The following is a 50,131-nucleotide window of genomic DNA, read 5'->3' on the forward strand; positions in this document are numbered from 1 at the left end:
GTTTCTGAACAATCATTTTAACATGACGACTTATTTTATTGCGTTTCTTTTCAAAATAGATGCCGAAACGGTTGTTAAAAGATGCGCTGCGCTTTCATCGTTCCCGCGAAGCGGCAACAAGTTCGGCATGACACGTGTCATCCTGAACTCGTTTCAGGATCTAAACACTCAAAACATGCGCAATTATTTATGTCGTCATGTATAATTCACCGAGTTATTTCTTTCTCTCCCCCGCCGCTTTTACAAAGCACAGGAACATCGGATTCGGCTCGGTGAGCCGCGAGGTGAATTCCGGGTGCGCCTGGGTGCCGATAAAACAGGGATGCCCGGGAAGCTCGATATACTCCATGAGCACAGTGCCGTCCTCACGGATATGGCGCCCGCTGAATACCAGCCCCTTTTCGGTAAGGATGTCCACATACGCCGGGTTGACCTCGTACCGGTGACGGTGACGCTCGACCACCGCTGCTTCGCCTTCGCCGATCCTGCCGAGACGGAAAGCCTGGCTGAGATCGGAGCGGTATTTCTCCAGGCGCTGACTGTCGGCTGCGATGCGGCCGGATTCCTCGTAAGCGCGGTAGATGAAGGTTCCCGGTTCGATCACCGCCGCATACCCTCCCAGGCGCATCGTACCGCCATAGCCGTCACGGGCAAGCGCGTCTTTCTGCGATTCGATGATGGAAATGACCGGATGAGGCGTATCGGGGTGATTCTCTGTGGTGGAGGCGCCCTCCAGGCCGCAGACGTTACGGGCGAATTCTGATACCGCGATCTGCATGCCGTAGCAGAGACCCAGGTAGGGCACGTTATTCTCGCGGGCGTACCTGACGGTCTTTATCATACCTTCGACGCCCTGTTTCCCGAAACCGCCGGGAATGAGGATTCCGTCGAATGCGGATAGAACGGATGCGGGATCGGCGGCCTGTTCGATGGAGTTGGCGTCCACCCAGTGAATTTCCACCCCCGTATTGAGCGCGGCGCCAGCGTGCACCAGAGACTGGCTGACGCTGATGAAACAGTCGGCCAGTTTGAACGAGCCGGTGACGACATACTTGTTCACAATGGCGATTTTCACTGTCTTTTTCGGCTTGTCGATACGTTTGACATAATCCTTCCAGAGCGCCCAGTTAGGCCGCTTCCTGCTCTTGAGCCCAAGCTTCTTGAGAATCTTGCGGCCTATAAACTCTTTCTCGAAATTAAGCGGAATCGCATACAGGTTGTTAGAGTCCGGAGCGCTGATGACGTATTCCGAGGAAATATTGGCATAGGTCTGGATCTTTTTCTTACGGATCATGTCGAGCGGCTTGCCTGCGCGGCAGAGGATAATATCCGGGAAGATGGCGTTTTCCGAGAGAAGTTTGATCGCCTGCTGGGTCGGTTTTGTCTTCATCTCCTCGATGTGGGAAGGCACCGGCAGGTAGGTGATGAGCACGTAGATCATGTTCTCCATGCCGATTTCCATCTGGAGGCTTTTCATGGCGAACAGGAATGGCACATTCTGGTATTCGCCCATGGTTCCGCCGATCTCCACCATGCAGAAGTCATACCCCTTTGAAGCGGCCTTAATCCGGCTCTTGATCTCATCGGTGATGTGCGGGATGAATTCCACTGTGGCACCAAGGTATTCTCCCCTGCGCTCACGGTCGATCACCGCCTTGTATACCTGGCCGGTGGTGATGTTGTTGCACCGCGGGATGTCCTTGTAGAGGAAACGCTCATAGTTTCCCAGGTCCTGATCTATCTCGCCCCCGTCATCGGTGACCCAGACCTCGCCATGCTCTGTCGGACGAAACAGCCCCGCATCCATGGAAATATAGGGATCGATCTTTACCGCGGTGACCGAAAACCCGTTTTCGTACAGAATTTTCCCGATCGCCGAAGTCGCCAGGCCTTTCCCCACGCCGCTCATCACCCCGCCTGCTACCACGATGTATCGGGGACCTTTGTATTTCACCGTGTTCCTCCCGGGTATCTATCAATAAGAGTTATCATTATTCAAATTAACTACCTCTCAACATACTGTAGAGTATCTAACCTATTTACCTCACCCGCCCTTTGGGCACCCTCTCCTATACAGGAGAGGGAAATGACGATACAGGTGATGAGTCACCCCTCTCCTGGATAGGAGAGGGGACGGGGGTGAGGTTATAAACTTATCACGGCACAAAGAGCTTTTTTAAATTTCTCATGCCGGCAAAGAAGTTACCCCAAATTTTCATTCCGTATCATTCTCCGCACTAACTCCAAATCCTCGGGGGTATCGACTCCGATGGAGACATGACCAGTAATCACTACACCGATGGAGTAACCGTGCTCGAGCATGCGCAACTGTTCGAGTTTTTCCGCCTGCTCGAGGGGAGTTGGCTCAAGCGTGGTGAAAATGGCAAGAAACTCCCGCCTGAAACAGTAAATCCCCGCATGCAGGTATGCGCCGCCGAAAACGCCGTCACGGTAGAACGGCAGCGGAGACCGTGAAAAATAGAGCGCCCTCCCCTGCAGGTCCAGCGCCACTTTCACCGCGTTCGGGTCGCGGTAAACCGCTTCATCGGTGATCGGGGATGCGGCAGTCGAGCAGGAAATGCCGGCGTCTTCCCGGAGTTTTTCGATCACCCGGTCGATTACAAGCGGATCGATGAGCGGTTCGTCTCCCTGGACATTTACAATGATTTCTCCGCCGGTTTTCAGCGCCGCTTCAGCCGCACGGTCGGTTCCGGTTTTGTGCTCCGGCGAGGTCATCACCGCCTCGCCGCCGAAAGAGGTTATCGCGCGAGCAATCCGAGGATCATCGGTCGCCACAACCACCCGTGAAACCAGCGACGCCCCGGATACCCGTTCATACACCCGTCGAATGAGCGGCTTACCCTCGATATCGATGAGCGCTTTTCCCGGCAGCCTGGTGGAACCGTACCGCGCGGGAATTATGGCAACCGCTGTTTCCATAAAACCTCTGACTTATTTTTTCAACGCCGCATACACATAAGGCCCTTCGGGGATAACCGCGATCCGGGCGTTCTCACCGAATCGGGCTTTCACACGGGCGATACCTTCCTCGACACTCTCCATCGGAGTGACAAAAAGCTTTTTCTGGGTCTCAAGGTCGATGCCGTCCGAATAGAGCCATACCTCGTGTTTTTCCAGGACAGAACAGAGTTTCTGGAGCTGCCACTGGTCGAGAGTATATACTCCCGGTTTACGGATGTCCGCAAGGAATCCTTCGCAGCTCTCGGTTTCCAGGATGAGACGGGTAAATTCCGGGCTGCCGATGCCTTCCGCGCACCGTGAGGCGATGATGACGACGCCTCTCTCGCGCAGTATCCCGGCCGCTGCTGTCATACCCTTTACCGTCTGGTAGAACGTGAGGTCAAGCGGGAAACCGGCCGCAGAAGTAATGACCGCATCCACCGGCGCATCCATTTCGCTCCGGCACTGAGCGCTCATGAATCGGACCCCCTCATCGTGGGCTTCTTCCAGGTCGCCGGCAAACACTCCGGTGATCTGGCGGCGCTCGTTCAGGGTGACATTCACGATGAAATCCACCCGCACCTTTTTCGCCACATGGAGCGCTTCACTGTGCACCGGATTGCCTTCAATGACACATTCCACCGCCTTTTTATGAGCCATCGGTTCGGGTCCATGAAGCACTTTTATCGACTCAAAGGCGCAGATTCCCGGGAAAACCGCTTTCCTTCCCCCGGAATATCCGGCCATGAAGTGCGGCTCGATCAGTCCGGTTGCAATGCGGAGATCGGCTTTGATAAACTCACGGTCCACATAGATCGGCGCGTTGTACAGAGGGGTTTCGCCAAGGTATTCATGGGAAGCCAGATCGCGGCCACGGTGATTCACAATCCGGTATGCTTTCGGGATATCCGGCCCGAGCAGGGTGACCAGCTCCTCGCCTTCATTGGGACGGTGCAGTCCGGTGGCTACCAGAATGGTGATCTTATCACGGGGTATCCCGGATTTTTCCAGCGTTTCCAGAACCGGCGTCAGAATAACCCGGTTGGGTACCGGACGGGTGATGTCGCTTATCACGATGCAGGCAGAGCGCTTTCCTGCCGCCATCTCGCTGAGCGGCTGACAGCCGGTGGGGGCGTCGATCTTTTTCTGAACATCGGCCTCAGGGTTCGCTATAACCGGATTTTCCGCCATCCGGAGAACCTTTACCAGATTCCGGTCGGGGACTTCTATGGGTAATCCTTCTTTGCCGTAGGAAAGAGTGATCTTCATTGGCCTGTCTCCTTTTTTCCTTCAAATATTAACTCACCCCATAATCCCCTCTCTTGCAAGCAAAAGAGGGGAAACCCCCTCTTTGCCTCATAACAAATGGCTTGAGAAAGGCCATAAGGGTTTCCCCCTCATTTATAAGAGAGGGGGTCAGGGGGTGAGTTTATAAGATAATTAATAACAATAAGATAGTATCATGAAAATGTGTTTGTGCATAATCCTAGAAAAAAATTCATGAATAGATCGGGTTAAATATACTTACAACTTATTTTTAAACAAATACTTATAACATCATTTGGAAGGCAGCCCCCTAAATCCCCCGAAGGGGGACTTTTACTGGGTAAGGATAAAACATGTTTTTTTTTTTAAAGCATCTATTTATGTGATGTCTTGCAGTCTTTTAGGTCCCCCTTCGGGGGATTTAGGGGGCTGTAGTTTAAACGTACATAGAAATATTATTCCACTTATATGCATAATTCGTGTTGGAATCCTTATATTATACACCGTTTCTAAAATAATGGATAAACGGACATAAAAAAAGAGCAAAACCTGATTTTACATTAGATAAAACCGTTTCTTAAGTAAAAAAACGGCTCTTTCTTCCCTCCGGAAAAGGAAAAAAAAGAGCCGCTGAAACTTACGAAAAGAGAGAACTTACACAAATCAGGCCTTTACGATCCGCCCGCTCCGCAGGCAGCGGGTACACAATTTCACCCGCTGGGTTCTGCCGCCGATCTTGGCGCGCACGGTGACCAGGTTCGGTCTGAACTCGCGAACCGATTTATTGTTCGCATGACTGACATTGTGTCCGAGCATGCGTTTTTTTCCACAAATTTCACATTGCCGCGACATACTCTATCATCCTCCCCAAATACATGACAACATATTTTATTACGTTTCTTTTCAAGATAGATGCCGAAACGGTTGCTAAAAGATGCGCTGCGCTTTCATCGTTCCCGCGAAGCGGCAACAAGTTTGGCATGACACGTGTCATCCTGAACTCGTTTCAGGATCTAATGTAAACTTGACATCCGATATTTGTTAAGACGCCATATTTTATACAAGAAAGCAAAATATAAAATAAATTTTGCCGCATGTAAAGAAGTTTTTTCCAAAGAATCCGTTAGCTTCTCCTTAAAAAATTGAATATATTAACACTCTTACATAAGCTTTGAGGTTATGCTGATGAAAAGAAAAATGTTCGGGCTTTCCGTTCTGTTATTCTGTGTGCTCTTTTTTTCCTGTGTGAATGAGGATTACCTTAAATTCCAGAATAAGGTCAAATCGCTTGAGGGGAAGAAAGAGGTTACCATCGTTATTTTCGGCGATACCATATCGAGCGCTGAAAATTCTGTCACCGGATCAACGTACGCCTCGTTTCTGAAACCAAAGCTGGAAAAACTCCTCAACACCCGAATCAGCATGATAAATTCCAGCAAGCCGGAAGAAACAGTAGAAAAAGCCACCCGCCGTATCCAGGAGGATATTCAGTCCTTTCGTCCGGATGTGGTATTTATTATGCTCGGCATGGTGGAGGCAAACCAGCCGGGATTATATGAACCGGTATACGAGAATATTGCCGCAAATTTTTTCCGGATTCTCCAAAGGGAAGAAGTGTTCGCGGTTGTGCTCTCCTCGACCGGTTACCGGGACTGGGTGACTGATAATGATGACCTTCTCGTTCGTATCGGGGAGTTCAACGATATTACCCTCTTTCAGGCCAGACTGGCGCATTTACCGATAATCGACCTGGCCGCTTACATGGAGAAGCTGAGAAGGACAAAACCGGATGAATACCGCTCGATGTTCCAGGATAATTTCCGCCTGAACGAGAAAGGCCAGATGTATGTGGCTGATTTCCTTTGCGATCAGGTTCGGCGCGCACTTGAAAGTAAATAATGGTTATCGATTAATCCTGTAGATCCTGAAACGAGTTCAGGATGACACATGTCATGCCGAACTTGTTTCGGCATCTGAATATTCATCATGTCATGCCGAACTTGTTTCGGCATCTGCTTACCTTATCAAATTGCATACTCAGATTAAACAATGTATGAGTAATTCATGAATTTAGCTTCACCGAAATCCCTGGGGAAACTGGCCTGGTTCACCGTTAAAGCCATCGGGGAAACCCTCTCCATCGAAGAAAACGGCTGCCGTGAGGATTTCTACCGTGAGGGGGGCCGCCAGGTGATTTTTGCCCTTTGGCATGGAAGGCTGTTTTTCCCCATGTTCTGCCGCCGTGAACTGGGTATTTACGTGCTCGTGTCGGAGCACCGTGACGGCCAGATCATCACTTCCTCGCTGGATGCGGCCGGATTCAGAACCATCCGGGGATCAACCACCCGGGGAGGTGCGCGGGCGCTCGTCCGTCTTATCGAGCTGGCCGGGCAGGGCGCCAGGATCGCATTCACTCCCGATGGCCCGCGCGGTCCACGCTGGCAGTTCCAGCCGGGCGCCGTGTATCTGGCTGCGAAAACCGGGCTGCCGGTGGTGCCGATAACCGGGAGCTCAAGCTGTGCCTTTTATTTCAAAAGCTGGGACTCCTTTCAGTTCCCCTTACCGTTTTCCCGCGGAGTGCTCAACATCGGGGAGCCGTATGAGGTGACCGGCGGACTGGATGCGGAAAACCTGGAATTTCACCGCGCCGAGCTGGAAAAGAGGCTGATTGCCCTCGCCTGCGAAGCCGACCGTATTGTGGGAGCGCCGGAAGGCCGATGAGTACTCTGTATACCCTGGTGATGACTTTCGCGCTGGCGGTGGTTTATCCCCTAAGCCTTCTTCTGGCGCTGTTTGGAAAGTCCTCGCTCCGTGCACGGCTTACTCCTCCTCAAAGCCTGTCCGGGGAAGGCGCACCGAGAGTCTGGATTCACGCTGCTTCCGTAGGCGAGGCCGGAATAGCCTTTTCCATGGCGGCGGAAATTCGAAAGAAGAAGCAGGGCAGTTTTATCTGCATATCCACCACGACCTCCACAGGACTTGACCGGATTCGGTATCTGCAGAAATCCAATGAAAGAATGGTGGACTGCTCTTTCCTGGCCCCGTTCGATCACCCCTTTATCGCCCGCCGGTTCATAGAGAAGATAAATCCTTCCACATTCATCCTGGTGGAAACTGAAATCTGGCCGGCGCTCATCGCAGCCATCCAGCGCCGGGGTGTTCCGGTAACCATCATAAACGGGAAACTGGGGCCGCGCTCATTCCGGCGCTACAACCTGTTCCGCTTCGCAATTCAAACGCTTTTGAGCAACATTTCCCTGGTTTGTGTACAGTCGCGGTCGTTTGCACGAAGATTTCACTGGCTGGGCGTTCCCCGCGAGAGAATCGAGGTCCTGGGAAACATAAAATTCGACAGCATGCCCGACTCCTCGCAGTTTGACTGCCCGTCGGTCAGGAGGAACCTGGGCCTGCCGGAAAAGGCCGAAGTATTTGTGGCCGGAAGCACGAGACCAGGGGAAGAAGAAATTCTCATCCGCTCTTTCAGAACGGTGCTCGAACACCATCCCGGCGCAGTCATGGTTCTTGTCCCGCGGCATCTGAACCGTGTATCCGATGTCGAAAAGATACTGAGCGGCGCGGGATTGTCTTATGCACGGAGGAGCGCGGGCGAGAAGCTTGACGAAGGAAACCGTCCGGTGCTCCTTCTCGATACCATGGGCGAGCTGCTTTCGGCGTTCGCCTGCGCCGATGCGGCGTTTGTGGGCGGCAGCCTCCGCGATTACGGCGGTCACAATCCCATGGAACCCGCAGCGCTGGGAATCCCTGTTCTGTTCGGGCCTTACATGGAACAGACCGGAGCGAAGGAGCTTCTTTCAGGCGGCGCGGCGATTCTCGTCCACGATGAGACGGAGCTGGCAGAAGCCCTGGATTCCATTCTGAGCGACAGTGAAATGAGCCGCCGTATGGCTGAAGCCGGCCCGAAGGTCATCAGGAAATTCAGAGGGATCCTTGCCCGCACCTATAAGGCCATGGAGAGCAGGGGGGTGTTGTGAGAAAGAGTATCGAAGACATCCTGTATAACCGTCGGCATGACCCGGCCACTCTCCCCCTGCGGGCGGCGTTGAGAATTGTTTCCCTGTTTTATGGAGCGGGAATACGGCTGCGGAACATGCTTTTTGATCGGAAATGGCTGAAAACGTATGGAATTCCCTGCCGGGTGATCAGTATCGGGAATATCACGGCCGGAGGAACAGGCAAGACCCCGGTGACCATCATGACCGCCCGTCTGCTCGTCTCGGCGGGGTACCTGGTAGCGGTGGTCTCACGGGGGTATGGCAGAAAAAGCCAGGGTATACACTTCGTTTCCGATGCATCCGGCGCCCTGGCTTCTCCGGCTGAAGCGGGGGATGAGCCGCACCTGATCGCGTCCTCGCTACCCGGCGTTCCGGTGGTGGTTGGCAAAGACCGGTCTGCGGCGGCCATAACTGCTTTCCTCCGGTTCGAGCCGGACATCATCCTTTTGGATGACGCCTTCCAGCACCGCCGGCTCCGCCGTGATGCGGACATTGTCACCCTCGACGCGGAAAATCCTTTCGGCAGCGGACGCCTTCTCCCACGGGGAATCCTGCGGGAATCTCCAAAGGCGCTCTCACGGGCGCAGGCGGTGATAGTCACCCGGTGCAGCGACGACCTTCAGTACGCAGATACAGAGCGAATGGTGCGCGCATATAATCCGGGCATCGCCGTTTTCCGGAGCAGGCATGTATCCCGCTCCCTCCGGAAGCCCTGGAGCAGGGAAAAACTGGAATTATCCATCATAGCCGGTCAGAAGGCTGCCGCGCTCTCCAATATTGGTAATCCGGCTTCTTTTCACCGGACACTTGAATCACTTGGCGCGGGAATTGTGCTGAAGCGTTCAATGAGTGATCATCATCGGTATCAATCCGGTACTGTGGAGAGAATCCGGGAGGAGGCTCTGCGCTCCGGCGCAGATTTTCTTGTCATGACCGCCAAGGACGAGCGGAACCTTCCAGAAGACTACCGGCCTTCCGGTCGGATACCCGAGTATGTGCTCGACATCGAGGCGGTTCTGGAAGGTGATGAGGAAAAGTATTTAGGGGTGGTCTTGATGCGCCGGTAATAGAAGTTATGACTCTGGTGATTAAGCATATGAACGCATTATTAATAATAGATGCCGAAACAAGTTCGGCATGACGAATTCCAACAGCTTTGTTTACCGGAACGATAATGATTTGATTTCCTATTCCTTGCCCCCTCTCCTGCTTGCGGGAGAGGGGGTAGGGGGTGAGGGCACCATGGAACTGGAAGAATATAAAAAACTCTCCGAAAAAGAGCTTGTCGCCCGTATACATAAAGCAAAGAAAGAGAAAAACGCCCTGATTCTCGCCCATAATTACCAGCGGCTCGAAGTACAGCATATCGCCGACTACCTGGGAGATTCGCTGGGGCTTTCACGGATCGCCGCACAAACCGATGCCGATCTTGTGGTCTTCTGCGGGGTGGATTTCATGGCGGAGAGCGCCAAGATTCTTTCCCCGGAAAAGAAGGTTCTCCTGCCGGAGATCAGCGCCACCTGCCCCATGGCGCGCATGGTGTCTCCGGAAGCCCTTGAGGAAGCCAAAAAAGCCCATCCGGACGCCGTGGTGGTGGCCTATGTGAACACCACCGCACGGGTCAAGGTGCTGACCGATATCTGCTGCACTTCCGCAAACGCTGTGGAGGTAGTGAAATCGGTGGGAGACCGGGAGATTCTCTTCGTCCCGGACCGGAATCTGGCCGATTATGCAGAGCGCGCCACCGGAGCGCGAATAACACCCTGGGACGGTTACTGCTATGTCCATAACTTCTTCACCGTGGATGATGTCCTGCGCGCCCGTCTCAAACACCCGGATGCAGTCCTCCTCGTCCATCCTGAAGCGCCGCCCGAAGTAGTAAAACTGGCCGACCGGGTACTTTCCACCACCGGAATGGCCGATTTTACGGCTGCGCTCAAGTCCGACGAGGAAAAGCGCCGGGGGGTGATCATCGGCACCGAGACCGGCCTCGTGCTGCAGCTCCGTGAGAACTATCCGGACACCGGCATCTGGGCGCTCAACGATTTCGCGGTGTGCGGCACCATGAAAATGACTACCCTGCCCAAGGTCTGCTGGTCGATCGAAACGGGGAACTACGAAATAATACTGCCGGAAGACATCATCGAAAAAGCCCGCAGGCCGCTGGAGAGGATGCTTGAGATAAAGAAAAGATAGTTTCACGCAGAGACGCAGAGAAAGTCTGAACCATGATTTTCATGATTCAAAGATTGGCCCGATTTTCATAATTAATTCATTATGACCATCTTTGAGTCTATATCTTTTCATCATCTTTTATCATGCGAATCACACGAATCAGTGGTTCAGACGGTCTTTTTTCCTTTTCAATACGCCCTTATGAAATTCACCGTCCAGCGGGCTTTATGTTCCTCGGGGCCGACTGGTACAGCGCAGTTCACCCGGAATCCAGCTTTGATGTCGCCATCACCGACCGAAGTGAAAAAGTCGCTGCCGAGCGCTATTCCAATCCCCAGATCGCGCCGTAACCCACCGGCGGTCGCCGCTTCGTTATGTTTCCACACGCCGCCTATATCGCCGAAAAAGATCAGGGAAATGCCCTGGCCGTAGAAATAGTCGATATTGGCCATGACCATCCTGTCCCCTCCGCCCTGGTAGGTGAAACCGGTATTGCCGGAAGGCGGGGCAGGCACTGAGCCTGGATCAAACCCCCGAAGGGTGTTTACGCCGCCGAGGCGGAACGCTCTCTGATCCGGCAGACTGCTTTTCGAGTATCCTCCGGCCAGCCGGAATTTGACCAGGCTCCCGTACCAGTACAGCATCTGCCAGGCAGCGGAACCGAAAAACCGGGTGTATCCCGGAAGGTCCCCGGCACGGCTTTTGTACGTGTTCTCCATTTCTGTCACTATCCGGTAGTTGGAGACTGTATCTTCGTTATGAAAATCGAGGATAAACCGTGAGCCGGAGATTCCGCCGACAGAACCTGCGCCCAGGGGAGGATTCTCCTCCTTTATGCGGCCCTGTTTGAAAAGAGACCAGTTGGCGGCTTTATCGACCGAGCTGTAATTGTCCTCGAAGTATTCGAACCTGCCGCGGAAATGGTCTCCCATCGACTGGGAGATGTATCCCCTGCCCCCTTCCACATGGTAATAATTCACCAGCTCATGGCCCAAAAGAAAAGCGTTCAGATACGCTTCTAGAGGCGGCACCGCCCAATCCATGTTCGATGCGAAATCGTACCGGTAGCCGCCGCCGATACGGAGCTTGTTGGCAGTGAAGAACTGTTTGAATCCGCCGGCCTCCCAGGTCCAGTCTTTATTACCCCAATGGTACTGGGCTTTGCCGTAGACCTCCGAGAGAGGAGCCACCGTGCTATTTATCTTCATCACAGGTCCAAGACCGAAGCCTCCCACCCGTGTATAAGAAGTGAAAAGGTCAAATTTTTTCGTGAAAGGCTCGATTTCATATATATGAATCCGCAGGTTCCCCTGAGCATCGATAACAAAACTGGTATATTCAACAATTTTGTCATCTTCCAGCGCTTTTACCGCTTGAGCCACCTCTTCCCTGGTATGCACTTCTCCTTCCTTGATAGTCAATTTATTCAGGATATAGGATGAAGAGCGCAGATGAGCCCCGTAAATGTGAACCGATCGGATCACTCCCTTTTCGAATTCCTGAGCGGAAGGAGTTTTCTCAGCAGGAGACTGGGGGACAGTTTTCCCCTCCGCCAGGTCATAGGCAACAGCCTCGTACTGTTTCAAATTATCTTTCACCCGGATGTCTCCGAAATCAGAATGCAGCGCAATACTAGGACCGCCGCCATTCAAAATTCTCTGGTTCCCTGTCCCGGAGGTCATTCGCCCGCTGGTGTTGAAACGGATGCCGCTGAAGCCCTTTTGAACAGAGAAAACAGCGCCGGTATTCCTGGGCAGCCCGATCTCGGTTCCGCCGAAAGAGGATGTCACCCTGGAATCGTTCGAAAGCCTTGAAAGCATGAGGACAATATGACTGAAGCTGGAATTAATATCGAAAGCGCCGTTGATCTCATCGCCGTTAAGAGAGCTGAAATCGGCATTCACCTGGAGTTCCCCTGTGTGTCGTGTAACCGTGGAAGTGGTGAAATCGGTGGACAGAGAGAGGCTCCCTGCCGTGGAAATAGTCTGAAAAGTGGAAAAATCGGTGTGCGCATCAATATTTATCTGAGACGGACCGGAAATTTCGATGACCGCGTGCCATTTCCCGTCACGGTTGAACCAGTGGTCGAGTATGCCGGTGTTTCCCTGACGGGGGGCTGTCAGCTTGATATCGAGATTGCCGCCCACGGCCTTGGTATCCAGGCTGATCTCGGAAAAGAGATTTTCGGCGTCGTTTTCATTTGATTCATTCACACGGCGTTCAAACCTGATCTTAAAATTCTCCCCCGATTCCGATCCCCGGTAAACGAGATCGGTGAACTGAATATTCATAAACCGGATTTGTTTTATACCTTCCGAGCTGATCGTTTTTTCTTCCGCCCGGGTGAAAGTTCTGGCGCTTGCTGCGCCGGCAAAGAGAAATGCTGTGATCAAGATTGTCAACGGCAACCAAATCCTCTTTAACATTCAAAGCCTCCGCTGTTATATACCATATTCCGAGAATGCAGTTATACATGACGACATAAATAATTGTGCATGTTTTGAATGGTTAGATGCCGAAACAAGTTCGGCATGACACGTGTCATCCTGAACTCGTTTCAGGATCTATTTTGAAAAGAAAAGCAATAAAATATATCGTCATATATAAATAATGACAGCTTATTGAGCTTGATATTGCTGCGCACCCATGCGGCTTAGTATAACACTTCCAAGCGAAACAGTCACCAGGAGAATCCATACAAGAAGCCCGACACCGGGAACAAGCCGCAAAAGACTTATTGCCAGGACGCCGATTATGGTATTCATCATATCCGACCGGGATGACGCTTTCGGGAATAGCCTCCCTGCCCAGAGCGCAACCCCAACCGAACCGTAGAGATAGATGAGGAACAGGCAGGCGGCCGCCAGAGGAATAAACGGTATGCCGAGGATGGTAACGAGCATGAAGAGGAAAAAGAACGGCATAACCACCATGATGAGCAGTCCCATGAGGAAGGACATTCCGAATTTACCGCCGGTGAAACGTGCCAGACGGTTTACCTGTTCAGGAAAAAACAGTACAGCCAGAATGGCTACCGCGAGCAACAGGAGCAAACGCATCATGAAAAAGAAAACCAGTAAAAATGCTCCGAGTATCCCTCCCACCCCTATCAGGGGGCCAAAAACAATGACCTTAAGGAAAGAATTCCAGGCGTCGGACATGGGATTTTGATATTTCCAGTGTTCGCGCCAGCTTCGGGAAAATCCACTCCATTTCTCTTGGATTTTCACTACCTGGCCGCTGATGATCCCGGAAGGCGACACATCAACAGTGCCCCCGAGGGAAACTGCGTCACGTCCGATGGAACCGTTGTCATTCACCCGGATACTGCCGCCGATGGAGACAGCATCACCCAGAATCTTCCCCCCGTTTTCCACAACCACATCGCTGCCGAATGAAACAGCCGCGTCGGTCACAGTGCCATAAACCTGCACGTCATCTCCGAAACTAACCGCGCTTTCCACCGTTGTTCCGGCTTTGACCACAACGCCTTTCCCCACCATGACGTTTTCTGCTCCGATCACTACGGGGAAGAGTAACAGCAGGCAGAATACGGAACCGGATAATCCCTGAGCCAGTTTCATTTGACGCCTCCGCTTTTTTAAATATAATTTTTACGTCATATTTAATTAGACGAAAAAGCAGAGCCGGGGAGTTTCAAAAATTTCTTCCATGTTGAACCCGCCACCACGCTATCCACCCCACAGGTGCTTCGCACCAGTGGGGACCCCGGAGTCAAGGGATTTTAGTCTCTGTGAGCGTTAAAACTACAGCCCCCTAAATCCCCCAAAGGGGGACTTAAAAAACTGCAAAACAAGGCATAATCGGTTTATTAAAAAAGTTACATTTTTGCATTTTCATCTTTACCACGAAAAGTCCCCCCTCGGGGGATTTAGGGGGTTGCTTTCCAGAATTAATAATAAGTATTTGTTTAAAAAAGAGTTAAGAAAATGTTACAGTAAGTTTTTGAATAATTCGGGTTGAATGTTTTTTTTAATCTGCCTGAAAGTTTCTCCTTACATCCTGCGTCCAATATATCAGAAATAGAGCAAACAGAAAAATTTACCCATAAAACAAGGAGAAGAAACCATGTTGCATGCAATTGGAAACGAACTCATCCCGATATTGTCAATTATCCTTGCATTCGGCGTTCCGGCAACGATTATCATACTTGTGGCCCGGATGCGGCACCAGCAGAAGCTTGAGCTTATACGCCGGGGGATGAATCCTAATATTCTGGAGCTTAACTATCCCGGGAAGAGAGCGCTTTTCTGGGGGATATTGCTCACAGCGCTGGGTATCGCCGGATGCGTCGGAGCGGTTGTGCTGGAGGCGCCCCCTCTGGGGAATACAAGCCTCCTGGTTCTGGCCGCCGGTATCGCTGTGCTCATATACTGGAAACTGACCGCCCGTGAGCGTGAGCGGGAAAAAAAGCTCTACGAAAAATTCTTCACCCCGACGAGTGGTATGAAGCAGACGCAGGCGGAATAATGATTTTTCAAGACTTTTCGTAACAACTACATTTACATTTACATAAAGAAAGGCGTCGAAAACCGGCGCCTTTTTTCATTTCATCATTGCTTTTTCCTTGACTTTTTTTCTTTGGGCGGAAGCGACCGGGCATACTGCCAGGAGCGCTCCAGCCAGTCGTGCAGCGCCTCACGGTCGGCAACCACCGGTTCGGGGAGCGCCATGTACTCTACATGGTACCCTGGTTCCATTTCCACAATACTTCCTCCGGCGCGGAGATCATGGGGCAGGAGGAAGCCGGAGGCGCGTTGAAAGCATAGTAGCGGAGCGGCTCTGCGCCGATTACCCTAAGGGCGTGCGGTGTCCCGATGGGGGCGATGAGCACATCTCCTGTGGAAACTTCGGTTATGGTGTCCCCGGCCATGGCGACAGCCCTTCCGGTGAGGAATATATATACTTCCACCCGATTGTGGATATGCGGTTTCACCTCTCCGCCGGGGGGCAGTTCTATATAGCTCACACTGGCTTCCGGAATGCTGTCGGTTTTTCCATCCGGGCCAGCGGACAGGGACACCGAGCCTTTTTGGAGGTTCTTGGTGAATTCACCGATTTTTCTGATGGGCATGGGTGCAAACCTTTCTTTATAAAGTAGTTACATGATTATTTTATAATCTTGTCAATCCTGTTAATCCTGTCAAATTTTCTTCTTTTTATTTCAATCCGTGTCCGTGTAATCTGCGGCCTACAGTTTTTCCCTGATCATCAGCGGCTCGATCTCTTCATGCAGGGCTGGGCGCACCGTCAACTCCTGTATGGTTTCACCGCGCCGCACAGTCACAGCCACCTGTTCCTGATCATTCCCCTTGCCGTAGCGGGCGGCGATAGCGGCAATTCGTAAAAAATCCCCTTCTACCATGTCGTCGGGGGCAAACACCGAGGCGCCGGGAAAATCACGGGCCTCGAATATCCAGCTTTCGCTCACGAAAAGCTCTGCGAGGTAGTTGTTCTCGCGTTCGTTTCGGCCAACGATCACCTTGATCCCGCCCGGAAGCCGGAGGTGACGGCCCGCCTTGAGGGAATTCATATCGCGCATGGTCAGCCTGCCGCTGTCGAGGTGGGCATAGAGGTCCAGCGCCCTTGCCCCGAACCCGGGATCGGTGAGTAGGCATCCTCCGCCGGACTGGGGATACTTCTCGATGCCGAGAGCGGCTGCCAGTGCTTTTTGCGGCTTCCTCGAACGGCCGTGAAAGCTGTGAAGATTCTCACGGTTCACACTCCCATCTTTTTCCGGGATGGTGGGTTCCAGGAGCCGGGCGGAAAGGGGTCGCAGGAGCCTGCCCTCAAGCCCGCTCTTTTTCATCACCAGCTCCATCGCCGGTTTGTTCTGAGACATGGGGCGCTGTCCGAGGACTTCGCCGGTGAACACGAGGATGGCGCCCTCTTTTTCCATGATTTCCCGCGCCCTTGCGAGCAGAAACGCGCGGCAGTCTATGCACGGGTTGGCCGCGCTCCCGTAACCGTAGCGCGGATTGGCCAGCATGTCCAGGTATTCGTTCCCGCTGACATCCACCGGCCTCAGGGTCACGCCGACCGTCTGCGCCGCCTCAACCACCTCGGGAGCAGGTTCCCATTTCCAGAAAGGGCCGTTTTCCACCTCACGGGAAAGAAGGCCGCTGAAACCGGTGTAGAAATGCAGGGCGATGACCTCGAAACCTTCTAGAGCCATAATTTTCGCGGCGAGGATGGAGTCCAGGCCGCCGGAAAACATGCCAATTACCTTCTTTTGGTCACTCTTTTTATTGTTCAAATTTTACTCCGGTCAGGGTCTCAATGGCTTTTTTTAGATCGTCGAGATTGATGAGAGTGTTCTTACAGGGGCCTTCGGGGCGTTTGTTGCAGATACCCATGGCAGGAATCGTGGAAGCCACATCGCTGATACCGCTGATGAGATCGCGCTCGCAGGCCACACCGATAACCGCCGAGGGCCTCTCCTGACGGATTACCTGGCGGGCCTCGCCGCCGCCGGTAGCGATGAATACGCCAACCCCGGCGCGGTTCCCCAGTTCCTGTACTTCTTTCCGCATCTCAGCTTTGAGACATCGCGGGATGAGGATGATGGTTTTGCCAGCGCCCGGCTTATGGCTGGCTTTGACCAGAGCGTTGGAGAATATGACAAAGGAATTGCCGAGCCTGTCGCGGGAGATTCCCAGGCGGCGGGCGATGGTGAGCGCAAGCGGAAGTATGCGCGAGGCCGCCACCTGCCCGAGGCGGCTGTGGAAAAAGAGATTCCTGCCGGTGAACGCACTTACGATCACCATCGTTCCCAGCCCGGCAATCACGAGAATTAAGAGCACAGTAATCGTCTGCGCCGCAAACACGAATACCGGATTAATCAGATGAAGACGCGGCTCTATCATATAGAGCACGAGACCGAGACAGGCGAGAATTAAGAGAAGCGCCAGACTGCCATACAGAATAAAGAGGCTGGCAGTCTCCTCATAGGAGATGCTCTCATCAAGGTCGCCGGTCCAATCTTCCCATTCATCACCGAGCTTGCGGTCCGGTTTAGACGAATCCTGTGTTTTCTGCTCCATGGTGTCCTCCGTCCTATTCCGGAAAAATTGAACTTTTCTTTTTTGCCAGCTCGGCGTCCGACCTGCGGAGATACACCGGTTTCAGTTCGGCAGGGCTGGCGCCTCCCCCGGCTTTGAATACGAGGAGTCCCAGATTTGCGACAACAGCCGCAGATGGTTTCGCCGATTCAGGGGCGATGAATGTCAACTGTGGTCCTCCGGCTTTTTCCAAAATAGAACGGAATTTCTCGGCGCCCGGACCGGTTATGGTTATCGGCTCCTGCTTACCCGCGAGCAGTGCGGCAAGTTCGGTTAACGGTATGGCCGACGGCTCAATGATTGTTTGGGGAAACCCCTCACCGGTACGGTAGAGGGCGGCGTACGCCTCGGACCGTTTGGCATCGATAAGCGGACAGACCAGCGCGCCAGGTATTCTGACATTCCAGGCCAGGGCGGTAAGCGTGTGGATGCCGCAGGTTTCCACCCCCAGCCCGAACGCCAGTCCCATGGCGGTGGCTATGCCGATCCGGAGGCCGGTGAAACTTCCCGGCCCGATGGAGACGGCGACGCCGTCTATTTCCGGCAGCCCGATACCGGCTTCCTCGGCCAGTTCGGCGATGAATTTAGCCAGGAGCTCGCAGTGCGAGGACTGCGAATCCTCATGCCGCTCGAAAACGGCGGAGTCTTCGAGAAGCAGGGCGGCGCTGAGCCGTTCGGTAGCGGTTTCGATTCCCAGGATGATCATGTCATTACGAACTTGTTTCAGCATCAATAGATGACGACATAAATAATTGCGCATGTTTTTTAAGTGTTTAGATCCTGAAACGAGTTCAGGATGACACGTGTCATGCCGAACTTGTTGCCGCATCTAATATTTTGACAGGATTGACAAGATTTAACAAGATTTTTTTTCTGTTTTTATTCTGTCTTTTGTCTTCTGTCTACCTGTTTCTTTCTTTTATTGATTAAAGCCTTTTTCCCTAATATATTTCTTACGGAGGCGACAATGAAATATATTTTCGGGCCGGTTCCTTCCCGTCGGCTGGGTATCTCGCTCGGGATCGATATCATCCCTTTCAAAACCTGCACCCTCTCCTGCATCTACTGCCAGATAGGGAATACTCCCCAAACTACCCTGGAGCGAAAGGAATACACTCCGGTATCCGGAGTCCTCGCTGAAATCAGCGGCTTTCTCGCTCATCACCCGCGGCCAGACTGGATCACCTTCTCCGGCTCAGGGGAACCGACCCTTCATTCCGGACTCGGCAGGCTTATCCGGGGAGTAAAAGCAATAACAAATATCCCAACCTGTGTCATCACAAACGGGACGCTTTTCTTCGACCCCGCAGTGCGCCGTGATGTTCTCGAAGCCGATGCGGTCATGCCTTCCCTTGACAGCGCCCGTGAGGAAACCTTCCGCGTCATCTGCCAGAATCATCCCGGTCTCCATGTTTCCGAGATCATCCGCGGGCTCGCCGATTTCCGCCGTGAATACCACGGCAAAATCTGGCTGGAAATCATGCTGGTCGATGGAATGAACGATACTCCGGAAGATCTCTCCGCGCTTCGCGATGCAGTGCAATTAATTCAGCCCGATGCAATTCACCTTAATACCGTTGTGCGGCCGCCCGCCGACAGGGCTGCGAAATCGCTTTCCCCGGAGCGGATGGAAGAGATACGGAAATTCTTCGGAGAAAAGGCGGAGGTCATCGCGTCGTTCACAAAGGAAAAGAGCGCGGAGACGGGAAAAACGCAGGAAGATATTCTGGAGTATATCAAGCGGCGCCCGGGAAGCGCGGAGGATTTGAGCGCGGCGCTGGGAATAGAGAAGGAAGAAGTGGAAAAGATGCTGGAAGAATTGAAGGCGCGTGGGGAAGTGAGAGAAGTTGAGCATTGGGGGAAGAAGTGGTGGGAGTGGACGGGGGAAAGGAAATGATACTTGAAAATGTTGGGAATAGCGCTATGGTATGTGATATATGCGGAAAAGAAGGCGCACGAATTCGCCGTATGTCCCGCAGTTACGGTAAAGGAGCGAACCTTCTGGTAATCGAGAATGTGCCGATTATCAGTTGCCCTCACTGCGGCGAAAGTTATCTCGCTGCGGAAACCCTTCTTGAGATCGAGCGCATCAAACTTCACAGAAAGAGTTTCGCGGAGACTCGCTGCATATCGGTCGCAGAATTTGTTTAGAATAGGCTTGGAGGAAATCCAAGCGTCTTTTGCGGAAACTTTTGTGCTTGACTTTTTCGAAATAAAAAGTATATATTAACATTCGCGTCTGGGATGAGTCGTCAAACGTCTCTTCTTAGGGCTTATAGCCCTAAACCCAGTCGCTTTTTTTGTTACCTATCTGAAAGTAAAACCATGTACTTATGCTACATTGATGAGTCGGGAACTCCTGATATACCGGGTAATACATCTCACTATATTCTCGCTGGAGTGTCTATTCCCGTTCAATATTGGAAAGATTGTGATAATGATATCGAAAATATCAAATCAAAATATGGATGTTGTTGTAGGTGTTCGGCATTTCACGAATTCATCGTGCTCTTGCAAGATATGTAATGCACATAGAAGGGCATAGAACAAGCATTTACCTGTGGCTGTCACCGCCTGGCAACAACATACAATCCATAAAATTTTGACTTTTATCCTTTGTTCTATTTTGTATTATCATAAATTAACTATTTACCAATATTTTCCGCTTTTTTCATTTTCCCTTGTCTTTCCCCCTCCCCCTTTGTAATTTCATGTTTATATAGTGAACTCAAGAATGAGCAGCACTATACAAAATATACCATATCGATTGTTCCGCCGAAGTATCTGTATGACAGCTTGAATAAACACGAACAGAATACATTTAACGCTTGCATTCATTGTTTTTTTTATGTTGATTATCAAACTTTCTCCGAGAAGGAGACAGGATGAAGGAAAAAATCACGATGTAATTTTCCATATTCCTGATTTTATTACACTTACAGCCGATGGTCTGTATTCTGTCGAATAGGATACAGTGCGCTGTCGCTCCATTCCAGGGGGTTCAAAACAAAAAAGTAACTGAGAAGTTGCTCTTTCCATAGTGTGAGGAGATCATCGATGCAGAGTTACGTTCCGCGAGAGGTTTTCTTAACCCGAGGGGTTGGTGTTCATAAGTTTCGGTTGAGCTCTTTTGAGGATGCGCTCAGGAACGCCGGAGTTGCCAACCAGAACCTCGTATCGGTGTCCTCGATCCTGCCGCCCGGCTGCAAGATTATTTCCAGGGATGAAGGTCTCGCCAAACTGGCGCCGGGCGCCATCCGATATACCGTCATTTCACGGATTGATACCACCGAACATGGGAGAAGGATCGCCGCATCCATCGGCATCGCACAGCCCAAGGAAAAATCGAACTGGGGATACCTGAGCGAAGTGCACGAATTCGGTTTCACCCACCGTAAAGCAGCCGACATGGCGGAGGATCTGGCGGCCTCCATGCTGGGCACCACTCTCGGCATCGAGATCGATCCTGACAAGGCGTGGATAGAGCGAGAGCAGCTCTACAAGGCCACAGGTCTTATCATCCATACGAGCAATATCACCCAGACAGCCAGCGGGAATACAGGCTTGTGGACAACCGCAGTGGCCCTTGCGGTGTTCATCACCTGAACGGAGCGATCATGCCTTCTGCCGGAATCTTTTTCAAGCCGCAGGTCCCACTCAGGGAGGCGGATGTCGCCATTATCGGGCTCCCCTGGGATGGAACTGCGTCCAATCGTCCCGGAGCGCGGTTCGGGCCGGAAGCCATCCGTTCCGCCACTCTCGGGATAGAGGATTATTCCCCCTATCTCGACGGTGACATTTCCCGGCTGAAAATCCATGACGCCGGCGACCTCGAGCTTCCTCTCGGCGATACTGCTGCCGCTCTGGATAAAATTTATAAAGAATATGTACATCTCTCCGGGCAAAAGATGGTGGCTCTTGGCGGCGAACACCTGGTGAGCTGGCCGCTCGTGCAGGTGATGCATAAGCAGTACGGCGATGATCTTTTTGTCATTCAATTTGATGCACATGCCGATCTACGGGAGCAGTACCTTTGGGTAAAGCTCAGCCACGCCACAGTCATGAACCTGATAACCGGTCTTTTGGGCAGGGAGAACACAGCGGCGGTCGGAATACGGTCCGGCGCTTCCGAGGAGTGGAATATCCTCAGCCGCCATCCCCACTATTTCGGGGGAGTTTCCGGAAAGCCGCTCGATACCTTTCCGGCTTTCGCCGCCGGTTCGCTCAAGGGCAGAAAAGTCTATCTGTCCCTTGACCTGGATATTTTCGATCCCGGGATCATGCCGGGAACAGGTGCGCCCGAGCCGGGAGGCATTTCCTTTTCTGAGTTTATCCCCCTCCTTAAGTCGCTTGAAAACGTTGAAATTGTGGGGGCGGACATCGTGGAGCTTGCCCCGGTGTACGATCATTCGGGGATTTCACAGGCCCTGGCGGGGACTGTCCTCCGTGAGATACTCCTTCTCATGGTGAAACCGTGAAAAAACATCTGGACTGTTTCAAGCGAATCGCGCCCGAACCGGTCACCGGTGGAGAAATCCGCCAGTTGATCGAAGGCGCATTCCTTGCGTATAACAGCGCCCGGCTACGGGAAGCCTGCCTTATATTTCAGAGCAAGTTTGCAGTCCCGGGTGTGACTGTCGCATTGTCTGCCGCAGGGGCGCTCACCCCGGCGGGTCTGGGCGGATCCTGCCTGGTTCCTCTCATGAAAGCGGGCCTGATCGACTGGATGGTGCTGACCGGCGCAAATCTCTATCACGATCTTCACTTCGCCCTCGAACAGCCCCTGCACATGGGCAATCCCCTGCTCGATGACCGTGAGCTGCGGTCGGCCGGGGTTGTGAGGATTTACGATATCCTTTTCAAAAGCGACATCTTGTTCGAGGCCGACTCCTATGTCCGTGATTTCTGCGAATCCCTCGGCGACCGGGGGAGGATAGGATCAGCCGAATTCCACCACCTTCTCGGGAAAAAACTTCTCCGGGAAAAACCCGAAAACGCCAGCCGGTCGCTCCTTGCGACCGCAGCCGAACTCGGCATTCCGCTCTTTACCTCCTCTCCCGGAGATTCCACCCTCGGCATGAATATGGCCGCGCTCGCCCTTGACGGCGTCAATCTCGATTTTGATGTCGTTCTCGATGTCAACCAGACCGCCGCCATAGTCCATTCGGCGAAAAAGGCTGGCGGACTATCAGGCGTTCTCCTGCTCGGCGGAGGGTCGCCCAAGAATTTCATCATGCAGACCGAACCCTATATCCGGGAAATCCTCATGCTCCCGGACACCGGGCATGATTATTTCATCCAGTTCACCGACGCCCGCCCGGACACCGGCGGACTCTCCGGTGCAACCCCTTCCGAAGCGGTCTCCTGGGGCAAGATCAACCCGGACATGCTCCCCGATACCGTCGTCTGCTACGGCGACACCACGGTTTACCTCCCCCTGCTCACTGCATACATGATGGAATCCGGCATCGCGCGCCCCCAGAAACGACTCTATGACCGCCTCAATGCCATGCTCGCGGAATTACGGGCGGATTGGCGGGAACACAGGAAGGAGTGAGAGTTTGTTTTCCTTTCGAAAAAGGACGAGTTTTTTGGAATCCTTATTCCTTTCTTTCCCTTGCCTCTGTGCGGTTACGATAAAACCGTTAACCTCGACTTTTGTAAAAGCTAATATTTTTCTTGCTTTTAATACGCCGAAAATATTTATTTACAATATGGGTATAGTATTATAGTTAGCTTAACTTTGAATAACACTTGCTAAGCTGTTACAGTCTAAAATTGGAGGTTTATATGATATGTAAAGTCCCATTAGTTCTTGCACCGCAACCTGAGGGTGGGTATACCGTTACCTCGCCTCTTCTGCCTGAATTGGTGACTGAAGGGGACACCATTGAAGAGGCTCTGGAAAACGTTCGAGATGCTCTTGAAGCTACTATTGAAGCGTATCATGATCTTGGACGAGTTTTGCCCAAGAATGTTCAGATTTCCGATACAACAAGCCCTGTCTGGCTTGAAGCTATAGTTGCGATCCCATGACTTATCGCGAGATTAACCGAAAACTTATTACCATCGGATGCCAGGAACTGCCTCGAAGGGGCAGGGGTTCTCACCGGAAATGGTTCAACCCCAAGAGTCAGCGTGTTTCAATTCTATCCGATTGGGTAGCAGGGATCTTAAGATAGGGACTGTCAAGGCTGCTGTAAAACAATTGGGAATTGAATGGGATGATTTTTCCGAAGTATGAATGTACAAATAATATATTGGTAGACGATACGACCACAGCCGAACTCGGCATCCGCCTCGACGCCATGCTCGCGGAATTGGGGGTGGATTACAGGGAGAAAAAAAAGGAAATTGTATGAAGAAGGTTGACCCAGTTGCAAACGATCTACGTCCTGAGTACCACCGAGAGGACTTTGGTGTGATGGTTCGCGGTAAATATTCATCGCGGATGAAAGAATCCTCCAATGTAATAGTACTCGATCCGGACATTGCTGAGGCTTTTCCAAACGCAAAGACTGTCAATCAGGCTTTGCGTGGTCTGATAGAACTCGCTAAAGGCAGTGTGCATGCAGCTTCACAATGAGTTTGGTGACCCATACTTTTTTTCACGTTCTCCCATTCTATCATAACGCCAGTAACGCCCATGCGTCTTTGGCGATATGCCTCCGTTTTTTTTACGGCCGGTTTCTCGTTCTCGGCCCGTAGACCTCGTCCGGGGCGCCGACCTCGAGTGCGCCGAGATCGGGAGCTTTCCCGGTGAAGTCGTCGTTGATGTTGGGAAGTATGCACCCGGCGTCAACCGCCTTCGCGTCCGGCTTGAGGCGGAAATCGAAATCCTTCGGATCGTAGATCGTGTTTGGTTTTTCAAAATCGGCTTTCGTCACATTCCGGAAGATATCGTAATCGACCAGGATGCCGTGTTCTTCACGGCCGGTCGCCTTGAAGAATTCTTCGGGGGTTTTGAACGAACCGGTGAGCGGATTTTTCAGCTCGTAGTCGATGGTTTTTCCCTCGCCGGGCGAGCGCCATACGAACTGGACCTCCACATCTTTGGTGGGGCGGTAGCCGTCGTAATCGAACGTCGTTGAGCTTGTATAGGTTGTCACCCGGAGAATGGGGCGTTTGGGAGCGTCCTCGCCGAGGAAGAGATTATTCCGGAGCGTGACATTCTGGAAGGGGCTGCTCGTCGTCCATTCCGAGCAAAGCGTGTTGTGGAAGGTCAATATGCCGACCGGGTAGATGTTGTATTTGAATGCGCCGCCGGTAGGCACATGGTATGCGATATTACGGATGAAATACGCCGGGCCGCCGTAGATGGGCTGCGCGGAGTAGGCGTGAGTACCCGCGTTGAACCCGCGGTTTTTGAAGACCCGGATGTTATGCGCCGCGCAGTCGGCCTCCACGAAATCGTCGGACATCATATAAAAGTCATTGTTGTAAAAGTCGATGGAACATACTTTCCAATCCTCGTTTTCCGGCGGGCCCTGTTCGGTGATATCTAGGGCATCGTGGAAATAGGCGAGGTAATTGTGGCAAACCACATGCCCCTGGCCATTGATATCGATGCCGATGAAAGAAACAAGCGGTGCGCCTAGCCTCTGTTCCGCCCATGTCTCTTTCCAGCCGGGAAGGCTGATCTTTTTCCCCAGGATAACATTGTCGGCAATATAGAAATTCTTTGAACCGCCGTACTGGGCGTTGATCCCGCATCCCACATTTTCCATGCGGCAGTTGCGCACCACCAGCCCCTGGCAGCCATGGGCAAACCGTAGCCCCGCCATGATAGCCACATCGCAGTTTTTGATGGTGATGTTCTCGATAAAGGTGTAATCGGCGTATGTGACATCGAACATCCGGTATACACCGTCTGCGTCGAATATCGCCTCGCCGTCGCCAGCGCCGCGAATGACAATGGGCTTATCCGGAGTACCGCTCTTGGTCAGAACATAGGCGCCGTGGAAATGCATCCAGAGCGGCTCGTAATATTTCTTCCGATCGGATTTGTATAATCCGGCATGGACGAGGATGATGTCTCCGGGGCGGGCGGCGAATTCTCCTCCGGTGCCCCAGAGGCTTTTCCCCGGTCCGTAATAGGCATCCATTACGCCTACATAGGAGGGCTCCTGCTTCGGGCCTTTGTAATCGGGCGGGTAGACATGGCGCACCCGGCCTCCCTCGAACGCTTTCGGCTCCGGGCGGGTGGTCACGGTGACCAATTGTGTAGCTTGACCTTTCACTCCGTCAGGGTCTTTCATGACAAACCGGCACTCGTACGTCCCGCCCGGCTCAAGGTTGAAGATGCTCCCCGCGAACCTGTTCGGAGCGGTGAAGTCCATGCCCACCACCTTATGAATGATCTTCTCGCCGTTCATACGCAGGAGAGGAAGCGCCTGCTTCCATGAGGTTGTTCCTTTCTTACGGTAGGTTACCTCAACAGATGAGTTCCGGTTGTCGTCGCCCTGGATATTCCATTCGAATCCGGCGCAGAGGAGCGTGGGCGGCTCCACCTCAAACTTTCCGGGTGTGACCGCATTCGCAGGCTTTGCTGGAGCGGCGGTTTGTGGCGCGGCCTGTGCGGAATGAGCAAGCACAAACAGGGACACCAGCACGGTCAATATCATTTGGTATTGTTTCATTTGTCTCCTCCAATTTACGCAAAAGCGCATCAGGGTTGGGAAATGAATGGTTACCACTCGCACACTTTATGGGGGTGAGGGCTTACGGCTTTAATCCCGTCCGCGGCCCGTACACCTCTTCCGGGGCGCCGACCTCGAGTGCGCCGAGATCGGGAGCTTTCCCGGTGAAACCGTCGTTTATGTTGGGCAGTATGCAACCGGCGTCAACCGCCTTCGCGTCCGGCTTGAGACTGAAATCAAAGTCCTTCGCGAAGAAAACCTGACCGGGGTTGTCCGGGTCGGCCTTCGGTACCTTCCGGAAGATATCGTAGTCAACTGTAATCCCATGCTGCTCCTGGCCTGTGGCCTTGGTGAATTCCTCCAGGGTCTTGTATGACCCGGAGAAGGCGTCCTTGCCGAGGGCATAATCCATGGTTTTGCCCGGGCCGGGAGATCTCCAGCGGAACTGGAACTCCACTTCCTTGTTGGGACGGTAGCCGTCGTAATCGAACGAGGTGTAGCTCGTATAAGTGCTGACGCTGAGAATCGGCCTTTTGGGGTAGTCTTCTCCGAGGAAGAGATTGTTCCGGAGGTGCACATTGGAGAAAGGCGGGCTGGTTGTCCACTCCGAACAGAACGTGTTGTGATAAAGGAGGACTCCTGCAGGATAGATATTGAACTTTAACGCTCCTCCGGACGGTATGTGATAAGCGATATTACGGATGAAATAGGCAGGACCGCCGAAGATGGGCTGGGCCGAATACGCGTGCTGCCCGGCATTGAGCCCCCGGTTACGGAATATCCGCATGTTGTGCACGCTGCTGTCGCCCTCGATGAAATCATCCGCCATCATATGCAGGTCATTGTTGTAAAAGTCGAAGGAGACGGCTTTCCATTCCTCCTTTTCCGGCTGGCCCTGCTCGGTGCAATCGATGGCATCGTGGAAGTAGGCGATATAGTTGTGGCAGACCACGTGTCCCTGGCCGTTGATATCGACCGCGATAAAGGACTTGAGGTCGGACAATGGGCCGTATTTTCCCCAGTTCCCCGTCCAGCCGTGCAGGCGGTTCTGGTCTTCACGGCCCAGGATCACGTTGTCGGCGATGTAGAAATTCCGGCTTCCGCCATACTGGGCGTTGACCCCGCATCCCACATTTTCCATCCGGCAGTTGCGGACTACCAGTCCATTGCAGCCGTGGGTGTAGCGCAGTCCTGCATACACTGCAACCTCGCAGTTTCTGATGGTCAGCCCCTCGATATAGTTGTAATCTGCGAACATGACATCGAACATCCGGTACACTCCGCCGCCGTCAATGATCGCCTCGCCATCGCCTGCGCCGCGGATGACTATTGGTTTTTCCGGTGTACCGCTTTTGGAGAGCTGATATGCGCCGTGGAAATGAAGGCCCAGAGGCTCATAGTATCTGATGCGCTCTGACTTGTACAGCCCTGCGTGAACAAGGATAATGTCGCCGGGCTGTATATTCGCGCTGCGCCAGAGACCTTTTCCCGGCCCGTAATAGGCTTCCATGATGCTGACAAAGGAAGGCTCCTCCTTTTTGCCCTTGAAATCCGGAGGATAAACGTGGAGCGTACGGCCGCCGGAGAAAGCTTTCGGCTCCGGACGGGTAGTTACGGAGACAATCCTTGTCGCATTCCCTTTGACTCCATCGGGGTCGGACAGCACAAACCGGCATTCATACGCCGTTCCCGGTTCGAGGTCGAAAATGCTCCCCGCAAACATGTTTGGCGCGGTGTAGTCCATTTCCACCGCCTTGTATACGACTTTCTCGCCATGGAGACGCATGAGCGGGAGCGCTTTTTCCCATTCGGCGGCGCCCTTTTTATGGTAGCTGACTTCCACCGAGGCGTTACTGTTGTCGTCGCCCTGCATGAGCCATTCAAACCCGGCGCAGATAAGAGTCGGCGGCTCCACTGTGAATTTTCCGGGAGTGATCGCATTGATCGCGGCGAAAGAGAAGGTGGGGGAGAGGATGGCGACGAGGGAGAGAACAAGGATGACGGATGTTATACGGTTCATGGTCGGCCTCCGTAAATGTGTCGTTCAGATCGTCTATTATTAAAACCAAAATAATCTGGAGGTAAAAGATTATCAAGACAAATATATAAATGAAAAGGCATTATTCATCCCAATGATGCAGTATCATTGGTTGTTAAAATGTATATAAAAAATGTTATAATTCCAATTGTTTTTCAAGTAGACACTATCAAATATTCTTGCATTTTGAAAACCTCACCCACCCTTCGGGCACCCTCTCCTGGTCAGGAGAGGGAAAAGATGGCCAGTTGAGAGTCACCCCTCTCCTGACTAGGAGAGGGGATGGGGGTGAGGTAATGAACCTCAAATTCATGTCATCATGAATGCAATATGGAATAAAACAAAATATATATACATATAAACTTCTTGACAGACCGGTAGTTATATATATATTATGAAAAGATGCATTATATCGATAGGAATCTGTGCTGAATTATCTGGCGTACCCCAACGAATTGTTCTAAAAAACACATCTCCAAAGGAGAACTATCATGAAATGGGTTATCATGGTAATGACAGGTGCATTTTTGCTCTGGGGAGCGGTATCTGATTTTGTTTTCGCTGAAGGCGCATATCCTTCTGAAGTAAATATACTGCTTAAAAATATTGCGCAGTGTGATTCCCTGATTGTGAGCGGAAAGGGGAGTATAACATACGAATTTTTTTCCCAACTTCAAAAAAGATCTTCAACTGTTGAAAACCCGAAGATGCCCGCTCCTCCCGATTATCAGAAAGTAGACATTGTGTATTCATTTCAGGGATCAAAGATGAGGTGTGACGAAAAACTCCTTATGCAGATGCCTGACGGAAAGAGTCATCCCGCCGAGTTTCATCGGGCGTGGAATGGAGAAAAGACAGATAATCTCACAAAAGAGGCTATCGGCCCGAACGGCTCATTTGTCTCTGCAGGGTCCGTGGGCAAAAAGAATGATGTCCCGTATGGAAAGTGTGACCCGAGATTCAACTGCATTAATATCAACGGTGAGCCGATTGCGGTTTATATCAATAAAAACCTCTCAAAACTTCAATTGATTGGCGACGAAACAATTGAAAATATTCCCTGCAAGGTATTGCAAGGCACACGGGTAATGCAAAATAACATGGAAGTGACAAATAAGATATGGATCGCGCCGAGTAGAATGTACCGGATAATGCGCTGGGAAAGATCATCAAATCTTGGAAAAATACAAACAGTGAATAATACATTACGGAAAATTAAGGATGATATTTGGTTTACGGAAAAACAACAGATCGATACATACCGGAACGATGATACAACGAAGGAAATGAAATACTGGGGGAAAACGGTTCTTTCGGTGAGCAAGGATTTTACGATAAACATCACCCTACCGGACAAAGAATTTGAAATCAAGTTTCCCACAGGCCTGAGCATCCGTGACGAGAGAACGAACAGCTCTTTTATCGCAAAGTGAGGATATTAATCAGAGCGGAATCTTGTTCCTCACGCACCTTTCCTCCCTGTCATTTCCCCAGCCCCGCATCGGCGTGATTCACCACGAACACCGAAGGCTTCCCTTTCGCCCCCAGTTTATTCACCGCCCGTACCAGAAGGGAATTCTTCCCCGACTGGAGGAGCCATGTCCAGCGCTCGCCCACCTGCTTCCAGCCGGTGTCGTCCGCATTCACCTCGAAATGGCTGAAATTGGGAGTGTAGGTCTCGAAGCGCAGGAACAGGCGGTCGTTGCCGAATCCCTGCGTTGCGTCCACATGGACTTTGTTGAGATCGGGCCACATGTCGCGGGGACGGTCGGTGTGCCAGCGGTAGTGACGTTTGGGCGGGGTTTTTCCGTCATACCAGTTGACGAAACCCTGGAGCGGCCAGTCCATGCTGCTCCCATCGGTAACCGGCCTGGGCAGGGGTTGTTCAAACCAGTTGTTGCGGGTCACAAAACGCACGAAAACCCCGTTGAGGAAACCGGTGAGATGAGTTCCCTGGTAATTGCTGTTGGAGCCGCGTTTTACTGGAGGCTCTTTGCCCTCGATGAGCTTGTACTCGAAACTGCTGTCTTTCCCCCATTCGATGGGGCGATCCGGAAAGTAGTAGTCGAGAAATTTTTCATGAAGCTCCAGGAGGCTCTGCGGTTCCACGGTTTCTTTGTCATAATCATAGCAGTTGCCCCATGTATAGGCGTCCATGAATATCCATTTCCCGAACTCGTCGTTCCAGACCTCCATGATCGCATGACCGCCGCCGTTCACCTGCCGCGCCTCCCAGCCGTAGGACTGGAACATGGCGCTGAGGAGCAGATTGAACTGGGTGCAGTATCCCCCGGCGCCGGCGCGGTCGATACGGTCGAGGATGGAAAGCCCGTCCCAGGCCGGATACCCGGGAAAAGCGTCGCTCTGGTGCCACCGTTTGGTCACATAATCGAGAAGTTTCACCTGGGCGTCGAATTCCGTGCGGCTGCCGCCGATTACCTCATCGAGGTTTTCCCTTCGGCGCAGTTCCCTGAATTCCGGGCGGTCCCAGGGTTCCCATGTAAAATCGATGGAGGAATATTTGATGAAAGGATTCTCCTGTTTGACCACATGGATATTAGGGTGCAGGGGAACGCGCTGCTCCAGCTCCGCGGTGACCGCGGCTGATTTGATTATGGGACTCCGGAGCGGATTGACGGTGGATAAAACAGCCTTGAACTGGACATAGCGGCGGAGGGGCCCCCGGTGCTGCGAAGCAGTATCCGGGGTAACATTGAGGTCGGCGCCTCCGGTTTCGAAATCGAGCGAGGGTTCGTTTCCAATCGCCCGGTACGATTCCCATTCCGGCGAGAACGGCTGCGGATTGGCGCCTTTCCTGAGGAAGTATTCTATTTTTGTTCCTTCCGGAGTTTCCGCCCGGATGGCGAGCCTCATCTTCTTTATCTCGCGGAGGGGGACGATAAAATCCTGCGAATCGCCCTTCCACAGGTCTATGACCGGGCTTGCCAGCCAGCCGGACTGCTCATACCGGTCGAGGCTGAGCCGTACCGTATACTCGGCTCTGGTCTTTCCGTCGGGGCCGAAAGGACTTTCTTTCCATGTCTTGCCATCGTCGAAGGACTTCCAGGATGTTTCTCCGGCATGGGAAGGGTCGCCGCCGCCCTGCGGGAAATCATCCGCCCTTGGGGTGAAAATGAGCCAGCCTTCATCCTCCGTTTTTGCATCAAGGCAGGCAAAGTCGATGGTGTTCTTCCCCTTCTGGAGCCATTTAGCGGGGAATTCCAGCCAGCGGTAGTAGTCGATTGTCTGTTTGGTTTCCGGGTGGTCATACTCGGTCTCGTGCCCGTTGATAAAGAACTTCAGGGGGTGCTTCAACGGTTTCCCATAGGCGGGCATGATCACAATCCACGCGGAGAAAGCGCGGGGATCTTCGAGGAAGAAGATTTTTCTTCCCCGGTTTTTCCCCCAGACAGCATCCAGGTTGGGGCCTTTTTCACTGACCCCCACCCCCGGGCTGTCATTCTCGATGAGCGTACGGTTGAACAGGCTCACCCCTCCCGAAGGGTGTTTCATGAGCGTCTGCATGAAACCGGCGTCATAGACCATTTCCGCACCTCCGCCCCAGGAAGTTTTCACCGTTTCGGAGAGTGCAGGGGAGGTGATGAGAAATGATAGGACGATGAAAAGCGTCTTTTTCCAATAAGCATTCATAATGGCATGATTTCCATTTTTTAACCTCACCCCGACCCTCTCCTAATTAGGAGAGGGTGCCCGAAGGGCAGGTGAGGTTTCCATTCCTATTTTCTCGGATCCGGTATATCCTGGCCGTCCTTGAAGATCACCCGGACAAGCTCCCCGTCTCCCGGCGCCAGGGTGAACGATACCGCCTGATAGGGGGGACGGTAGGTATGGTACAGCTCGAAGAAGCTGAGCTCCTTCGGGGTCAGGGCTTTGCGATTATAGGTTATATACTGCTTAACATCCGGGGGGATAGTGTCGATGTTATAAATCTTTTTATGATCCCGGGTATCTTTTCCTTCGCTCAGCGGAAGAGTTTTCCATTCCCCGGTTTGCTTATCGAGCATCTCGACTGAATTGACCTCCTGCAGGAACAACCGAAACTGCAGGGTTGCTTTCCGGGCAGTTTTCCAATCCTTGTTGACAGCCAGGACATATTCTTTCTTATCCTTATCCCGGAATGTACCCATCATCAGGCCTTTTTCCATAAGCTGCACCCAATGGTCGGGAGTGGTCTGCCGCGAACCTTTGGGTACGGGAGGTGTATGGAAAACGCCGGTCGAGGTAAGGGGGAAAAGAACCGGCCCCAGCCGTTTCAACTCATGGTTGATCCCGGCGACCTGCCTGCCGGTTTCGTTCATCTCCCCCGTCTGTTTGTCGAAGAGGAGCGGGCTGAAAAACCAGAGGATTCCTTTTGCGCCGTAGGCGAGTGTGGCATAGATGTTCAGGCGGATTTTCTTTTCGTTGTCCGGCGGAGTGATCCAGTTGCGGTCCATGGAGCCGGGCACGTTTCTCTGGGTATTCACCTCGCGCCAGACAGTGAGCGGGAGGCCTGCGGCGATGGCTTCGTCACGGTGCTGTTCGAGTTTCACATACAGGGGATCCTCGACCGAGAACCACCTGTATATGCCGCCGTACCACCACGGGTACTCGTCGTAGCTGAGAAAATCGGGCTGCACGGTGTCGATGAAAAGCCTGATCCAGTGCCCGGCTTTCTGGTTTAGGTTCACGAAGGTCAGATGGGTCGGGTCCGCCGCGTGGTATGCCTTAACCGAGTCTGCGGCTTCATACAGTTGTTTCAGGGAGATTGGCTCGTCCATGATGTCGTATCCCCAGACATCCGGGTCGCCCTTAAGCCGCGCGGCTGTCTCGAAACCGGGATGAGGAATCATGAGCTTGACTCCATACTTTTTGCAAAGGGCGAGCTTGTCGGCGGGACCGTGGAGCGTATTGAAATCTGCCTCCGCGAGCTGTTTCACCATGTTCTCGGTCAGGGCGGCAGGTGAACTATCCCCGTAGGTGAAGATCATGAACTCCGGGAGATCCTTCGCCTGTGCGGTGGCAGCTATTATGAACGTAATAAGAATAAATAGAGCTATTTTCCGCATGTGTTTCCTCCTTTCTTTGCTTTCCCTTTTATGCCTTTATACTTGAGACATATTTTATTGGGTTTCTTTCAAATATAGATGCCGAAACAAGTTCAAAACCAGCGCATGACACGTGCACTTCGACAAGCTCAGTGCTCGGTCAGCGGACTCTGAGCTTGTCGAAGAGTCTGCTATATCCTGAACTCGTTTCAGGATCTTAACACTCAAAACATTCGCAATTATTTATGTCGTCATGTATAGAACCCGCGATACTATGCCCTCATTCTCTTCTCTCGGATTCAGGGATATGGAACCGGAACATCGAAGGGCGTATGAACCGGGGATTTTTACGGTCTCCCGAGAATCCGCCGCCGACATAGAAGAAGATAGACTCCCCTTTCTCATCCATCTCAAGGCCGTAGGGCGCTCCGGCATTATACCCGTATTTCTGGAGGTAGAAGGCGTTCAGGAAGCCGAGTACCTTCTTTTTCCCGGTCTGTGTGTCGTACTGGACTACCGGCGTCCCGAAATCCATGGCCCGCGAGCCGACTCCGGGCATATAGTAGATATAGCGCAGTTTCGGGCTCTGGCACATGTTCGCCGTGTAGAGACCCTCGCGCCCCCAGTTGGGGCCGATAAGCTCCGTGCGGTCCTCCGCCGGCCAGAACTTGAAAAACGCGCCGTTCTCGCTGAAACACCAGAAAGCGCCCCCAGCGGTTTTGTATTCCGTATGCGAGCGGATGGGATTGGGCCTGCCGTTTGCGGGGTTGGCCGGCGCCTTCGCCTTCATTTTCGTGAACACATTGTTCCGCTGCGTGTAGCTCACGAAATACTGCTCGCCGCGATACCGCTCGCCGCTGGGATACGTCACCGTATCCGTAGAGTAGAAGATGCCGGTGTTCTTGTCGAGCATGGTGCAGCGGCGGTGCCAGGAGATTCCGTGTTTGGGCGCTCCGGCGTAAAGAGTCCGGCGGTTTTTCGTGTCGTAGACGAACACCACGCCGTCTTCTTCGGCCACTGCGAAGAATATTCCCCGTTTCCAGTCATAGTTATAGTACGGCCATGAGGAGCCCTCAAGCGGGATGCCGAGGTTCTCCAGCTTTCCACTGAACACGTTGTAATGAAACAGATAGCTTCCCTTGTATATTGTATCCCACTCCTCCTTCGTTGGGAAAGGGCCAAAGTACGACAAAAACCACATGTTCCCCTGCGGGTCGATGTCCAGGTCGCCGTGTATCTTGGAGTCGGGGTAATCCTTCGGGGTCCACTTCATGGTCTTACGGAGATCCACCACCATACGGTGGGTTTTCGTCCCGGGGTCGTAGCGGACGATGTAGGCGTTCCCGTTGTAAGCACGATGGTCGCCGATTGAGAAGTAGAAGCAGCCGTCCGGCCCACGCGTTACATCGCCATATCCCTCCCATATGCCGCCAACTCTGGAGTTGTCGCTGTAGAGAACCGGAAGGTACCACGGCTCGTAGCCCCGGATGATGCCGAAATCCACAATCGGCGCGGCAGTCGCTACCTCGAAATCGCGAAGTAAGGGGTAGTCAGCGGGAACGGCAAGGAAATCCGGAGAGGAGTCGGTGTACATCTTTCCGGTCAGGCGGATGTTCTGTTTGTCGTACTGTGTCTCCCATTGTTTCCATTCCCCGGCGCGGTTCGGAGTCTGAGAAAAGACGGCTGCCGAGAGGGAAAACAGGAGGGCGGAAATGAATATTTTCTTGTACATGCAGGTAATTCCTCCTGAAAATGACTGTCTGAACCAGTGATTCGCATGATGTAAATGATACAAGATGATAAAAGCAATATCAACAGTAATTGCTCAATCAGATCCTGAAACGAGTTCAGGATGACACGTGTCATGCCGAACTTGTTTCGGCATCTATCTCCAAACATCAACTTCTTAATTGAATACTCTCAAGCTTGTTATCTTTTCATCATCTTTTATCATTTTAATCACACAAATCAGTGGTTCAGACAATCCTTCTTTTTATTCCCCGAACGGAGCATCGGCATGGTTCAGCACGAACGAGGACGGTTTCCCCTTCACCCCCAGCTTGCTGACCGCCCGAACCTTCAGGGTGTTCCTCCCTGACTGGAGGAGCCATGTCCAGCGTTCACCGGTCTGTTTCCAGCCGGTGTCATCCGCATTCACCTCGAAATGGCTGAAATTCGGCGTGTAGGTCTCGAATCGGAGGAACAGGCGGTCGTTGCCGAATCCCTGGGTTGCATCCACGTGCACAAGGTTCAAATCGGGCCACATGTCCTGCGGACGGTCTGTATGCCAGGCGTACTGGCGTTTTGGGGGCGTACGGTCGTCGTACCAGTTAATGTAGCCGTCCCAGGGCCACCAGGTATTGCCGTGGGTGAGAGGGCGGGGAGTGGATTTTTCATACCAGTTGTTCCGCGGTATGAGCCGCATGAATGCAGCGTTGGCAAATCCGCTCGTAATGACCTTTCCGAAATGACTTATGAGGATCTTATCATTCGGGGTGGCGATGCCGCGCCTGACAGGCAGCGGTTTACCCGGAAGAGTATTTCTCCAGGGAATCATGTCGTTCATCCAGTCGATCGTGTGGTTTGGGAAATAGTAGTCCAAATAGAGTTTATGGAGCTCGAGCATGTCGAGGGGTTCGGCGGTGGCGGGGTCGTAGTTGTAATGGTCGAAAAACTCAGCATCGAAGAAAATCCATTTCCCGTACTCATCGTTCCAAACTTCGATGACCTCATGGCCGATACAGTTAATCAGCCGCGCCTGCCACCCGTACGCCATACACATCCCACCGAGGACGTTGGCGAACTGGATGCACATGCCGCCTCCGCCGCTGGTATCTATGCGTCTGAGAATGGAGAGGGCATCCCATCCGGGATATTCCGGAAGCGTCCCGCCGGGATACCAGCGCTTGAATACATAGTGCAGGAGCTTCACCTGGGCGTCGAACTCCGTGCGGCTGCCGGCGATGACCTCATCGAGGTTTTCACGTTTCCGCAGCTCGGAGAATTCGGGCCGGTCCCATTTTTCCCATTCCCAGGGGAGCGAGGAGTACGAAATCGGGGGATTGTCAGCTTCGACCACACGTATGTTTTGGTGAAGCGGGACGCGCTGGTTGAGCTCGGCGGTGAGCTGCATCGACTTGATTACGGGGCTTTTGAGCGGGTTCTTCGTTGAGAGCACCATGCGGAACTGCACATACCGCCGGTTGAGCGCCGCGCCGCCGGTCTCATAATCGACCGCCGCCCCCTGGCCGATGAACTGGTAGGGTTCCCATTCCGATGAGAACGGATCGGGATCGCTTCCTCTCCGGATAAAGCATTCCACCGTCGTTTCTTCCGGCGCCTCGGAACGCAGGGAGAATTTCAGCTTCCGAATCTCGCGCTGGGGGACGATTGTATCCTTCGCATCCCCCTTCCAGAGGTCTATGACCGGACTTGCGAGCCATCCGGTTTTCACAGAGCGGTCGAGGCTGAGACGGATTGAATACTCTGCCGCTGTCTGCCCGAGGGGGCCGAAAGGGCTTCGTTTCCATGTTTCTCCGCCGTCCAGGGATTTAAACGAGGTTTCCCCCACATGCGCGGGATCGCCGCCGCCGTCCTCGAATTCATCCGCGCGGGAAAGGTACACCTGCCATCCATCCTGCTCCGATGAGGCTTCCGGGCAGGAGAGGTCGATAGTGTTCTTCCCTTTCACCAGCCATTCCGCGGGGAACTCGTTCCAACGGTACATCTCACGGTTTTTTTTCTCATCCCAGGAATCGATCCGGGTGGGTTTGCCGTTCACTTTCAGGGAAAGCGGGAATTTCCCCTTGCGGGAGACGAAGTAAACGAGCCATGCCTTGCGGGCGCGGGGATCCTCGAGGAAGAAAAGTTTCCTCGCCTGCTGCTTTCCCCATATGACATCGTTCGAGATTCCCTTTTCGCTCGCCCCGGAACCCGGGGAATCATTTTCCACAAGCTCCATGTTGAAAAGCTGGACTCCGCCTCCCGGCGCTTTCATAACCATGTGCATGAAGCCGGTTTCATAGACCTTGAGGGCATCGCCGCCCCAGGAGGTGGTGACCTTTTCCTGAGCGGGAGCGGAACCACCTGAAAGGGAAAGCGCGATGACGATGGCCGTGTTCAGAAGGTATTTCATTCCGTGTCCTTTTTTTAGTGAAGTTATATATTGCCCTGTTCCCGGTTGAACCGTATGTCTGAACCGCGGATGATCAGGATGAATGGATGACCGGGATGAAAGATTGCTTTTCGAAAAGATACAAAGATAGTCTGAACCACTGATTCGCATGATGTAAATGATAAAAGATGATACTTCTCCGATAAACAATTCAAGAATGTATTGTCATCGACAAATGCCTAATCAAGTTCGGAATGATGTATTCCAGGAGCACAGGATTATTGCTCCGGCGAATAAATATTGATTCCAATACTTGGAATAGATGCCGAAACAAGTTCGGCATGACGTCATCCGATGTCACTCTTTAATTACCGGAGCAATATCGAGGCTTATACAAAACACTCATTCCTTAATTTTTCATCATCTTTAATCATATTTATCATACACATCAGTGGTTCAGACAATCCTTTATCCCTTCATTCTTCATCCATTTCTTTTTACTCTTTCGTCCTCTTTATTTTATCATTCTTCTCCCAATCCTCACGGACCGCGAAATAGAGGAATTTCACCGGCTTGTCCGTATGGTTGATGTTGGAATGGGTGCAGTCGCCGTAAGGCGGGCAGAGGTAGGCGGTTCCGGGAGACTGCATGCGGATTTGTTTCCCCAGAAAGAGGATGCTCGTTCCCTCAAGGCTTGTCCAGACCTCCTCGCAGCCCTCAAGGTGCGCATGGGGATGCCCGATGGTCATGGGATCGAACACGATGGCGTTCACATACTCGATAATGGATAGTTCCTTCCCGATATTGAATGCGGTTTTGATTATCATTGACCAGTGGCCGTTGGAAGAGGAGATGGGCAGGGTGTTCTCGTCTACAGTGAGCATTTCTTTTGGCGGCTTGAACGAAGAACTGACAATCGGCTCTGCAATGAGATACATGGTCAGGGGCTCATCACCGGTATTGGTCATCTGGAAGGAGCACTTGTCGGGAATGAACACGAAAATTCCCTCGCGGAGGTCGGCGGTCTTCTGTCCGGACTTGATTACCCCTTTCCCGGAGAGAAAGTAAAGAATCACCTGTTCCCCGGAGAGCGCCGTCGGAGTGGTCGAGGCGCGGGCGTAGAGGCTCGCATGGCTGAAACGGTTCACAAACTTGAGCACTGCCCCTTTACGGGTGGGGTGCGCCGGGTCTCCCCTGGTTAGGACATCGCGCTCCACCAGGGAACCGTAGGTGTGACGGGGCTGCGAATCGCGCCAGTTGCTGATGTAGAGGTCGATATCGGGATCCTTTCCCGGAGTATAGGGAGAGGAGTCGAGTCTCCGCACCTCGACCGGCCCGGCGGCGCTCTGGGAAAATGAAACTGCGGGCAGAGTGAACATAAAAAAAAGCATCAAAGAAAGAAATCTTGCTGACATGGCAGAATCCCTCCTGAAACAGTACAGAATACAAAAATAGGGAAAGGCTTTCTGCGAATGTACAATAACCGTTGGGACGGGTCAAGCTATTTGTCCGCAACTTTTTTATTGACAAGTGTGATACAGTTCCGTTGTTTTAAGGAAAACCGAACCTTTCCTTTGCCTCGAAGGAATTATATTCATGAGCGGCGAACAGAAACTTCTCTCCCAAAAGGGCCGTCTGGAATCTCTCGATGCTTTCCGTGGACTGACCATGATCCTCCTGGTCTCGGGCGGATTCGGCCTTTCCTATCTGAAAGATTACCCGTTTTGGGGATTCTTTGCGCAGCAGGTCACCCACCATCCCTGGCACGGCATGTATTTCTGGGACCTGATCCAGCCCTTTTTCATGTTCATCGTCGGGGTGGCCATGCCATTTTCCTTTGCCCGAAGGTGGGAGCGCGGCGAAACCTGGGGGAAAAGCCTCCTCCATGTTCTCAAGCGGTCGGTCATCCTGTTTTTTCTGGGAGTTATGCTCCACTGCTACTACAGCGGGAAACCGGTCTGGGAATTGTGGAATGTCCTGACCCAGCTTTCGTTCACCTATCTCATCGCCTTTCTCCTCATGCGGAAGCAAATCCGCACCCAGATCGTCGTCTCTTTCGCCATTCTCTTCCTCGATTACCTCGCCTACCGGTTCATTCCGCTTCCGGGGGTGACCGATCCCTGGGCGAAAGACAGTAACCTGGGGGCTTACATGGATCAAATCCTCATGGGCAAGATCAATCCGGGAGGCGGCTGGGTGGCCATCAATTTTATCGGCTCCACCGCGCACACGATGTGGGGGGTCATCGCCGGGCTGGTTCTCATGAGCGGCCGTCCAGCCCTGCGGAAAGTCTGGCTCCTCGCAGCAGCGGGTGTCACAGGCGTCCTTCTCGGTCTGGCGCTGGACCCGGTTATCCCTATTGTGAAGCGCATCTGCACCGCCTCGTTCATCATCGAGAGCGGCGGATGGTGTCTCCTGGTTCTATCCCTCTTCTATTGGCTTGTCGATGTCCGGGGATACCGGAAATGGGCAACTGTGCTGGTCATCGCCGGGATGAACCCAATTTTCCTCTACCTTTTCGACGAGCTCCTGGGGAGATGGACGAATAACTTCCTGGCAATCTTTACCATGCCGTTTCTCCGTTACCTCGGAGATGCCGGAAAGGTTATGCAGAGGAACATCGTGCTCCTGGCGATCTGGTACCTGGCGTACTGGCTGTATAAACGGAAGATTGTGTTGAGGATATGATGTCATCCCCGGCGCGCTGGTTCGTTAAAAACGCTTTAGTTTTATAAATACCTTGCTATATTATGTTCATAATATAGAACGGAGCAATCAAAGTCATTGAAATGTTTTACTCTATGAAAGAGATTCTCATGAAACAAAAATTGCAAATGGTTTACTGGAAAAGCGATCATTTCTGGCTCGGGAAACTTCTCGAACATCCTGAAATCATGACCCAGGGCGAAACTCTTGAGGAGTTGGAGGAAAATCTGAAAGAAGCCTACTTTCTTATGGTGATGGAAGATGTACCTCAAAAACATCAAACCAAAGAAATCATCCTGTGAAACGAAGTGATTTAATCAGACAGCTTAAGGAACAGGGTTGCATCCTACACAGACATGGAAGCCGGCATGACATCTATCTCAATCCCTCCACCGGCCAGAAGCAGCCTGTACCCCGCCATAATGAAATCGACGATGTCCTGGCAAAGCATATCATGAAATACCTTGGGCTTATGCTATGAGAGGTATCATTTCCGAACCGGCGATGCCTTTTTTTATCCTCAGGGGAAAATGCAGCGAACATGAAAGCAAAATACGTCCACACCAACCTTATCGCCGAGGACTGGCGGAAACTCGCGGATTTTTATACACGCGTATTCGGCTGCATCGTTGTCCCGCCTGAGAGGGATTTCGCCGGTGAAACACTCGATGCGGGCACAGGTCTTGTCCATGCGCATCTGCGCGGCGTTCATCTCCGGCTACCCGGCTGGGGTGAAGATGCTCCGACCATCGAGATTTTCGGTTATGACAGATGGCATGAACAAGAAAGCATTCCGCATTGTATGGGGAGAACATGAAAAAGATACTGATCCTGCTGAGTCTTTCAGCGATATGTGCTGCCTCCCTCTATGCCGCAGATGAAGAACCCGGGCGCCCGGAGTACACGATCAAGCGATGCACGGGAAAGATTGTCATTGACGGTATTTTAGATGATCCGGACTGGGCGGCCGCCGAATCTCTTGGCGATTTAAAGTTCCCGTGGTATAACTATGAAAAACATGAAGAAACCAAGAAAGCCGAACTCGAGAAAACAGAAGTTAAAATGCTCTGGGATGATGACTTTTTATACGTGTACTATACATGTGAAGATAAACATATCTGGGCCGACCACTATAATTCCAACTCGCAGACTTACAAAGACGACTGTGTTGAGTTTTTCTGGAATCCGAATCCCGGCGACGGCAATGCATATAACATGTTCGAAATCAACTGCATCGGCAACCGGCTGAGCATGTATAACGACCCTGACAGGAGGGGCGCCAGGGGCGGCGGACGATTTACCATGCCGCCACATATAGGGCATGTGATAAAAGGGACTTTAAACAATGATGAGGATATCGACGAAGGTTGGATCATCGAGATGGCGATCAGATTCGAGGATTATCCTGAACTGCTCAAAGAAAAGCCCAAAGATGGAACATTGTGGCGCGCCGGTGTAAACCGCTGCGGCGGCATGACAAATTGGCAGGACAGTATGTGGTCGCCGGAGTGGGGAAAAACAGTTGGCAGCTTTCATTTATATTCATTTTTCGGGAAATTGTATTTTAGCGATAAACCTGTAAAATAACTGAGGAATGAGGAAAATTATGGAAACTCGTCGTTCGTTCATCGGGAAAGCGGCGCTGGCGGGTATTGCCGGGATTGTGGCGTCCAGGACCGCGCCGGCTTTCGCGCAGAATATGGGAATGATCAAAATCGGTCATCTGGGGCTCGGCTCGCACAATTTTCTCGGGTCGTTCAACAATCCGCCCGCCGACATGAAAGGCAAGGTGAAAGCCCGCCCGTACGCTGTCTGGGATGATGTCCCCGCGGTGGCTGAGAAGCTGAAACAATCTCAGGGATTCGAGAAGGTGATGACCGACCCGGTGCAGCTCGCGAAGGAATCGGATGCGGTGCATGTCGAGCACGCCGATTACCGCCGTGCGCTGGAGCTTGCCCGCCCGGCGCTGGAGATGGGAAAGCCGGTGTTCATAAACCGCCCGTTCACCTATACCATCGCCGACGCCGAGGAGACAGTCCGCCTGGCAAAGGCATACAAAGCCCCGCTCATGAGCGCCTCCTCGCTGGAGTTCCAGCCGGAAGTGGCGGACATGCAGCAATTCGCCAAAGAAAAGGGGCCGATACGGGCGTACGAGGCATACTGCCCGGAACAGCATTTCACCTGGATGTTCCCCCATGTGATCAACTACGCCCACGCGGCATTCGGCGGCGGAATAGATACGGCGTATTTCACGGGAACCTATAATATGGATCTGGGGAAATGGATCGACGAGCACCTGCCCTTTGGGACCTCGCTCTGCGTCCTGACCTGGAAATCCCGAAACGGCCAGCCGCCCATGATCGGCATGAACACCATCGGCAATTATCCAGGCGCCTTCCATATCAACGCCTATGGGGTAGGTGAGAACAAGACTTTCACCGCCGGGCCGAAGCTGTTCGAATACATGTTCCGCGCCCTGCATGCGTTTTATACCGAGCGAACGATTCCCCGGCCCTACGAGGCCATCCTCGAAGAGCACCGTGCGCTCGCGGCGGCTAATGTGTCGCGCCTTTCCGGCCGGGCGGTGAGTCTGGACTCCCTGGGCGGCAGCGACGCGGTTCCCTATTCGGAGGACATCCGCTGGTGGGTGGTAAGGAATTATCTGAAGGCGAAGGGCTGATGAAACTCACCCCCTGACCCCCTCTCTAATAGAGGGGGAAACAGAAGGCTCGCAACGAGTTATCTCCTCTCTATTATAGAGAGGAGACCAAGAGGTGAGTTTAGAAAAAGCGGGATTTCATTCAATAAAGTGTTTTTCAGAAGCCTTTCAAATCCCATGAATCACGGTTCAGACTTTCTTTCCTTTTGGACTATTTTTCCACTATCCCGATCAGCTCTTCCGAAGAGTCGATTATCCCCTGTTCGGCTTTGGGGGAGAAAGGGCTGATGAGCGCTGCATAGCCGTCCTCCAGGAACTCGTCGGCGGTCGGCAGATATCCGCCCATGGCGCCGGCCAAACCGACTACGAAGGTCTTTTTCACCGGCGACTGCTGCTTCACTTTCAACCCGATCTCGGAGAATACCTCGCAGGGGAATGTTACTATAGCGGTGTCGCCTATCCGGAACGCCTGCTGGTAAATGGTGATGGATTTGGCGCGGTTGGGATTGGCGACCCGTTTGGCGGCTTGCAGTCTCAACCCGGCCAGATAATTCTCCACCCGGAAGGAATCGAGCCTCCGTTTCCCGATATTGGCGGAATTCTCTTCCATCTTCTTGAGCGTTGCGGCGGCTTCATCAGCCTGTTTCTGAGCCTCTTCCACAGTCAGGTAGAAACTCTCGCGGGCCGGGAGGACAGTTGATTTCTGAGTAGCCTTCACCTCCACATTCTGCGCGGTTATTATAGCGGGGAGCGCTTTCAGTACCGCATCGCTCATCTGGTTTCCCTTCAATTCAGCATATTCGAAGGTGCGGAGGGGAACTGCCGCCCCGATGGCTGAAAGCTCGGCGGAATAGCCTACTTTGATGTCTCCCTGCGCCGACTGATAGAAGGCAACCCAGACATCATTTCCTACTTTTTTCTTTATTCCCTCGATGGCATAGTACGGCCAGTCTTCCGTGAACTTGTAGCTGTGGAGATCGAGTGTGGAAGGATGGCAGCCGTAATTGAATGCCACTCCGAGAAGCTTGCCCTTGGCATCCTCCACTTTTATAAGCCCCACTGTCGGGTCAGGGTGCACACCGCCGTAGAGCATGCGGCGGTCGTTGCGCCCCAATTCAAACACCCTGGTGATGTCGGTGCCGATCCGGCCGGGAACACGCTTCTTCCAGGCATCCACCGCGCTTGAGATGGAGCGCTCCACGAGGAGTTTGGAGTAGGCATCCTCCGGTCCTTGAATCGCCGGACCGGAATGGGTGTGGGTACAGCTTACCATGATGTTTTCAACCGGGATACCGGTCTCTTTGTTAACGCCATTGCGAACCTGGTCGAAGAGATTCCGTGAAATGTTCACTATCGCCACGGTCATGAACACAACGGTTGTTCCGTCTGATCCCTCGATCACCAGGCTGCGGGCATGAAGCTCGTCATGGATGCCGTCGGAAGGTTTCGTGCGGGCATATCCGGCCATGGCTGTGCCGATAGGAGCTGTGATGATGGTTTCACCCACCCCTACTTTAACCTCTGCGGATTTTGCACCAGCGGCCTGGGGAGCAGAAAATCCCAGACCGCAATAAACCAGAAAAAGAACTGCCGCCGCGCCGTAGACAAAAAAATACCTCGTCCAGCCGTTTCTCATGGTACTGACCTCCTTGTGTAAGATGTTAAAGCACAGTAAGAAAAAAAAACGCATAACCCTTTGCTGCGGGGTAGAATCCCCCCTGTCCTTTATTAAGGGGGGCAACCGATACCATCGGCGGTAGAATGGTTTTTCTATTTTATCTCCCTTAGTAAGGGGGATGTCACCGTAGGTGACAGGGGGATCATCTTTGGAGACCTCGCAACTTGCTGCGAGGAAGTTTTTTCAACGCGGAAATATATAGGGTATTACAGTATTTCCCTACTTTTTTTTCACAAAAAGCAGGATGCCTGCCGCAGTGAAAGCCAGTCCAGCGCCGGTCAGAAAAGCGGCGAACTGTCCGAACTCGTGCCAGAGCAGGCCGAACCCCGCGCTGGCCGGTAGCAGGGCGAACCCTTTTGCCGCGTTGTAGACCCCGTACGCAGAGCTCCGCCGTTCACGGGTGGAGAGCGCCGCCACCCATGCCCCCTCCGCCGGCTCGATCATGCCGATAGAAAGTCCGTATAGAATGAAAACGAGAATGAGCAGTATGTTCGAGTTGAAAGTCCCGAACGCAAGATAAATGATCGCATACAGGCCAAGCCCCGCCAGATAGACCGGTTTGGCGCTGAAACGGTCGGTGCTCTTTCCACCCGCCCAGGCGCCGGTTATTTTCATCGTGTGGTGGAACGCCCAGAGGAGAGCGATAAAGGGAGTGGACACCCCCACATCATGGAGTCTCAGGATCAGGAAAGCGTCGGATGAATTCCCCAGGGTGAACACGAACACCGCGGCGAGAAGGAGCCGGAAATCCCGGCTTAATTTCAAAGGGGCCGGTTTGGAAGGCAGAGTGTCTTTTTCGCTGTCGGAAAGCGGCGGTTCCCGCAGGGTAAACAGGATGATGAGAAGAACAATAGAGGGAATGGCCGCGCAGAGAATCACCTGTTTGATGGAGAATCCGAGGGAAGAGATAAGGAGAGCGGCGCACAGCGGCCCGATGACCGCTCCCGTGTGATCCATCATGCGCTGGAAGCCGAATGCAGTTCCGCGCCTCTCCGGAACGGTGGAATCGGCGATCATGGCGTCACGGGGCGCGCCGCGCATCCCTTTGCCCACCCGGTCGGAAAACCGGAGAAAGAGTACCATAGGCCACACGGTCGCCAGGGCGATCAGGGGGCGGGTAATTCCGGCCAGGGCATATCCGAATATCACGAACGGAGTTCTTCTCCGGATACGGTCCGACCAGAAACCACTCGCCAGTTTCAGAAACATGCCGGTGGTTTCCGCGACCCCTTCGATGATGCCGATAACCATCGGCCCTCCGCCGGGCAGGGCAGCGAGAAAAAGGGGAAGGAGCGGGAACACCATCTCGCTCGAGATGTCGTTCAGAAGGCTCAGAATTCCGAGCTTAATGACAATCTGGGGGATAGCTTTTTTCATGGAGAACGTTTCAGAGAAATGGAAAATAAGATGACGCCGGATACCGTGAACAGTCAACATAATATAAAGCGGCGGATTTTCCATACGCATATTTTTGAAAATTATAGTTCAAATAAATCTGGTATTCCGGGGGGGAACCCTTTAGATTAAAAGTCTGAACCATGATTCATGGGATGAAAGGATTGCCTTGATTGAAAGATTGTCTGAACCATGATTCGTAGGATTAAAGGATTACCTTGATTGAAACGAAAAAAATCAGGATAATCTTGAGCCAATTGCAAAAGTCATATTATTTTACGAAGCCCCCTTACTGTCCTTTGGACATCCTTCCCCCTGAAGGGGGCAGGACACGGCTTCATCGTGCCTGCGAAGCAGCAAAGACTGTGGAGCATCGACTTCCCTTGCCCCCCATTGGGGGGAAAGGGACTGAGGGTTAGGGGGCTAAAGTTAACAATTTGCCTTTTTTTAGTATAAAAACGACTTTTGCAATTGGCTCTCTTGTAATCATGTAAATCAAGGTTCAGACAATATGAGCAAACAAGACTATTGACTTCTTTCCGAAAATCGATATGAATGATACATTAAAAATCCTGCATATCAATTCTCAAACCTCCTGGGGAGGCGGCGAGAGTCAGACTCTGGCGCTTGTCCGGGGGCTTATGGAATGCGGACAGGAGAATATCCTCTTCTGCAAATCTTCCGGAGAGCTGGCACTGCGGGCGGGAAAAACAGGCATACCCGCCGTGCACCTTCCTTTTAGGGGCGAATTCGATATATATTCCGCCCTAAGACTCCGCGCCTATGTTAAAAGACGGGGGGTGAATATCGTGCACGCCCACGAGGCGCATGCCCACACGACTGCTTTCCTGGCGCTATTGGGGCTGGATTCATGCCGCCTGGTCGTTTCACGGAGGGTGGCTTTCCCGCTCCGCTCCCGGTTCAGCCGGAAAATCAAATACTCGAACGTGGTGAAAAAGATCATCGCCGTGTCAGACGCTGTGCGAAACAGTCTTATCGCGGAAGGTATCGAACCGGAGAGGATTGTCGTCATCCGGGACGGATTCTCGCCGGTGAATCTCGAAATGTCGGGAACTATCGCCGAACCGAGGCAAGCGTTCGGACTGACCGGTGAGCAGGTGGTGATCTCAACCGTGGGATCGCTCACCTCCAACAAGGCGCACCTCGTTCTCCTTCATGCGGCGCACATCCTGGTAAAGAAACACCCGGAAGCTATTTTTCTGTTTGCCGGAGAAGGGGAAATGCGTCCGCGGATAGAGAGTGAAATCCGCCGCCTCAGGTTGGAAAAACATGTCAGGCTCCTGGGATTCCGGGAAGATATTGCAACCGTGTACCGTGCCTCGGATATATATGCTGTATCCTCACGGGAAGAAGGCCTGTGCTCTTCCATCCTGGAAGCGATGTATTTCAGACTCCCTGTGGCGGCAACCAATACCGGCGGCATCCCGGAACTGGTTCGTCACGGGGTAAACGGATACCTGTCGCCGGTAAATGATCCCGAAACTCTGGCGGAATACTTGCTGACCCTGATCGAAAACCCGGAAAAAAGGCGGGAGATGGGAGAGCAGTCGGCAGTCCTGGCAGAACAGAATCGAATGGAAAACACGGTCGAAAAAACACTTGCTGTATACCGGAGCCTCCTTGAGGATTACTATGAATGACGACATATTATATTGTATTTTTTCAAAATAGATGCCGAAACTGTTTCATCGTTCCCGCGAAGCGGCAACAAGTTCGGCATGACACGTGTCATCCTGAACTTGTTTCAGGATCTTGATTCCGGATTATTTCTTTTCGAACTTTTTAAAAAATATTTTTAGGTAACTCCATGCCGCGGCATCTTTTGGGAATCGATCTGGGTACATCTAGCGTGCGGGCCGGGATATTTCGCGAGGACGGCGCCCGTATTGCCATAGCCGCGCGAGCCTATCCCATCGAGACTCCGGTTCCAGGGGCCTCACTGCAGGACCCCGAGCTCTGGTGGCGCCGCACCGGGGAAGCTATCGCCGAAGCCCTGGCGCTCTCGAGCCTGAAGGGTTCTGACATTTCAGGAATATCCTTTTGCGGGCAGATGCACGGCGCCGTTCTCCTTGACAGCGGCAATGCCCCGGTCGGCTGTGCCGTCATATGGGCCGATTCCCGGAGCGCCGCGGAGTGTGAAGAAATCACGGAGATGCTGGGCAGTGATGTCCTCCGGGATACCCTCATGAACCGTATTTTCCCCGGAACTCAGGCGGCAATTATCCCCTGGCTGCGGAAACATGAACCGGAAGTCTGGAGAAAGGTGCGCCGGATTCTCCTTCCGAAGGATTACCTGCGATTCCGCATGTGCGGCCTCTTCAACAGCGAACCCTCCGATGCCTCTGCCACTCTCCTTTTCGACCAGAACCAGCGCGACTGGTCGACAGAGGTTTTGAAAAAACTCAGCATCCCGATAGAATTTCTTCCCTTCATCGTCGCCTCCGACCAGGTAATCGCAGAAACCGAGGGCATTGAAGAACAAACCGGAATCCCGGACGGCGTTCCCCTGGTGCTCGGCGGGGCCGACCAGGCGGCGGCGGCTCTCGGAAACGCGGTGCTCGATGAGGGCGTCATGTTCATTGCGGTGGGGACCGGCGGGCAGATTGTCACCCCGCTCCGCTCACCCCGCATATCCCCCGGTCTCTGTCTCAACACCTTCTGCCACCTCCCGGAGTCACGGTGGTACCTGATGGGCGCAACCCTGGCGGCCGGTTTGAGCCTGCGGTGGTTCCGCGATACCTTTGCCCCGCAGGCATCGTTCTCCGAGCTGGATCATGAAGCCGCCGCGGTTTCCCCCGGGTGCGAGGGCCTGCGGTTCGCTCCCTATATCGCGGGGAAACGCTCTCCGATGCTGGACCCTTCCGCCGCTGGAAGTTTCACCGGCATCCGTCTCAACCACACCCGGGGATATTTCGCCCGGGCGGTGCTGGAGGGGGTGGCGTTTGAACTGCGGGACTCTCTTGATGTCATCGGACAGATGGGAATCCGTCCGCATACGGTCATTCTTTCCGGCGGCGGGGCAAAAAGCCCGCTCTGGCCGAAAATACTTGCGGATGTGTTCGATCTCCCCCTCGCTCTTTCGGCAAGCGAAGAGGCGGCCTGTTTCGGGACGGCGCTTTTGGCCGGTGTGGGTGTCGGCGCTTACGGCGACTACTGGAAGGCGGCGGAGCTTGTCCCGAAACCGTCCCAGGTGATCGAACCCAAAAGCGACAATGTATCGCGATATGAGGAGATATACCGTGGGCGGGAACAGTGAAAAGATTGTCTGAACCACTGATTCGTGTGATTAAAATGATAAAAGATGATGAAAAGATAGTCTGAATCTCTGATTCGTGTGATTATATTGATAAAAAATGAAAAAAACTTGTCAGGCGAAACATTGAGATGAATAAAAAAACTGTTTTCACAAATTACATCGAAAAACTTTCTGATGTCGCATTACGCGGCGATGCAAGGGAAGAAAGCTTTTATCAGACATTAGCGGAAATGGTTGGGGAAGTCGCGCTGTCAACCGGACATGCAAATGTACATATCACCACGCTGCCAAAACCAACCGATGTGGGAAATCCCGACTTTCGGCTCTGGAATGGCGCCGATCGCATTATCGGCTACATCGAAGCAAAGAAACCTTCCGAAGAGCGGCTTGACCTCATTGAGGAATCAGAACAGCTTCACCGCTACCGCTCTACGTTTCCCAATCTTATTCTGACTAACTTCCTTGAATTCCGGCTTTACCGTGATGGCAAGTGCGTGCAGACGGTTCTATCAGCTCGTCCGCTGGTACTGAACCGGTTGCGCACAGTCCCGCCCGTCGAGAAACCTGACGAACTTTCAGCTCTCCTTGACCGCTTTTTCAGCTTTTCTCTGCCAAGGGTGTTCACCGCCGAAACGCTTGCCATCGAACTGGCCAAACGCACCCGCTTCATGCGCGATGTCGTGGCTCAGCAACTCGTCGAAGAGCGCGCCGAACCCGGAATGCTCTCCGGCTTCTTCGAGGCCTTCCAGACCTTCCTTATAGGTTCACTCACCATCGAAGATTTTGCAGATCTCTTCGCCCAGACAATTGCCTACGGAATGTTCGCCGCCCGCACTCGGGCCGGGGAAGTCTTCAGCCGGCGCTCTGCCTTCGACAACATTCCGCACACTATCGGAGTTCTGCGCGACCTGTTCCGCTTCATCTCCCTCGGCGACCTTCCCGAACAGCTTGCATGGTGTGTTGACGATATCGCTGAAGTCCTCGCAGTAGCCGATGCTTCCGGCATCCTCGACCGTTACTATCACGAAGGCCAGGGCAGCGACCCCATTGTACACTTTTATGAGACCTTTCTTGCACAATACG

At 52.8% G+C, this 50,131-nt stretch carries 46 protein-coding genes and 1 pseudogene; 27 read left to right on the forward strand and 20 right to left on the reverse strand.

What is annotated here, in order from left to right; all coding sequences use genetic code 11:
* A partial coding sequence (locus tag Q8O92_04130) for a hypothetical protein (GenBank protein MDP2982501.1) occupies nt 1–205 on the forward strand: 205 nt, incomplete at its 5' end.
* Between the two features lie 9 nt (nt 206–214).
* On the opposite strand, the gene Q8O92_04135 is transcribed toward Q8O92_04130, so the two are convergent.
* The 4 genes from Q8O92_04135 to rpmB form a co-directional block, all read right to left on the reverse strand.
* Nucleotides 215–1,954, reverse strand: a complete 1,740-nt coding sequence (locus Q8O92_04135; protein ID MDP2982502.1) for a CTP synthase — start codon at nt 1,952–1,954, stop codon at nt 215–217.
* A 248-nt stretch (nt 1,955–2,202) separates the two neighbouring features.
* Nucleotides 2,203–2,940, reverse strand: coding sequence for a 3-deoxy-manno-octulosonate cytidylyltransferase (kdsB, locus tag Q8O92_04140; GenBank protein ID MDP2982503.1), 738 nt, complete (start codon nt 2,938–2,940; stop codon nt 2,203–2,205).
* A 12-nt stretch (nt 2,941–2,952) separates the two neighbouring features.
* The gene (gene larA, locus Q8O92_04145) at nt 2,953–4,230 is read right to left on the reverse strand and encodes a nickel-dependent lactate racemase (GenBank protein ID MDP2982504.1); all 1,278 of its coding nucleotides are present in this window, start codon (nt 4,228–4,230) and stop codon (nt 2,953–2,955) included.
* A 660-nt stretch (nt 4,231–4,890) separates the two neighbouring features.
* On the reverse strand, nt 4,891–5,079 hold the full coding sequence (gene rpmB / locus Q8O92_04150; protein ID MDP2982505.1) for a 50S ribosomal protein L28: 189 nt from the start codon (nt 5,077–5,079) through the stop codon (nt 4,891–4,893).
* Nucleotides 5,080–5,412: 333 nt separating this feature from the next.
* Between rpmB and Q8O92_04155 the strand changes: the two genes are divergently transcribed.
* The 5 genes from Q8O92_04155 to nadA all read left to right on the forward strand — a co-directional run bounded on the left by Q8O92_04155 (nt 5,413) and on the right by nadA (nt 10,436).
* Entirely contained in the window at nt 5,413–6,126 is a 714-nt protein-coding gene (locus Q8O92_04155; GenBank protein MDP2982506.1) for a hypothetical protein, read from the forward strand.
* A 165-nt stretch (nt 6,127–6,291) separates the two neighbouring features.
* Nucleotides 6,292–6,948, forward strand: coding sequence for a lysophospholipid acyltransferase family protein (locus Q8O92_04160; protein MDP2982507.1), 657 nt, complete (start codon nt 6,292–6,294; stop codon nt 6,946–6,948).
* A complete protein-coding gene (locus Q8O92_04165; protein ID MDP2982508.1) occupies nt 6,945–8,219 on the forward strand; it encodes a 3-deoxy-D-manno-octulosonic acid transferase in 1,275 nt (424 codons plus the stop codon). Before Q8O92_04160 ends, Q8O92_04165 begins: the two co-directional genes overlap by 4 nt.
* Nucleotides 8,216–9,307 carry a tetraacyldisaccharide 4'-kinase gene (lpxK, locus tag Q8O92_04170; protein MDP2982509.1) on the forward strand — a complete coding sequence of 364 codons (1,092 nt, stop codon included), beginning with the start codon at nt 8,216–8,218 and terminating at the stop codon, nt 9,305–9,307. The genes Q8O92_04165 and lpxK overlap by 4 nt, the downstream gene beginning before the upstream one ends.
* A gap of 175 nt (nt 9,308–9,482) precedes the next feature.
* Complete coding sequence (gene nadA / locus Q8O92_04175; protein MDP2982510.1) at nt 9,483–10,436, forward strand: quinolinate synthase NadA; 954 nt, start codon at nt 9,483–9,485, stop codon at nt 10,434–10,436.
* Between the two features lie 167 nt (nt 10,437–10,603).
* Here the strand turns inward: nadA and Q8O92_04180 are convergent, their stop codons facing one another.
* Together Q8O92_04180 and Q8O92_04185 are read right to left on the reverse strand one after the other, a co-directional pair.
* Nucleotides 10,604–12,841: a hypothetical protein gene (locus Q8O92_04180; GenBank protein ID MDP2982511.1), complete on the reverse strand. Its 2,238-nt coding sequence runs from the start codon at nt 12,839–12,841 to the stop codon at nt 10,604–10,606.
* 192 nt (nt 12,842–13,033) lie between these two features.
* Entirely contained in the window at nt 13,034–13,999 is a 966-nt protein-coding gene (locus Q8O92_04185; GenBank protein MDP2982512.1) for a hypothetical protein, read from the reverse strand.
* A 505-nt stretch (nt 14,000–14,504) separates the two neighbouring features.
* On the opposite strand from Q8O92_04185, the gene Q8O92_04190 reads away from it, so the two are divergent.
* On the forward strand, nt 14,505–14,906 hold the full coding sequence (locus tag Q8O92_04190) for a hypothetical protein (GenBank protein ID MDP2982513.1): 402 nt from the start codon (nt 14,505–14,507) through the stop codon (nt 14,904–14,906).
* 83 nt (nt 14,907–14,989) lie between these two features.
* Here the strand turns inward: Q8O92_04190 and Q8O92_04195 are convergent, their stop codons facing one another.
* The 5 genes from Q8O92_04195 to tsaB all read right to left on the reverse strand — a co-directional run bounded on the left by Q8O92_04195 (nt 14,990) and on the right by tsaB (nt 18,227).
* On the reverse strand, nt 14,990–15,142 hold the full coding sequence (locus Q8O92_04195) for a hypothetical protein (protein ID MDP2982514.1): 153 nt from the start codon (nt 15,140–15,142) through the stop codon (nt 14,990–14,992).
* Entirely contained in the window at nt 15,115–15,510 is a 396-nt protein-coding gene (locus tag Q8O92_04200; GenBank protein MDP2982515.1) for a cupin domain-containing protein, read from the reverse strand. The genes Q8O92_04195 and Q8O92_04200 overlap by 28 nt, the downstream gene beginning before the upstream one ends.
* Nucleotides 15,511–15,627: 117 nt before the next feature.
* The gene (locus Q8O92_04205; GenBank protein MDP2982516.1) at nt 15,628–16,692 is read right to left on the reverse strand and encodes a thiamine biosynthesis protein; all 1,065 of its coding nucleotides are present in this window, start codon (nt 16,690–16,692) and stop codon (nt 15,628–15,630) included.
* Nucleotides 16,682–17,479 carry a DUF116 domain-containing protein gene (locus Q8O92_04210; protein MDP2982517.1) on the reverse strand — a complete coding sequence of 266 codons (798 nt, stop codon included), beginning with the start codon at nt 17,477–17,479 and terminating at the stop codon, nt 16,682–16,684. Before Q8O92_04210 ends, Q8O92_04205 begins: the two co-directional genes overlap by 11 nt.
* Nucleotides 17,480–17,492: 13 nt before the next feature.
* Nucleotides 17,493–18,227 carry a tRNA (adenosine(37)-N6)-threonylcarbamoyltransferase complex dimerization subunit type 1 TsaB gene (gene tsaB, locus Q8O92_04215; GenBank protein MDP2982518.1) on the reverse strand — a complete coding sequence of 245 codons (735 nt, stop codon included), beginning with the start codon at nt 18,225–18,227 and terminating at the stop codon, nt 17,493–17,495.
* Nucleotides 18,228–18,464: 237 nt separating this feature from the next.
* Here tsaB and Q8O92_04220 point away from each other — a divergent pair, with 237 nt between their 5' ends.
* The 10 genes and pseudogenes from Q8O92_04220 (at nt 18,465) to Q8O92_04265 (ending at nt 24,083) form a co-directional block, all read left to right on the forward strand.
* Nucleotides 18,465–19,394: a radical SAM protein gene (locus Q8O92_04220; protein ID MDP2982519.1), complete on the forward strand. Its 930-nt coding sequence runs from the start codon at nt 18,465–18,467 to the stop codon at nt 19,392–19,394.
* A gap of 26 nt (nt 19,395–19,420) precedes the next feature.
* A complete protein-coding gene (locus tag Q8O92_04225; GenBank protein ID MDP2982520.1) occupies nt 19,421–19,648 on the forward strand; it encodes a type II toxin-antitoxin system MqsA family antitoxin in 228 nt (75 codons plus the stop codon).
* A gap of 174 nt (nt 19,649–19,822) precedes the next feature.
* Nucleotides 19,823–20,023 (forward strand): DUF3800 domain-containing protein, encoded by a 201-nt coding sequence (locus Q8O92_04230; GenBank protein MDP2982521.1) that lies wholly within the window; start codon nt 19,823–19,825, stop codon nt 20,021–20,023.
* Nucleotides 20,024–20,554: 531 nt separating this feature from the next.
* Complete coding sequence (locus tag Q8O92_04235) at nt 20,555–21,103, forward strand: arginine decarboxylase, pyruvoyl-dependent (GenBank protein MDP2982522.1); 549 nt, start codon at nt 20,555–20,557, stop codon at nt 21,101–21,103.
* On the forward strand, nt 21,064–21,975 hold the full coding sequence (gene speB / locus Q8O92_04240; GenBank protein MDP2982523.1) for an agmatinase: 912 nt from the start codon (nt 21,064–21,066) through the stop codon (nt 21,973–21,975). Before Q8O92_04235 ends, speB begins: the two co-directional genes overlap by 40 nt.
* Complete coding sequence (gene speY / locus Q8O92_04245; GenBank protein MDP2982524.1) at nt 21,972–23,054, forward strand: deoxyhypusine synthase; 1,083 nt, start codon at nt 21,972–21,974, stop codon at nt 23,052–23,054. The genes speB and speY overlap by 4 nt, the downstream gene beginning before the upstream one ends.
* 233 nt (nt 23,055–23,287) lie before the next feature.
* A complete protein-coding gene (locus Q8O92_04250; GenBank protein ID MDP2982525.1) occupies nt 23,288–23,533 on the forward strand; it encodes a type II toxin-antitoxin system HicB family antitoxin in 246 nt (81 codons plus the stop codon).
* Nucleotides 23,530–23,741: pseudogene (locus tag Q8O92_04255) on the forward strand (type II toxin-antitoxin system HicA family toxin). The gene Q8O92_04250 and the pseudogene Q8O92_04255 overlap by 4 nt, the downstream one beginning before the upstream one ends.
* Nucleotides 23,722–23,859 (forward strand): hypothetical protein, encoded by a 138-nt coding sequence (locus Q8O92_04260; protein MDP2982526.1) that lies wholly within the window; start codon nt 23,722–23,724, stop codon nt 23,857–23,859. The pseudogene Q8O92_04255 and the gene Q8O92_04260 overlap by 20 nt, the downstream one beginning before the upstream one ends.
* On the forward strand, nt 23,856–24,083 hold the full coding sequence (locus Q8O92_04265; GenBank protein ID MDP2982527.1) for a hypothetical protein: 228 nt from the start codon (nt 23,856–23,858) through the stop codon (nt 24,081–24,083). Before Q8O92_04260 ends, Q8O92_04265 begins: the two co-directional genes overlap by 4 nt.
* Before the next feature lie 91 nt (nt 24,084–24,174).
* Here the strand turns inward: Q8O92_04265 and Q8O92_04270 are convergent, their stop codons facing one another.
* Nucleotides 24,175–26,136, reverse strand: coding sequence for a hypothetical protein (locus Q8O92_04270; GenBank protein ID MDP2982528.1), 1,962 nt, complete (start codon nt 26,134–26,136; stop codon nt 24,175–24,177).
* Nucleotides 26,137–26,218: 82 nt separating this feature from the next.
* Nucleotides 26,219–28,156 (reverse strand): hypothetical protein, encoded by a 1,938-nt coding sequence (locus Q8O92_04275; protein ID MDP2982529.1) that lies wholly within the window; start codon nt 28,154–28,156, stop codon nt 26,219–26,221.
* 509 nt (nt 28,157–28,665) lie between these two features.
* On the opposite strand from Q8O92_04275, the gene Q8O92_04280 reads away from it, so the two are divergent.
* Complete coding sequence (locus tag Q8O92_04280) at nt 28,666–29,607, forward strand: hypothetical protein (GenBank protein MDP2982530.1); 942 nt, start codon at nt 28,666–28,668, stop codon at nt 29,605–29,607.
* Between the two features lie 49 nt (nt 29,608–29,656).
* On the opposite strand, the gene Q8O92_04285 is transcribed toward Q8O92_04280, so the two are convergent.
* From Q8O92_04285 to Q8O92_04305, 5 genes are all read right to left on the reverse strand, one after another.
* Complete coding sequence (locus Q8O92_04285) at nt 29,657–31,855, reverse strand: transglutaminase-like domain-containing protein (GenBank protein ID MDP2982531.1); 2,199 nt, start codon at nt 31,853–31,855, stop codon at nt 29,657–29,659.
* 56 nt (nt 31,856–31,911) lie between these two features.
* Complete coding sequence (locus tag Q8O92_04290) at nt 31,912–33,240, reverse strand: hypothetical protein (GenBank protein MDP2982532.1); 1,329 nt, start codon at nt 33,238–33,240, stop codon at nt 31,912–31,914.
* A 259-nt stretch (nt 33,241–33,499) separates the two neighbouring features.
* On the reverse strand, nt 33,500–34,951 hold the full coding sequence (locus Q8O92_04295; GenBank protein ID MDP2982533.1) for a hypothetical protein: 1,452 nt from the start codon (nt 34,949–34,951) through the stop codon (nt 33,500–33,502).
* Nucleotides 34,952–35,212: 261 nt separating this feature from the next.
* Nucleotides 35,213–37,354: a transglutaminase-like domain-containing protein gene (locus tag Q8O92_04300; GenBank protein ID MDP2982534.1), complete on the reverse strand. Its 2,142-nt coding sequence runs from the start codon at nt 37,352–37,354 to the stop codon at nt 35,213–35,215.
* Between the two features lie 476 nt (nt 37,355–37,830).
* On the reverse strand, nt 37,831–38,748 hold the full coding sequence (locus Q8O92_04305; GenBank protein ID MDP2982535.1) for a hypothetical protein: 918 nt from the start codon (nt 38,746–38,748) through the stop codon (nt 37,831–37,833).
* Between the two features lie 181 nt (nt 38,749–38,929).
* On the opposite strand from Q8O92_04305, the gene Q8O92_04310 reads away from it, so the two are divergent.
* From Q8O92_04310 to Q8O92_04335, 6 genes are all read left to right on the forward strand, one after another.
* The gene (locus Q8O92_04310; GenBank protein ID MDP2982536.1) at nt 38,930–40,021 is read left to right on the forward strand and encodes a DUF5009 domain-containing protein; all 1,092 of its coding nucleotides are present in this window, start codon (nt 38,930–38,932) and stop codon (nt 40,019–40,021) included.
* A 128-nt stretch (nt 40,022–40,149) separates the two neighbouring features.
* Complete coding sequence (locus tag Q8O92_04315) at nt 40,150–40,341, forward strand: type II toxin-antitoxin system HicB family antitoxin (GenBank protein ID MDP2982537.1); 192 nt, start codon at nt 40,150–40,152, stop codon at nt 40,339–40,341.
* Nucleotides 40,338–40,520: a type II toxin-antitoxin system HicA family toxin gene (locus tag Q8O92_04320; GenBank protein MDP2982538.1), complete on the forward strand. Its 183-nt coding sequence runs from the start codon at nt 40,338–40,340 to the stop codon at nt 40,518–40,520. The genes Q8O92_04315 and Q8O92_04320 overlap by 4 nt, the downstream gene beginning before the upstream one ends.
* A 60-nt stretch (nt 40,521–40,580) precedes the next feature.
* On the forward strand, nt 40,581–40,856 hold the full coding sequence (locus Q8O92_04325) for a hypothetical protein (protein ID MDP2982539.1): 276 nt from the start codon (nt 40,581–40,583) through the stop codon (nt 40,854–40,856).
* The gene (locus Q8O92_04330) at nt 40,853–41,626 is read left to right on the forward strand and encodes a carbohydrate-binding family 9-like protein (GenBank protein MDP2982540.1); all 774 of its coding nucleotides are present in this window, start codon (nt 40,853–40,855) and stop codon (nt 41,624–41,626) included. The genes Q8O92_04325 and Q8O92_04330 overlap by 4 nt, the downstream gene beginning before the upstream one ends.
* Nucleotides 41,627–41,645: 19 nt before the next feature.
* Nucleotides 41,646–42,719: a Gfo/Idh/MocA family oxidoreductase gene (locus Q8O92_04335; protein ID MDP2982541.1), complete on the forward strand. Its 1,074-nt coding sequence runs from the start codon at nt 41,646–41,648 to the stop codon at nt 42,717–42,719.
* A gap of 190 nt (nt 42,720–42,909) precedes the next feature.
* On the opposite strand, the gene Q8O92_04340 is transcribed toward Q8O92_04335, so the two are convergent.
* A complete protein-coding gene (locus Q8O92_04340; protein ID MDP2982542.1) occupies nt 42,910–44,334 on the reverse strand; it encodes a neutral/alkaline non-lysosomal ceramidase N-terminal domain-containing protein in 1,425 nt (474 codons plus the stop codon).
* 261 nt (nt 44,335–44,595) lie between these two features.
* Nucleotides 44,596–45,753, reverse strand: a complete 1,158-nt coding sequence (locus Q8O92_04345; GenBank protein ID MDP2982543.1) for an MFS transporter — start codon at nt 45,751–45,753, stop codon at nt 44,596–44,598.
* A 569-nt stretch (nt 45,754–46,322) separates the two neighbouring features.
* Between Q8O92_04345 and Q8O92_04350 the strand changes: the two genes are divergently transcribed.
* From Q8O92_04350 to Q8O92_04360, 3 genes are all read left to right on the forward strand, one after another.
* Nucleotides 46,323–47,432, forward strand: coding sequence for a glycosyltransferase (locus Q8O92_04350; GenBank protein MDP2982544.1), 1,110 nt, complete (start codon nt 46,323–46,325; stop codon nt 47,430–47,432).
* Between the two features lie 167 nt (nt 47,433–47,599).
* A complete protein-coding gene (xylB, locus tag Q8O92_04355) occupies nt 47,600–49,048 on the forward strand; it encodes a xylulokinase (protein ID MDP2982545.1) in 1,449 nt (482 codons plus the stop codon).
* A 230-nt stretch (nt 49,049–49,278) separates the two neighbouring features.
* A partial coding sequence (locus Q8O92_04360; protein MDP2982546.1) for a DNA methyltransferase occupies nt 49,279–50,131 on the forward strand: 853 nt, incomplete at its 3' end.

Source organism: Candidatus Latescibacter sp., from assembly GCA_030692375.1.
Classification (GTDB): domain Bacteria; phylum Latescibacterota; class Latescibacteria; order Latescibacterales; family Latescibacteraceae; genus JAUYCD01.

Excerpts from the sequence above, each read along its gene's own strand:
- kdsB (MDP2982503.1), bottom strand. The coding sequence starts at position 2,940 with ATGGAAACAGCGGTTGCCATAATTCCCGCGCGGTACGGTTCCACCAGG.
- larA (MDP2982504.1), bottom strand. The coding sequence starts at position 4,230 with ATGAAGATCACTCTTTCCTACGGCAAAGAAGGATTACCCATAGAAGTC.
- rpmB (MDP2982505.1), bottom strand. The coding sequence starts at position 5,079 with ATGTCGCGGCAATGTGAAATTTGTGGAAAAAAACGCATGCTCGGACAC.
- Q8O92_04155 (MDP2982506.1), top strand. The coding sequence starts at position 5,413 with ATGAAAAGAAAAATGTTCGGGCTTTCCGTTCTGTTATTCTGTGTGCTC.
- Q8O92_04160 (MDP2982507.1), top strand. The coding sequence starts at position 6,292 with ATGAATTTAGCTTCACCGAAATCCCTGGGGAAACTGGCCTGGTTCACC.
- Q8O92_04165 (MDP2982508.1), top strand. The coding sequence starts at position 6,945 with ATGAGTACTCTGTATACCCTGGTGATGACTTTCGCGCTGGCGGTGGTT.
- nadA (MDP2982510.1), top strand. The coding sequence starts at position 9,483 with ATGGAACTGGAAGAATATAAAAAACTCTCCGAAAAAGAGCTTGTCGCC.
- Q8O92_04180 (MDP2982511.1), bottom strand. The coding sequence starts at position 12,841 with ATGTTAAAGAGGATTTGGTTGCCGTTGACAATCTTGATCACAGCATTT.
- Q8O92_04185 (MDP2982512.1), bottom strand. The coding sequence starts at position 13,999 with ATGAAACTGGCTCAGGGATTATCCGGTTCCGTATTCTGCCTGCTGTTA.
- Q8O92_04190 (MDP2982513.1), top strand. The coding sequence starts at position 14,505 with ATGTTGCATGCAATTGGAAACGAACTCATCCCGATATTGTCAATTATC.
- Q8O92_04200 (MDP2982515.1), bottom strand. The coding sequence starts at position 15,510 with ATGCCCATCAGAAAAATCGGTGAATTCACCAAGAACCTCCAAAAAGGC.
- Q8O92_04210 (MDP2982517.1), bottom strand. The coding sequence starts at position 17,479 with ATGGAGCAGAAAACACAGGATTCGTCTAAACCGGACCGCAAGCTCGGT.
- tsaB (MDP2982518.1), bottom strand. The coding sequence starts at position 18,227 with ATGCTGAAACAAGTTCGTAATGACATGATCATCCTGGGAATCGAAACC.
- Q8O92_04220 (MDP2982519.1), top strand. The coding sequence starts at position 18,465 with ATGAAATATATTTTCGGGCCGGTTCCTTCCCGTCGGCTGGGTATCTCG.
- Q8O92_04225 (MDP2982520.1), top strand. The coding sequence starts at position 19,421 with ATGGTATGTGATATATGCGGAAAAGAAGGCGCACGAATTCGCCGTATG.
- Q8O92_04230 (MDP2982521.1), top strand. The coding sequence starts at position 19,823 with ATGTACTTATGCTACATTGATGAGTCGGGAACTCCTGATATACCGGGT.
- Q8O92_04235 (MDP2982522.1), top strand. The coding sequence starts at position 20,555 with ATGCAGAGTTACGTTCCGCGAGAGGTTTTCTTAACCCGAGGGGTTGGT.
- Q8O92_04250 (MDP2982525.1), top strand. The coding sequence starts at position 23,288 with ATGATATGTAAAGTCCCATTAGTTCTTGCACCGCAACCTGAGGGTGGG.
- Q8O92_04260 (MDP2982526.1), top strand. The coding sequence starts at position 23,722 with ATGATTTTTCCGAAGTATGAATGTACAAATAATATATTGGTAGACGAT.
- Q8O92_04265 (MDP2982527.1), top strand. The coding sequence starts at position 23,856 with ATGAAGAAGGTTGACCCAGTTGCAAACGATCTACGTCCTGAGTACCAC.
- Q8O92_04270 (MDP2982528.1), bottom strand. The coding sequence starts at position 26,136 with ATGAAACAATACCAAATGATATTGACCGTGCTGGTGTCCCTGTTTGTG.
- Q8O92_04275 (MDP2982529.1), bottom strand. The coding sequence starts at position 28,156 with ATGAACCGTATAACATCCGTCATCCTTGTTCTCTCCCTCGTCGCCATC.
- Q8O92_04280 (MDP2982530.1), top strand. The coding sequence starts at position 28,666 with ATGAAATGGGTTATCATGGTAATGACAGGTGCATTTTTGCTCTGGGGA.
- Q8O92_04290 (MDP2982532.1), bottom strand. The coding sequence starts at position 33,240 with ATGCGGAAAATAGCTCTATTTATTCTTATTACGTTCATAATAGCTGCC.
- Q8O92_04295 (MDP2982533.1), bottom strand. The coding sequence starts at position 34,951 with ATGTACAAGAAAATATTCATTTCCGCCCTCCTGTTTTCCCTCTCGGCA.
- Q8O92_04300 (MDP2982534.1), bottom strand. The coding sequence starts at position 37,354 with ATGAAATACCTTCTGAACACGGCCATCGTCATCGCGCTTTCCCTTTCA.
- Q8O92_04305 (MDP2982535.1), bottom strand. The coding sequence starts at position 38,748 with ATGTCAGCAAGATTTCTTTCTTTGATGCTTTTTTTTATGTTCACTCTG.
- Q8O92_04310 (MDP2982536.1), top strand. The coding sequence starts at position 38,930 with ATGAGCGGCGAACAGAAACTTCTCTCCCAAAAGGGCCGTCTGGAATCT.
- Q8O92_04315 (MDP2982537.1), top strand. The coding sequence starts at position 40,150 with ATGAAACAAAAATTGCAAATGGTTTACTGGAAAAGCGATCATTTCTGG.
- Q8O92_04325 (MDP2982539.1), top strand. The coding sequence starts at position 40,581 with ATGAAAGCAAAATACGTCCACACCAACCTTATCGCCGAGGACTGGCGG.
- Q8O92_04330 (MDP2982540.1), top strand. The coding sequence starts at position 40,853 with ATGAAAAAGATACTGATCCTGCTGAGTCTTTCAGCGATATGTGCTGCC.
- Q8O92_04335 (MDP2982541.1), top strand. The coding sequence starts at position 41,646 with ATGGAAACTCGTCGTTCGTTCATCGGGAAAGCGGCGCTGGCGGGTATT.
- Q8O92_04340 (MDP2982542.1), bottom strand. The coding sequence starts at position 44,334 with ATGAGAAACGGCTGGACGAGGTATTTTTTTGTCTACGGCGCGGCGGCA.
- Q8O92_04345 (MDP2982543.1), bottom strand. The coding sequence starts at position 45,753 with ATGAAAAAAGCTATCCCCCAGATTGTCATTAAGCTCGGAATTCTGAGC.
- Q8O92_04350 (MDP2982544.1), top strand. The coding sequence starts at position 46,323 with ATGAATGATACATTAAAAATCCTGCATATCAATTCTCAAACCTCCTGG.
- xylB (MDP2982545.1), top strand. The coding sequence starts at position 47,600 with ATGCCGCGGCATCTTTTGGGAATCGATCTGGGTACATCTAGCGTGCGG.